At 42.0% G+C, this 57,671-nt stretch carries 48 protein-coding genes (2 of these 48 cut by a window edge); 28 read left to right on the top strand and 20 right to left on the bottom strand.

What is annotated here, in order from left to right:
• The 9 genes from N3A72_03975 to N3A72_03935 all read left to right on the top strand — a co-directional run.
• Positions 1–263, top strand: the 3' portion of a protein-coding gene (locus N3A72_03975; protein ID MCX7918768.1) for a hypothetical protein. 1,699 nt of this gene lie to the left of the window's left edge; the window shows 263 of its 1,962 coding nt (coding positions 1,700–1,962); its start codon lies off the left edge, out of view; its stop codon occupies positions 261–263.
• A 227-nt stretch (positions 264–490) separates the two neighbouring features.
• Positions 491–1,246, top strand: coding sequence for a YIP1 family protein (locus tag N3A72_03970; GenBank protein ID MCX7918767.1), 756 nt, complete (start codon positions 491–493; stop codon positions 1,244–1,246).
• A gap of 162 nt (positions 1,247–1,408) precedes the next feature.
• Positions 1,409–2,668 (top strand): efflux RND transporter periplasmic adaptor subunit, encoded by a 1,260-nt coding sequence (locus tag N3A72_03965; protein ID MCX7918766.1) that lies wholly within the window; start codon positions 1,409–1,411, stop codon positions 2,666–2,668.
• 53 nt (positions 2,669–2,721) lie between these two features.
• Positions 2,722–3,396 carry an ABC transporter ATP-binding protein gene (locus N3A72_03960; GenBank protein ID MCX7918765.1) on the top strand — a complete coding sequence of 225 codons (675 nt, stop codon included), beginning with the start codon at positions 2,722–2,724 and terminating at the stop codon, positions 3,394–3,396.
• 35 nt (positions 3,397–3,431) lie between these two features.
• Positions 3,432–4,646 carry an ABC transporter permease gene (locus N3A72_03955; GenBank protein MCX7918764.1) on the top strand — a complete coding sequence of 405 codons (1,215 nt, stop codon included), beginning with the start codon at positions 3,432–3,434 and terminating at the stop codon, positions 4,644–4,646.
• Positions 4,647–4,858: 212 nt separating this feature from the next.
• A complete protein-coding gene (locus N3A72_03950) occupies positions 4,859–6,757 on the top strand; it encodes a hypothetical protein (GenBank protein MCX7918763.1) in 1,899 nt (632 codons plus the stop codon).
• Between the two features lie 147 nt (positions 6,758–6,904).
• A complete protein-coding gene (locus tag N3A72_03945) occupies positions 6,905–7,639 on the top strand; it encodes an HAD family hydrolase (protein MCX7918762.1) in 735 nt (244 codons plus the stop codon).
• A gap of 93 nt (positions 7,640–7,732) precedes the next feature.
• Positions 7,733–8,515, top strand: coding sequence for a polysaccharide deacetylase family protein (locus N3A72_03940; protein MCX7918761.1), 783 nt, complete (start codon positions 7,733–7,735; stop codon positions 8,513–8,515).
• A 43-nt stretch (positions 8,516–8,558) separates the two neighbouring features.
• Positions 8,559–9,671 (top strand): SGNH/GDSL hydrolase family protein, encoded by a 1,113-nt coding sequence (locus N3A72_03935; protein MCX7918760.1) that lies wholly within the window; start codon positions 8,559–8,561, stop codon positions 9,669–9,671.
• 69 nt (positions 9,672–9,740) lie between these two features.
• On the opposite strand, the gene N3A72_03930 is transcribed toward N3A72_03935, so the two are convergent.
• Together N3A72_03930 and N3A72_03925 are read right to left on the bottom strand one after the other, a co-directional pair.
• On the bottom strand, positions 9,741–10,745 hold the full coding sequence (locus N3A72_03930) for an exo-alpha-sialidase (GenBank protein MCX7918759.1): 1,005 nt from the start codon (positions 10,743–10,745) through the stop codon (positions 9,741–9,743).
• 99 nt (positions 10,746–10,844) lie between these two features.
• Positions 10,845–11,858: a radical SAM protein gene (locus N3A72_03925; protein MCX7918758.1), complete on the bottom strand. Its 1,014-nt coding sequence runs from the start codon at positions 11,856–11,858 to the stop codon at positions 10,845–10,847.
• Positions 11,859–12,002: 144 nt separating this feature from the next.
• Here N3A72_03925 and N3A72_03920 point away from each other — a divergent pair, with 144 nt between their 5' ends.
• From N3A72_03920 to N3A72_03905, 4 genes are all read left to right on the top strand, one after another.
• Complete coding sequence (locus tag N3A72_03920) at positions 12,003–12,698, top strand: HAD family hydrolase (GenBank protein MCX7918757.1); 696 nt, start codon at positions 12,003–12,005, stop codon at positions 12,696–12,698.
• A 43-nt stretch (positions 12,699–12,741) separates the two neighbouring features.
• Positions 12,742–13,887 carry a 5-(carboxyamino)imidazole ribonucleotide synthase gene (locus tag N3A72_03915; GenBank protein ID MCX7918756.1) on the top strand — a complete coding sequence of 382 codons (1,146 nt, stop codon included), beginning with the start codon at positions 12,742–12,744 and terminating at the stop codon, positions 13,885–13,887.
• A 2-nt stretch (positions 13,888–13,889) separates the two neighbouring features.
• On the top strand, positions 13,890–14,429 hold the full coding sequence (gene purE, locus N3A72_03910) for a 5-(carboxyamino)imidazole ribonucleotide mutase (GenBank protein MCX7918755.1): 540 nt from the start codon (positions 13,890–13,892) through the stop codon (positions 14,427–14,429).
• Positions 14,430–14,508: 79 nt separating this feature from the next.
• The gene (locus tag N3A72_03905) at positions 14,509–15,492 is read left to right on the top strand and encodes an L-threonylcarbamoyladenylate synthase (GenBank protein ID MCX7918754.1); all 984 of its coding nucleotides are present in this window, start codon (positions 14,509–14,511) and stop codon (positions 15,490–15,492) included.
• 56 nt (positions 15,493–15,548) lie between these two features.
• On the opposite strand, the gene N3A72_03900 is transcribed toward N3A72_03905, so the two are convergent.
• Entirely contained in the window at positions 15,549–16,499 is a 951-nt protein-coding gene (locus N3A72_03900) for a TerC family protein (GenBank protein ID MCX7918753.1), read from the bottom strand.
• A 271-nt stretch (positions 16,500–16,770) separates the two neighbouring features.
• Here N3A72_03900 and N3A72_03895 point away from each other — a divergent pair, with 271 nt between their 5' ends.
• Positions 16,771–17,529, top strand: a complete 759-nt coding sequence (locus N3A72_03895; protein ID MCX7918752.1) for a class I SAM-dependent methyltransferase — start codon at positions 16,771–16,773, stop codon at positions 17,527–17,529.
• An 8-nt stretch (positions 17,530–17,537) separates the two neighbouring features.
• On the opposite strand, the gene N3A72_03890 is transcribed toward N3A72_03895, so the two are convergent.
• The 3 genes from N3A72_03890 to N3A72_03880 all read right to left on the bottom strand — a co-directional run bounded on the left by N3A72_03890 (position 17,538) and on the right by N3A72_03880 (position 20,592).
• Positions 17,538–18,536 carry a DUF2334 domain-containing protein gene (locus N3A72_03890; protein ID MCX7918751.1) on the bottom strand — a complete coding sequence of 333 codons (999 nt, stop codon included), beginning with the start codon at positions 18,534–18,536 and terminating at the stop codon, positions 17,538–17,540.
• On the bottom strand, positions 18,537–19,916 hold the full coding sequence (locus N3A72_03885; GenBank protein ID MCX7918750.1) for a glycine--tRNA ligase: 1,380 nt from the start codon (positions 19,914–19,916) through the stop codon (positions 18,537–18,539). It abuts the gene before it with no gap.
• A gap of 253 nt (positions 19,917–20,169) precedes the next feature.
• Entirely contained in the window at positions 20,170–20,592 is a 423-nt protein-coding gene (locus N3A72_03880; protein MCX7918749.1) for a DUF192 domain-containing protein, read from the bottom strand.
• Between the two features lie 553 nt (positions 20,593–21,145).
• Here N3A72_03880 and amrB point away from each other — a divergent pair.
• On the top strand, positions 21,146–22,021 hold the full coding sequence (amrB, locus tag N3A72_03875) for an AmmeMemoRadiSam system protein B (protein ID MCX7918748.1): 876 nt from the start codon (positions 21,146–21,148) through the stop codon (positions 22,019–22,021).
• 82 nt (positions 22,022–22,103) lie between these two features.
• Positions 22,104–22,694 (top strand): AmmeMemoRadiSam system protein A, encoded by a 591-nt coding sequence (gene amrA / locus N3A72_03870; protein ID MCX7918747.1) that lies wholly within the window; start codon positions 22,104–22,106, stop codon positions 22,692–22,694.
• Between the two features lie 106 nt (positions 22,695–22,800).
• On the opposite strand, the gene N3A72_03865 is transcribed toward amrA, so the two are convergent.
• Positions 22,801–25,026: a glycoside hydrolase family 57 protein gene (locus tag N3A72_03865; protein ID MCX7918746.1), complete on the bottom strand. Its 2,226-nt coding sequence runs from the start codon at positions 25,024–25,026 to the stop codon at positions 22,801–22,803.
• Positions 25,027–25,128: 102 nt separating this feature from the next.
• Positions 25,129–25,866 carry an NAD-dependent deacylase gene (locus N3A72_03860; GenBank protein MCX7918745.1) on the bottom strand — a complete coding sequence of 246 codons (738 nt, stop codon included), beginning with the start codon at positions 25,864–25,866 and terminating at the stop codon, positions 25,129–25,131.
• Positions 25,867–26,133: 267 nt separating this feature from the next.
• Between N3A72_03860 and N3A72_03855 the strand changes: the two genes are divergently transcribed.
• Positions 26,134–28,071 carry a diguanylate cyclase gene (locus tag N3A72_03855; GenBank protein MCX7918744.1) on the top strand — a complete coding sequence of 646 codons (1,938 nt, stop codon included), beginning with the start codon at positions 26,134–26,136 and terminating at the stop codon, positions 28,069–28,071.
• A 98-nt stretch (positions 28,072–28,169) separates the two neighbouring features.
• On the opposite strand, the gene N3A72_03850 is transcribed toward N3A72_03855, so the two are convergent.
• The 7 genes from N3A72_03850 to larE all read right to left on the bottom strand — a co-directional run bounded on the left by N3A72_03850 (position 28,170) and on the right by larE (position 34,841).
• The gene (locus tag N3A72_03850; GenBank protein ID MCX7918743.1) at positions 28,170–28,505 is read right to left on the bottom strand and encodes a transcriptional regulator; all 336 of its coding nucleotides are present in this window, start codon (positions 28,503–28,505) and stop codon (positions 28,170–28,172) included.
• A 46-nt stretch (positions 28,506–28,551) separates the two neighbouring features.
• A complete protein-coding gene (locus N3A72_03845; protein MCX7918742.1) occupies positions 28,552–29,091 on the bottom strand; it encodes a GNAT family N-acetyltransferase in 540 nt (179 codons plus the stop codon).
• 121 nt (positions 29,092–29,212) lie between these two features.
• Positions 29,213–29,608: a response regulator gene (locus tag N3A72_03840; GenBank protein MCX7918741.1), complete on the bottom strand. Its 396-nt coding sequence runs from the start codon at positions 29,606–29,608 to the stop codon at positions 29,213–29,215.
• A gap of 80 nt (positions 29,609–29,688) precedes the next feature.
• Positions 29,689–31,752: a PKD domain-containing protein gene (locus tag N3A72_03835; protein ID MCX7918740.1), complete on the bottom strand. Its 2,064-nt coding sequence runs from the start codon at positions 31,750–31,752 to the stop codon at positions 29,689–29,691.
• 38 nt (positions 31,753–31,790) lie between these two features.
• Positions 31,791–32,756, bottom strand: coding sequence for a hypothetical protein (locus N3A72_03830; protein ID MCX7918739.1), 966 nt, complete (start codon positions 32,754–32,756; stop codon positions 31,791–31,793).
• 351 nt (positions 32,757–33,107) lie between these two features.
• Positions 33,108–33,908 (bottom strand): DNA repair protein RecO, encoded by an 801-nt coding sequence (gene recO, locus N3A72_03825; protein ID MCX7918738.1) that lies wholly within the window; start codon positions 33,906–33,908, stop codon positions 33,108–33,110.
• A 54-nt stretch (positions 33,909–33,962) separates the two neighbouring features.
• Positions 33,963–34,841: an ATP-dependent sacrificial sulfur transferase LarE gene (larE, locus tag N3A72_03820; GenBank protein ID MCX7918737.1), complete on the bottom strand. Its 879-nt coding sequence runs from the start codon at positions 34,839–34,841 to the stop codon at positions 33,963–33,965.
• A gap of 431 nt (positions 34,842–35,272) precedes the next feature.
• Between larE and N3A72_03815 the strand changes: the two genes are divergently transcribed.
• Entirely contained in the window at positions 35,273–36,103 is an 831-nt protein-coding gene (locus N3A72_03815) for an AAA family ATPase (protein ID MCX7918736.1), read from the top strand.
• A gap of 102 nt (positions 36,104–36,205) precedes the next feature.
• Entirely contained in the window at positions 36,206–37,702 is a 1,497-nt protein-coding gene (locus N3A72_03810; protein ID MCX7918735.1) for a hypothetical protein, read from the top strand.
• Between the two features lie 78 nt (positions 37,703–37,780).
• On the opposite strand, the gene N3A72_03805 is transcribed toward N3A72_03810, so the two are convergent.
• Positions 37,781–39,808 (bottom strand): peptidylprolyl isomerase, encoded by a 2,028-nt coding sequence (locus N3A72_03805; GenBank protein MCX7918734.1) that lies wholly within the window; start codon positions 39,806–39,808, stop codon positions 37,781–37,783.
• A 199-nt stretch (positions 39,809–40,007) separates the two neighbouring features.
• Here N3A72_03805 and N3A72_03800 point away from each other — a divergent pair, with 199 nt between their 5' ends.
• The 9 genes from N3A72_03800 (at position 40,008) to N3A72_03760 (ending at position 50,063) form a co-directional block, all read left to right on the top strand.
• Positions 40,008–41,099 (top strand): hypothetical protein, encoded by a 1,092-nt coding sequence (locus N3A72_03800; protein ID MCX7918733.1) that lies wholly within the window; start codon positions 40,008–40,010, stop codon positions 41,097–41,099.
• 7 nt (positions 41,100–41,106) lie between these two features.
• On the top strand, positions 41,107–41,331 hold the full coding sequence (locus N3A72_03795; protein ID MCX7918732.1) for a 4Fe-4S binding protein: 225 nt from the start codon (positions 41,107–41,109) through the stop codon (positions 41,329–41,331).
• Positions 41,332–41,376: 45 nt separating this feature from the next.
• Positions 41,377–43,236, top strand: coding sequence for a glycosyltransferase family 39 protein (locus N3A72_03790; GenBank protein ID MCX7918731.1), 1,860 nt, complete (start codon positions 41,377–41,379; stop codon positions 43,234–43,236).
• Positions 43,237–43,379: 143 nt separating this feature from the next.
• Positions 43,380–44,441, top strand: coding sequence for a Gfo/Idh/MocA family oxidoreductase (locus N3A72_03785; GenBank protein MCX7918730.1), 1,062 nt, complete (start codon positions 43,380–43,382; stop codon positions 44,439–44,441).
• A 19-nt stretch (positions 44,442–44,460) separates the two neighbouring features.
• Complete coding sequence (locus tag N3A72_03780; protein ID MCX7918729.1) at positions 44,461–44,757, top strand: hypothetical protein; 297 nt, start codon at positions 44,461–44,463, stop codon at positions 44,755–44,757.
• A gap of 78 nt (positions 44,758–44,835) precedes the next feature.
• Positions 44,836–46,905 (top strand): bifunctional serine/threonine-protein kinase/formylglycine-generating enzyme family protein, encoded by a 2,070-nt coding sequence (locus N3A72_03775; GenBank protein ID MCX7918728.1) that lies wholly within the window; start codon positions 44,836–44,838, stop codon positions 46,903–46,905.
• A 45-nt stretch (positions 46,906–46,950) separates the two neighbouring features.
• Complete coding sequence (locus N3A72_03770; protein ID MCX7918727.1) at positions 46,951–47,529, top strand: ankyrin repeat domain-containing protein; 579 nt, start codon at positions 46,951–46,953, stop codon at positions 47,527–47,529.
• Positions 47,530–47,752: 223 nt separating this feature from the next.
• Positions 47,753–49,141: a cysteine--tRNA ligase gene (gene cysS, locus N3A72_03765; protein ID MCX7918726.1), complete on the top strand. Its 1,389-nt coding sequence runs from the start codon at positions 47,753–47,755 to the stop codon at positions 49,139–49,141.
• A gap of 85 nt (positions 49,142–49,226) precedes the next feature.
• On the top strand, positions 49,227–50,063 hold the full coding sequence (locus N3A72_03760; GenBank protein ID MCX7918725.1) for an exonuclease domain-containing protein: 837 nt from the start codon (positions 49,227–49,229) through the stop codon (positions 50,061–50,063).
• A gap of 6 nt (positions 50,064–50,069) precedes the next feature.
• Here the strand turns inward: N3A72_03760 and N3A72_03755 are convergent, their stop codons facing one another.
• From N3A72_03755 to N3A72_03740, 4 genes are all read right to left on the bottom strand, one after another.
• Entirely contained in the window at positions 50,070–51,563 is a 1,494-nt protein-coding gene (locus N3A72_03755) for a TolC family protein (protein ID MCX7918724.1), read from the bottom strand.
• A 183-nt stretch (positions 51,564–51,746) separates the two neighbouring features.
• Entirely contained in the window at positions 51,747–54,074 is a 2,328-nt protein-coding gene (locus N3A72_03750; protein ID MCX7918723.1) for a hypothetical protein, read from the bottom strand.
• Positions 54,075–54,266: 192 nt separating this feature from the next.
• Positions 54,267–55,979 (bottom strand): hypothetical protein, encoded by a 1,713-nt coding sequence (locus tag N3A72_03745; GenBank protein MCX7918722.1) that lies wholly within the window; start codon positions 55,977–55,979, stop codon positions 54,267–54,269.
• A 589-nt stretch (positions 55,980–56,568) separates the two neighbouring features.
• A protein-coding gene (locus tag N3A72_03740) for an electron transfer flavoprotein subunit alpha (GenBank protein MCX7918721.1) crosses the window boundary here: on the bottom strand, positions 56,569–57,671 show its 3' portion. The gene runs 163 nt beyond the window's last position; the window shows 1,103 of its 1,266 coding nt (coding positions 164–1,266); its start codon lies off the right edge, out of view; its stop codon occupies positions 56,569–56,571.

Here is a 57,671-nt window from a genome sequence, read left to right as displayed (position 1 = left end):
TAATCCTGCGGATTATCCAGCAGTCGGAAACCGTTGACCAGATTAAAGAGAAACTCGCTGAACTGCAAGTGAAATATATCCTCTATAACGAAAAAGAGCTGCGGTTATACTACCCCTATTTCCGCCAGCGGTTTAAGTCTATTGCAGAACTTGAGTTATTTCAATTATTTCTCGCTAGCCCGAGCTTACTTCCGGTGTATCACAACCCAAGAGGTATGACGATTTTTCAAGTTCAATATGGTCAAGTACTGGAGAAGTATTAAGGCAGTGGCTTATTCCCTTATCCTTACTTCATTCCATTCCTGTTATGCCCCGTAATTATTATACAACCAGTAAGAGAAGCTAAAATTAGTCCGTCGGTGTATATTAGGGATAGGTTTTTGCTCTAAATGATGAAGTATGATAGGATAGTCAATTAAATATAAATAGTAAAGCATATATAACCAGAGAGATAATGAAATATAACCTCGGTTGAACAGAGAGGCGAATAATGAATGAAATTCAACAAGAATTTAAACCAAAAGTTTCAGGAAACGGATTTATCCGATATTTGGTATCAATAGGTAATATGTTAACCAGCCCGAAAGAAGAGTTTCGCAGGGTAGACGAACATCCGCGAGTTTTTCAATCCATATTAATCCCTGTGGTAGGAACGTTATTAGTATCAGTTGCGAACGTTATCGTCGGGTTTCGGAGTCCGCAGTTTGAAGAAGCAATGCAGAAGATGCCGGAAACAATGTCAACCGTAATGAAATATGGTGCGCCGATTATTGGCGCAATTTTCGGGATTATTATAATGCTAATGATTTTACTAATTAAAGCTGGGATAATCCATGTTATTGCGCCGTTTTTGAATGGAAAAAGCACATTTAAACATGCAGTTAGTGTGCTTGGGTATGCTTCTACGCCAGGATTGATTTTTGGGCTCCTATCGTTAGTATATGTCTTCCTAAATCCCAATGAGTATATTCCATTCAACGCTAGTCTCGGATTAGTTTTCACGAAAGAAAAGGTCGGGTTGCTCGGGTATACCTTCTGGAACTATATCGATTTATTTACCCTATGGTCGTTATGGCTATCTATTATCGGGATAGCGATTGTTTATAAATTTAGCTGGAAAAAAGCTGCGGTGATTCTGCTATCGCTCTATTTAATAGGAATCGGTTTAGGGTTAGGGATAACGAAAGTATTTCAACCGTTAATCGAAAAATCGAACCCGATGCAAGTTGAAGATGATACGGAATAGTAAACTAGAAGCGAGATTAGAGAGTTAGAATCTAGAAAAAATAAAAACGAAACGTTACTGTATAATGACGAAGTATCTACCGTAAAAACCGCACAAGATATTTTGCAGTTTTCTACGTGTGTTTGGTTAACCCAGACGTCCTTTGCGGTTCGGAATTACTCTATGGAAAAGAAAAATAGGTTACAAAAAGTAATAGTTATACTAGGAATCATAGTTGTTTGTATCATTATTTTCTATGCAAACCAGTTCTTGGGGAGTAAACAGAGTGCGGTTGAAGTTACTACCGGACAGGTGGAACGAGGGGTGTTTGAGCAAACAGTTAAGGCGACAGGGATCCTTGAACCAGCAAATAAGATAAAGGTTCGGGCAGAAGTAGAAGGGAACCTGCGTGAAAAACGAGTTAAAGACGGAGCCCGAGTTAAACAAGGTGAAATTTTAGTAGTGGTTGACCAGGAGAAGCTGAAAACCGAAGTTACAAATGCAGAAATCCGATTGAAACGACTCCAGAATAATTTGAAGAATTTAATCGAAAATTCCGGGCCGTATGAACTAGCACAAGCGAAGAATAATCTCGAAAAAGTGAAAATTGCGCTCGATTATGCGGAAAAAAATGTTGCGACAATGAAACGATTGTTTGACCAAGAAGTTATTACCCGTCGCCAACTGGAAGAGGCGGAACGGAGCTATGCATCTGCAAAGTTAGATTATGCGGTAATGCAACAACAAGTAGCGTTTCAGCAACAGAAATTTGAGAAAGATGTCCAGGAACTACAGGGAGAAGTGCAGATTGCAGAAGCGGAACTGAAAGAGGCACAGCGTAAATATAATCTAGCGATTATTAAAGCGCCGATTGACGGTTCAATAGTAGAAGATTCGCTTAAAGAGAAAAAATATATCGGTTACGGAGAAGAGATTTTTAGTATCGGCGATTTATCCCAGTTTAATGCAAAAGTTAAAGTTGATGAACTTGATATCAGCAAGGTCTCTACCGGACAAACCGCAACGATTTCATCGGATGCGTTTAAAGAAGTTAAATTACCGGGAACGGTTACGGACATAGCTGCTCAAGCGATTCGGCAGACGTTTGCAGAAGTAGAAGTAACCATTAAAGTTGATAGTACACTCGGACAACCGGTTCGACCGAACCTGTCCGTCGATGCGGATATTTTAACTTATAAACAGGATAGTGTTCTGAAAGTGCCGATTGAAGCGATTGTAAAACAGGATGAAAAAAAGTATGTGTTTATAGTTACTGGCAACCGAGTGAAAAAGAAAGAGGTTATCGTGGGATTAACGAATTCGAAATATGCGATTGTTGAAACCGGAGTTACCGAAGGGGAAATTATCGTTCTGCACAACGCAGCGAAACTCAAGGATAATGATCGGATTAAAATTAAGAAAACCAAAGAGAAGAAAGCATAAAAAATGCACGTCAAACAATTAATTACGTTAATGGGCATGTGGGTTTTAATGGTATGGTAACTTTAATCGATATCGTAAAAATCTATGATTTAGGGAAAATCCAGGTTACCGCATTAAATAAAGTCTCACTAACTGTGGAAAAGAACGAGTTTGTTGCAATTATGGGTGCGTCTGGGTCGGGGAAATCAACCTTGATGAATATTATCGGCTGCTTAGATACGTTCAACAGCGGAAGCTATTTTCTTGATGGCACGGAAGTAAGTAAACTATCTGAAAACGAACTTGCTGAAATCCGGAACCGGAAAATCGGGTTCGTATTCCAGACATTCAATCTACTCCCGAAATATAACGCATTACAGAACGTTGAACTCCCGATGGTATACGGCGGAGTGTCTCCCGCTAAACGAAGAGAACGGGCATTTCAGGCATTAGAACGTGTCGGGTTGAAAGAACGATGGCAGCATCGGCCGAACGAACTTTCCGGCGGAGAACGACAGCGGGTAGCGATCGCTCGGGCGTTAGTTAATAATCCAGCAATATTACTTGCGGATGAACCAACCGGAAACCTTGATTCACAAATGGGGAAAGAAATTATGGAAACTTTTGCGCGGTTACATAAAGAAGGTATGACCATTATTCTGGTTACACACGAAGCGGATATTGCTGCGTATGCGTTTCGAAACATCCGCCTGTTTGACGGTAAGATAATTAAAGATGAACGGAAATAAGATTATTTGATGTATAGTCTGAGTAATTATTTTTTATGGATATTCGAGAGAGCATTAGAATCGCTAGTATAGATATTCGGTTGAATAAACTCCGCACCTTCCTTTCGATGCTAGGCATCATTATTGGGATAGCGTCAGTGATAATTATCGTTGCGCTTGGAAACGGATTAAAATATAAAATTATCAACCAGTTTTCCGGACTTGGCGCAAACCGGATCTATATCCATGCTGGATGGGACGCTGAAACACAACGGATAGGTGAAATAACTTTAAATGATATAAGCGCAATCCGTTCTCTTTCCGGCATAACCGATGTTACGCCAGAAGTGAACTGGAATACCGAAGTTAAAGGAGCAACGAAAACCCAGCCGATGGAGATTCGTGGTGTCGCCCCGGATTATTTTATTATTAACAATTTACGTCTTGATTCCGGTAGAACGTTAACTGCTCCCGACCTGGAGTTACGACAACGTGTCTGCGTGTTGAAATCGGAAAGTGCATTATCGTTGTTCAGCGAAGATACTGCAGCTAAAACAATGAATTATGCTTCTATTCTCGGGAGGACAATTAAACTCGGTGGAGTTAGGTTTGAAATCGTCGGGGTTTTAGCCAAATCCGACCAAGGACAGATTTTTGGGACTAGTCCGAACACCATTTTTGTCCCGGTAACCATTTTATTACGGAGTGCACAGACCAAGAATATCCCAACAATTTCAGTTCAGATAACGGATATTCAAGAAACGAAAAAAATCGGGAATAAAATTGTAAATCTGTTAAAAGAACGACATGGCGGAAAAGGACGATATCACGTTTTCAACCCAGAAGATATTCAGAAAGAGATTAATATCGCATTGAATGTATTCACCGGAGTTATCGGCGCAATCGGCGGATTATCTTTATTGGTTGGCGGAATCGGGATAATGAATATTATGCTAGCATCCGTTGCCGAACGTACCCGGGAGATTGGGATTCGCAAAGCGATTGGTGCAAAACGGCGTGATATTTTATTTCAATTCCTGATAGAAGCAGGGACAATCAGTGGATGTGGCGGAGTGATTGGGATTATCCTTGGAATACCGCTCGCCAAATCAATTGATATATTAACGCGGGGAGAAATCCCGTCAGCGATTCTGCCAAGTTCAATTATCATTGCGTTTGTATTTTCAGTTTTTGTCGGTATGTTTTTCGGCATTTATCCTGCTTCAAAAGCTGCTAACCTAAATCCAATCGAAGCGCTCCATTATGAATAGAAAACGCAACCGCAGCACTGGTAAGTTTGCGTTTTGTATGGATACCCTTGAGGAAGGATCTGTTTAATAACTCGTTCTTTTTTGCGAAGCAAACCGCACTATACCCACCTAACCTCAAAAATCGTATCAATTGAGTTGACAAGAAATCAGAGTTGCGCTACAGTTATCTCACTACATCAAAATCAAACCGTTAATAAGGAGGATAGAGAAAGATGAAACGAATTGCGGATGTTGTACCCATTATTTTTTTATTCGGTATCGTCGTTTGTGGTAACGTTATCGCGGGAACTGACGACCTGATGTTTATCCATCATTCCTGCGGCGAAAATTGGCTGAACGATGGATTGCGTACCGCGTTAGAAATGAAAAGTTATATTGATGAAGTGAATGAAATCACCTACGGAACAACCTTCCTTCCTGATACTGGCAGACCAGCTTCATTAGGTTCAGTTCCAGGCGATAATACGAACATGAATCACTGGATACTCTGGTTCAATGATTATCTCCAGCGGATTAAATCGTATGGTTGTGCGAACGGTTCTAATAAAATTATTATGTTTAAAAGCTGTTATCCGATCAGCTGTATTTATGCTGATGGAACCGAACCAGGTAACCCGTTTTCTGAAGACCAGGAGTTGTTGAATTATCAAGCGGTATATCGGCATCCCTTCGGCGCCCATAGTACCTATACCTATAATGCTCGAACCTATAAACCGCTTGAACAGATTTTTGCAGAAAATCCGGACATCCTATTTATTCCGGTAACCGCACCGTCGAATATCCCGAACGAAACTTGCACCGACTGGGCTGACCGCGCCCGGGTGTTCAACAACTGGCTGAAAAATGACTGGCTATCAAGCTACAACGCAGCACATCCGACATTAAAAAACGTTGCAGTATTTGATTGGTTTGATATCTTAACCTATCCGAATAACTATACCGGAACGGAACTATATACGCCAGCGAACGGAGATACAACCGGCGTCTATCCGGTGCGAAACATGACGAAACCAGCGTATCGAACCGAAGATTCACATCCAAACACCGTAGCAAATCAAACGACAACGATTATTTTCGCTACCAGTCCATCGAATTTTATCGATGCAGCGTATCATAATTGGAAATTTGGCATACCGACTTATCTAAATAGTTTCGGTGCGTTCAGTTCCGCAAGTGATACCACCCATTGGTTTTTCGAAAGATATGGAGATGGTAGTGCGGCAGGTATCCTAACGTGGGTAGGTAGTTTCTCCGGACAAACTGGAGTATTAAAACTAACCCAGACCCCTGGTCAAAAAGGGAAAATAACACAAGTGGTGAATGTAAACAACACCGGTTGGTTCACCGCAATCGCTAAGGTTGCAACCGATGTCGCTACCCTATCGAAACAGCAGAAAGTATATTTATACCTACAACAACTCGATATCAACACGACCGTTACCGCTACCGGCAATCTGGTAGTCGCGTCGGGAGCAGGCGCGTTAAGTCCATCAAGCACTTGGCGGAACCTGAAAATATCATTTTATGCATCGACAACATTTCTGGGTATACAATTGGTAAGTATCAATCCAGCGAATAGCGGTGTTACCAGCAGTCTCTATATAGACGATATTTGGGTATATGCTGGAGCAGACCTGCCGACAGGAACGGTTCCATTATCTAATTCGAGTTTCGATTCTGGAACCATTGGCTGGTTAATCGAACCTTACGGCGATGCGGTATCTGCAGGGAGTTGGACTGGCTGGAGTAATTTATTACTCGGAATCCAATCCGGCGGCGAAAAGGGCAAACTAACTCAGATGTTTAGTATAACCAGTGCAGGACGGAATATGACCGCATCGGTAAAAGTGTTAAGTGGCGCGACTACCGCTGGCAATACGCAAAAAATCTATCTCTATATATATAGTCACGATAGTGGATATAATAAAATTATGGAAAGCGGAAATGCGATTTCCCAGCCAGGCAAATGGATACCGAGCGTATGGTATCAGCTACAGTTTGGATTGGTTCCATTAACTCGATATAATGCGGTGCAGGTAGTAGGAGTTAATCCGACAGGCAGACCGTATCAAGCGCTTTATTTCGATGATATACAAGTGAAAAGCGATTAAAATACCCTAGCGCCAGAAGTTAGAAATAAGAGGTTAAGATATAACTAGGCAAAAGGATGCTCGACCTTTTGCCATTTTTATTTATAGTTTATAGTATAATAGTGGTTCAAAATAACTGTTTCTTCTGCTACTCTGCGGAGAATGTATATGATTACATCGATTTTGTTCGATTTCGGAAATACGCTCGTTTCTACAGAACTCGATTGGGAAGTAGTTCTTGACCAGAATATCGCTAGTCTACTAGCGTATTTGGATTCTGTAAACATCAAGGTTGATAGAGAAACATTTGGTCAAGCGTTTTTACAGATTCGAAAAGAGAATTTCGCGAAAGCGGAAGCGGAATTGCGAGAGTATCCGGCAGAAGAATCGCTTGCTCACCTGTTATCTCGGCTTGGAATAACAAATATTACACCGAATATGTTAGAACAAGCGGTTGATGCGTTTTTTGCACCGGAAGAAAATTTGTATCCGGTATTTCCTGGAGTTCCGGAAGTTTTAGCTGAACTTAAATCCCGTGGATATAGTATGGCGCTCGTTTCAAATGCTACTTCCGGTCGGCTGATTCGAAAAGCTGCTGCGAATAGAGATTTGGTTAAATATTTTAATGCAATAATCATTTCTGCGGAAATCGGGTATCGGAAACCGCATCCGAAAATATTTCAAGTTGCGTTAACCGAACTTCAAGCGAAACCAGAGGAAACCGTTATGGTCGGTGATTTACTTGAGATAGATATCGTTGGTGCGCAACAGCTCGGTTTGAAAACGATTCTGGTTAAACTTATTGAACCGAAAGAAAATTATAATAGTAAGAGAAGCAGGATTATTCCCGATGCGGTAGTAACGCGGTTCCATGATATACTATCATATATAGAAAAAATGTAACCGCAGAGTTCACCGAAAACGCTGATTTTATCTATGTTCTGCGGATGCGACGAATTCTGTGGTAAATCAAATTCGTGGTTTAGGAGATTAAAAATGATGATTGAAAGTTTTGTTCCTATGGTTACCATGAGCTGTTTAATAATCAGCTCAATTGCTACAACAAAACAGGACCCGAGGTATGAATATCTAGACGGCGGAATTATCCGCGGGCCGAAAGATAAAAAACTGATTGCGTTGCAGTTCACCGGTGGCTATTTTGCGGAAGGTGGACAAATTATACTCGATGAACTGAAAAAGCATAATGCGAAAGCGTCGTTCTATTTCATTGGTGATTTTTTTCGGAACCCGGAATTTAAACCGATTATCGAACGGATTATTCGTGAAGGACACTATCTTGGACCCCATTCGGATAAACATCCACTCTACTGTCCCTGGGAAGGACCGAAAAAAACCTTGGTAACGAAAGAAGAGTTTATGACCGATTTAGAGAATAACCTCAAAGAAATCGAGAAATTTGGCGTGAAACGCGATCAGGTTAAATTCTGGATACCGCCGTATGAATGGTATAACCAAGAAATAGTTGAATGGAGTCGAGAAAAAGGGTTAACGCTGGTTAATTTTACTCCAGGAACACGCTCAACAGCAGATTATACTGAAGACGATGCGAAAAATTTCGTTTCATCTCAAACGATATACGAGAGTATTATTAAAAAGGAGAAAGAAGACCCGAATGGATTAAACGGATTTCTGCTTCTCATGCATATCGGCGCAGGCCCGAAACGAACTGATAAGATGTATCTTCGATTAGGAGAATTATTAGAGTATCTGGAAAAGAAAGGTTATCGGTTTGTCCGGATAGATGAACTGCTAAAATAACCGATTCAATGCAACATACACAATATAAATTGAAAACAACGTTATGAAAAATTTTATTCTGAGAAAAAACCGTTCGCTTTTTATCGCATTAGTTATTGTATCATTTGGCTATGTTTCTTTCGGTTATAGTGTAAACCTATCACCGGAAAAAAATTGGCGGTATATTCCGGAAAAGGTTACGCTCAATCCTGCGCAAGGGGACTGGCAAGCGTTATTGTCTGGGAAAGATATGACGTGGTCGATTGGCACAGAATCCGCTTGGGTAGCGGTTAAACTTCCAGCAACTAAGAAACCGCACCGGATTTTATGGACGTTTGGCGGGTTTTCGAAGCGTTCGCAAGAAGTGGTAATTCTCGAATGTTCCGCAGATTCGAAATCCGGAGCTGATGGTAGCTGGGTCGTTCTAGAGAAAAAGACGTGCCAATGGCCTTTAGAAAAGGTTGTTATCTCTACCAAACCGGTTCCTTTCTGGTATCGGTTGATGGTAACAAGTTCAACCGAGCGGAAAATAACGGATATCGGATTATATCAGCTTGGTGGGAAAAAGAGAAAAGATTATTGGTTGATTCTTGGAGCGAGTATTCAGGCGCAAAGTATTCGGAACAGTGTATTTAAACGGTTCGTGCAAGAACGGTTTGCGGGATATGACCCGGTAGTATTTAACCTTGCAGTAAGTGGCTGGCGCAGTGACCATCTTCGAAAAGCGTTACCCGAGTTTCTGGCTGAACATCCGGAAGCAAGTTATATCGGAATCCATATCGGGGGGAATAACGTTACGCAATACCGCCCGTATCCCGGTGGCGCTAATCAGCTTAAACAAGATTTAATTGCTATTCTTACCATGATTAAGCGGTCTGGTAAAATCCCGATATTATCACGATTATCCTATCGTGCATATAAGACGGAACCGGTGGTTCCGCCGGAAGAAAACGGGTCGGGACCATACGTCACTAATATCTATGACCCGTTAATCAGAAAATACTGTCCGCTCTTTTTTGACCGTATAACTGGAAAGGGAAAGGTTAACGCCTACGACTGGTTTAAAGACCATCCGGAAGAATTAAGCGCAGACGGTATCCATGTAAATAAAATCGGGGAAGAATCGTGGAATCGGCTATGGGTTGAAGGAGCAGGAACGGTAATTTATTCGCCATAAAAGTCCGGTTGTTAACCGTCCATCATTCATATATCATATACGGAGAACAGTCGGGTTCTGGGGCATTAGCTATCTCATAGCGATTTTAACTTTAGCTAGGTAAATAGAAGGTTTACCTTCATGCGAAGAATAGTAACTTACCCAGAGCAGACCATTATACCAAACTAGACCAGCATAACTGGTATCACCTCCGGAAGGTAACGTTACCGCTTCTCGGAGTTTTCCGGTTTCAGTATCAATCCAGCATAATGCGGTTCGAGTATGTCTATCATACAATCTCACCGCAGCGATTATCTGGCAATTAGGGAGTTGAAGCATATTCGGCCCGCCGAGTCGGACGCCAGTATCTTTCCACTGCCAATCCGAATAGGGGAACACTGCGGTTCCAAACAATGCGTTATCCTGTTCACGGCGCAGTAAACAGTATGCGGTTCCGCAAGAAAAAATAATGGAACTTTCGTTAGGAAACCCTGGGATATTGAAATCATTAATCATCGGTTCAAACCGAGAACCATCCTGACTTCGATACAGGCGGACAGTTTTACTGAAGGTATTATACCCAATCCCATAACAACATTTGGTATGCCAGGTAACCCGCCATATCCAAAAGTTTGGGTCGGCAACCGGAATCGCTTCTCCCCAAGTTCTACCAGATTTTGAAAACCATACATAGGATTGGCGGATAAACACATTCCCTTGTTTAATCGCACCGGCAGCATTCAGCATGAGCCGATTATCCGGCGTAATGGTTAAATGCGGGTCGCGTAAATCTTCGGTTCTTGAACGCAATAATGCGACGGATTTCCAGATGTTACCATCCGACGACGCGATAATCCGAATTGCGCCATCTGGTGAAACATGGTTCTGTCCTTCTCGGAAAGCGCACCACCATCGGTTGCGGTATCGAATAAGGTCGGTAAAAGCATTATGCGGCGCTTTATCCCAAATTTTTTTAACTTCAAGAAGTTGGATTTGGTTGTACTCTATCGCTTGCATGGCAGCGTATCCTTTTATTGCATAGAATAAATTTGATAATAGAACCAACCCGAATACTATTATATGATGCTTCAGCATAGATGAAAGTTCCGGAATTATCGTTGTTTTTATCTTTTAGAATCCACCGTGAACGTCTTGATATGTGGTTTTCATTATAACACGTAGTATCCAAAAAAGCTAAGTTGGTTTAATGCAGCAATGCAGGTCTTCCGCCAGATAATCTCCGGTTAAGGCGTAGGTCATTGCGCGACATCCGAAACAATCCGTAACCCTGCAGATACTACAAGCACCTTTATATAACTCTTTATTTCGGATATTCCTTAACACATCAGAGGTTCGCCATAGTTCATCAAGTGAGGTGTCTAGTAGATTTCCAATCGGTATATTAAATCGACGACACGGGAAAACTGTTCCATCCGGTAACAGCGCCATACCGTCCTTTCCAACAACACACTCTGCGCCTAAGAGCGTCGGATGAACTGAATCTTTTTCAAACAGAAGTTGCAACGCGCGATATTTAACCATTTCTTCCGGATGATATTCTAGGTCGCATTGGATGAAAAGATTGCGATATAAATTATCTAGGTTTCTCGTAGAGATAACTTCATGTTTCAGGTCTCGTCCTTGCCCGAGCGGAATAAACCGTTCGAGGATAACGCTATCAACCGCAAGATTTTTCGCAAACGGAATAATATCATGCGCTTCTGCGAAATTCCGGTTTAGTAACGTGAACATTATCCCGATGGGAACCTCAAGCTGTTCTTTTGCCAATTGGATATTCGCTATGGTTTTCGCAAACGTTCCTTTTCCGCGGATGGCATCATTCGTTTCTGCGGTAATTCCGTCTAACGATACTAGCAGTTGGGTTAGGTTCCGTACTTGGTTAAGCTCAGATAAATACCGGTTGATAACTGTTCCGTTAGTAATAATGCTTAATGAAGAGACAACAGGAGATGAACTAAGGATATCCATCAGTTGCCAGAGTTCTTCTTTTAACAACGGTTCACCGCCAGTTAATGCGATGGTTAGTTGCGCATTCCATTGTTCCATGGTAGCGAAAAGATTATCGCAGATGTGTTGTAGCTGTTGCCAATGAAGTTCAGTGTCTCGTGTAAATTGCTCCTGATAACAGTGGAGACAACGCAAATTACATCGGTCGGTGATATGCCATTGAATATGGAATTCTGTCATAGTATTAGCCACAGATTACACAGATTAACACAGATATTATCATTAAAAATTTTAAACAATAAAATTAATCTTCAGCAAGTTAGCGGGAGTCTATGATAAAATATAAAACGATTAAGTATCCTGCGTGTATCAGCGGTGCGATGTATGATGCAAGGGATTATATTTGACTTATTTGATACGTTAATCTATATCGAACCGAGCATACTCAATACAGAATTAGATAACATGGCAGCGGTTGCCGGTGTCGCAAGTAAAGTCTTTCGCGAGAACTGGGCACCGAAATCGGCAGTGCATCGGATAGAATATTTTAAAGGGCGGTTAGCGTTATCTGACTACTTTGCAGTAATCCTGAAAGAAATGGGGAAAGTTCCCGACCCGCAGATAATCCAGAAACTCGTTGAAATTCGGCTAGCGATGCGGGAACATGTCCGCTATTTTGAAGATACCTTACCAACATTAACCAAATTGCGAGAACAGGGATATAACCTTGGATTAATCAGCAATCTCGGAAGTTTATGGGGCAAGGTAATCGATACATTAGCGTTAAAATCTCATTTCGATGCGGTCACGTTATCGTATGAAGTTGCGCTGGCGAAACCGGAACCGGAAATATACTTATATACGGCAGAGAAACTTGGTTGTAAACCGGAATCGTGTATGTTTATCGATGACCAGTTCGATTATGTTACCGCAGCAACCAGAGTCGGTATGGTTGGATGTTGGCTTAATCGAAATAGCCGAGAGCAGCCGGTTCGATTATCGGAATCGAAGATAGAACAGGTGACTTCTATATCCGCGGTGCTTGGTTTTCTTGAAGGAGCGCAAGCTATTAGCCTTTAAGAGCGAAAGACCAAACGGTAGTCGATAGTGCCGAGGTGAATATATGAAGAAGATATTTCAATATCCACTAATGAAAATCGGGATTATTGGCGGTGGACAATTAGGGAAAATGATGGCATTGAAAGCAAAAAAGATGGGGTTTGCAGTGACAGTGTTAGATCCGACCCCGAACTGTCCAGCAGCGCAAATTGCTGACCGTCAACTAGTCGCGACATTTTATGATGCGAATAAATTGAATGAACTTGTGCAAAAGAATGATGTTACCACGCAGGATATTGAACATATTAATATAGACGTTTTAAAAAATTTGGTTGATAAAGGACATCGAATATATCCATCGCCCTATTTAGTTGAAGTGATACAGGATAAACTGAAACAGAAAGAACGGTTAACGCAGGCAGGGATTCCGGTTCCTAAATATGATAAAGTCATATCACCTGAATTTCTTAATACCGTGCCGGTTCCGTTTGTTTACAAGGCAAGAAAAGGAGGATATGATGGTCGCGGATTAAGGATAATACGTAACCGGCAAGATTTGGCGGGACTTGAACAGCACGGAATGTTCGTCGAAGAATACGTTGATATTGAAAAGGAATTGGCAGTTATGGTTGCGCGAAATACGGTTGGCGAAATCGTCAGTTATCCAGTAGTTGAAATGGTGTTTAATCCGCGTGCGAACATTTGTGAGCTGGTAATTGCGCCCGCACGAATTGACCCAGCAATCGCCAATCAGGTACAACAAATCGCAGTTAATACCGTTGAAATACTTGATGGCGTAGGTGTTTTTGGTATAGAAATGTTTTTAACGAAATCCGGGAAAATCTTGGTTAATGAAATCGCGCCACGCCCGCATAATTCTGGGCATTATACTATAGAATCCTGTATGACGTGCCAGTTTGAACAGCATATTCGCGCGATTGCCGGGCTACCGCTCGGAGCAACCGCACAGTTATCTCCGGCAGTAATGCTCAATATCCTTGGCGAAGAAGGAAGTGAGGGTCCGCCAGTTATTGAAGGATTACCAACGGTATTAGCGATTCCTGGGGTATCCTTTCATTTCTATGGAAAAAAAATCTGCCGACCCTATCGCAAGATGGGACATATTACTATCGTGGATAAACAGATAGAATGTGCACTCGAAAAAGCTAAAGAAGTTAAACAGATATTAAAAGTTAAAGCGGAGGTTTAACCATGAAACCGTTAGTTGGCATAATTATGGGTAGTGATTCTGACCTACCGGTGATGAAGGAAGCAGCAGAAATCTTGCAAAAGTTTGGGATAGCGTATGAACTCACCATAGTTTCAGCACATCGCACCCCAAATCGACTGGTTAAATATGCGCGAACTAGCGAGAAAAAAGGATTAGCGGTAATTATCGCTGGGGCAGGTGGAGCGGCGCATTTACCCGGGATGACCGCTTCGTTAACTGCAATACCGGTTATCGGGGTGCCAATCCCGACGGCACAATTGCAAGGGCTAGATGCACTGTTATCGATTGCGCAGATGCCTACTGGCGTTCCAGTAGCGACGGTAGCGGTTGGCAATGCGAAAAATGCCGGGATTTTAGCGGTTGAAATTCTAGGTATAAAATATCCCGAATTAAGAAAGAGAATTAATCGGTATAAATCAACTTTGAAAAAGGAAGTTGAAAGAAAATCGGAAGAACTGGAACGGTTTGGATATAAGACATATCTGCGGAAAATGCGAAATCGGTCTGAAGACAAAAAATAGAGAACAATAACCGGGTCTCTTTCAGCGGTTCACCCCTCATAAAATATTTACAGCATGACAGAAAACCATCAACTTGTTTATGGCAAAAGTGGTCAAGATTAGCCGACGATCCATCAAGCTTGCAGCGGAATTATTAAGAAACGGTGAAATAGTGATTTTTCCCACGGAAACAGTTTATGGGCTTGGCGCAAGTGTTTTTAATCCAGAAGCGGTAGCAAAAATTTTTGAAGTTAAACGGCGTCCGAGGTTTGATCCATTAATTATTCATATTGCGGCGGTTGACGACATGCCAAGATTATGTCAGAGGGTAGGTGAACGTGCGGAGAAGCTCGCGGCAAAATTTTGGCCAGGACCATTGACGCTTATTCTCCCGAAAAAGGAGACTGTGCCAGATATTGTTACCGCAGGGTTGCCTAATGTTGCAGTTCGAATGCCAGCGCATCCGGTAGCGTTATCACTAATTCAAGAAGCTGGAACGCCAATTGCGGCTCCGAGTGCGAATTTATTCGGACGATTAAGCCCGACTGCAATTAAACATATCCCAGCCCAACTGAAAAATCGCGTTGCCCTTATTCTTGACGCTGGCAAAACGCCGATTGGTGTAGAATCAACCGTGCTTTCGCTTGTTGGGAAAGATATTGTTTTATTGCGGCCAGGCGGGCTACCAATTGAAGATATCGAGAAAATAGTCGGCAAGGTGAAACTTCCTAAGTTCTTACCAGCGAAACCCAATTCACCCGGTCAACTTCCCCAGCATTATTCCCCGCGAACGCCGCTCAAAATTATAAACAGAAACATCAACATTGACCGGAAACAAAAAATTGGTCTATTATCATTAACGCCCCCGTCATTTTCTGAAGCATATGCAAAAATAGCGGTTCTCTCTACTAAAGGTGATTTGCGGGAAGCAGCAGCGAATTTGTTCGAATGTCTTCATGAACTTGATCAAGCAGGGTTAGATATAATTTACGCGGAACCGGTGCCCAAAATTGGCTTGGGAAGAGCGATTATGGACCGGTTAGAACGCGCAGCGCAGAATGGTGCAAATTCTAAAATTGAGTAACGATATCTGTGCAAACGTTCAGTATGAAGTTGCGAGTATTTCTTGCCGAACCAGCGCTACTGATGTTCCCGATCGGCGGATTTATCTGGCACCGTTGTAGCACGTGGCCATACGAGCGAAGCAACGATGGATATTAATAAAATCCCAGCAACAACTCCTAATGCAATTACGATAGGGATTTTACAGAAATCAGTGATAAGCATTTTTACGCCTATAAAAACTAAAATAATTGATAGTCCATAATGCAGATGATGAAACAATCGCATTATTCCTGCAATAGCAAAGTATAGCGCGCGAAGCCCTAAAATTGCGAACACGTTTGACGTGTAAACGATAAAAGGGTCGCGAGTAATTCCAAAGATAGCCGGAATCGAATCCACAGCAAAAATCACATCTGTGGTCTCAATTACCAGGAGAACTACAAACATCGGTGTTGCCAGCCATTTTCCTTTGTTGATAATGAAGAATTTACTACCGTGATAATCAGCCGATACTGGCATAAAGCGGCGAAATAATTTTAACACTGGATTTCGTTCCGGATAAATTTGTTTATCTTTCTGGAACGCCATTTTTATCCCGGTTAAAATGAGAAATGCGCCGAAGAGATATATTACCCAATGGAACTTCTGGATGAGAACGACCCCGGTAATGATAAAAATTGCCCGCATAATCAAAGCGCCAAGGATGCCCCAAAATAACACTTTATGCTGGTATTCCGCCGGAACGCGAAAATAAGAGAAGATGAGCAAGAACACGAATATATTGTCTACGCTCAACGATTTTTCGAGAAGATAACCGGTCAAGAATTCGATTGCGGTATGGCTCCCGCGCCAAAAATAGATACCGAGATTAAATAACAACGCTAAACAAATCCAGACTGCACTCCAGATAAGCGCTTCGCGGATACGAACCACATGCGCTTTCCGATGAAATATCCCCAAGTCTAACGCGAGCATTCCGAAAACTAAAGTATTGAACACAATCCATGCAGTAAGTTGAATTGACATAATTAAGATATAGTCTGTATCCGGTAGTTCCAATCCCCGTGAAGCTATGGTTGGAAACCGCAGGTATATTTGAATTCATGAAATGTGTAGCTTAAAAAGTATTGTAACGAAAAACTACGGTTATAAGCAAGAAAAACGAACTCTTAGAATAGATATGAATGAAAATCCAGCCAATCCATTTTTTCACTACGTATCATAGCAAATTTGCAGATTGCGGTATAATATACCTTAACTTTGTTACCGTGAGTAAATCGGTTTAATTGAGTATGATATGAACCAAAATAGCTATGCACGATTCGCACCATATTATGATGCGCTCTCGTTCGATGAATTTAGTAAACAATGTGTTCTCTATCTTGACCAGCTTTTAGCGACAATCGGATGTAAGCCAGAAACGATACTCGATTTAGCTTGCGGAACCGGTACGGCAGCGATTCTGTTAGCTAAACAAGGATATCGAGTTACCGGAATAGATATTTCTGAGCCGATGCTTAAACTAGCTCGAAAAAAGGCGAAAAAAATCGGGCTGCCGATTAAGTTCTCTTGCCAGGATATGCGAAACCTAACCATGAATCAGCGGTATGATTTAGTAACCTGTTTTTTCGATGCCATGAACCATCTTTATACCTACCGAGATTTCGAACGGGTTTGTCGAAATGTTGGAACCGTTCTGCATCCGAACGGATTGTTTATGTTCGATTTAAACACCGAATTCGGATTGAAAACGTTCTGGAATAATAAGCATTCCGAACAGAAAAAGAAAAACCTTTATGTTATTTTCCAGTCATCCTATTCCGCCAAGAGAAAACGGGCAACGGTGAACGCGACGATTTATGTTACTCAAAAGAATAAAGTTAGGAAAATTACTACGCAGTTCGCTAATCGCGCATATACCGCTGAACAGGTTCATCGAGCATTACGCAACGCCGGATTAATCCCCATTGCAGAATATGACTGTTTTACTTTAAATCCAGGGTCAACATTTAGTTCGCGAATTATGTATCTTGCTCGAAAAAACCAGATGGTTTGAAAGAATCGCTAGCGGATAGTGTTATTGTAATTGAGAGAAGGCAGATTAAAATAATACACGGCGGCTTCTTCGTTCGTTGCATACCAGACGTTTCCAGCAGTTTCGGTATCAATAAAAGTCAGGAATTCATCTAACCATTGAGCAAGCAACCCGTTCTCATATCCATCACGAATAAACGGGTCGTGGAAACAGAGACCGAAATATCCTGGATACCGTTTAGCGAGGTTCAAAAACCGAGTTTTCGCTTCGTCCAACGCTTTTTGATAGGTTGCGGTAGTTAATCCCCAGGTAAACTCATCGGAACACGGAACCTCGATAACTTCACGCCGGCGATAGGGATAATGATTATCTCCCTGCGTGATGAACCGAAATCCAGCAGCAGTAACCGCATCGTAGTTTGGCGATGCGATTTCGTCATCAGACCCAGGTCCACAATAGAATAACGGACGACGCCCTAGTTTTTGTTCAAAAATCGTTATCCCCAATTTCAGATACTCAATCCGTTCTTTGATAGATAACCGGCGAGCGGAAGTGTTACAGCAGAATTCATGCCCACTACTTAAACACAGCGGACAAATATGGTTATATCCATGCATAATCACGCAATGTCCTCGGGCGATAGCACCGTTCAGTTGTTCAACCAACCGGCCATCATCATTCTGTGGTTCGATAAGCCGATGCGGAACAACCGCAAGCGTTAATTTTGCGCCATGACGTTCCGCTGTTTGCAGGAATTTCGACCAAGATTGACCGTAAGTAGTTATCCGGGACTGCATATCATCAATCCGGAGCGTAACGCAGACATTCGGGAATTCCTTTATCCGATACGGTCCTTGGTCAGCAGCGGTTCTGGCCGAACATATCGTCACATAAACAAATAACCAAATGAACCATAGAACAGAAATAGACTGAGATTTCATTACAGCCCATGGTTGTTTTGCGGTCTTTCCGCCAGCTGGACGAACGTTACGGTTGCGGGTGAAACTTATCGCAAATTTAATTTCCATTTAGAGGAGTTTCTCTTTCAGAATTTCTTTCACTTTTTCAATCGGAACACGGATTTGTTCCATCGTATCCCGATCGCGGATTGTAACCTGTTTATCTTCTAGCGATTGCACATCTACCGTGATACAATATAACGTCCCGATTTCATCTTGGCGGCGATACAACCGACCGATAGACGCGGTATCATCGTATGCCGTCGGAAAACAAGGACGAAGTTCTGCAGCGAGTTTTTTCGCGAGTTCAACCAGTTCCGGTCGATTCGCAAGCAGCGGGAACACCGCAACTTTAATCGGTGCTAAATCTTTATGCAAACGGAGGACTTTTCTTTTTTCCCCACGGACTTTCTCTTCGTGATAAGCATCAATTAAAAAAGCCAGCACTGATCGATCAACCCCAGCTGATGGTTCAATAACATACGGTGTTATATGTTGGTTGGTTTCCGGGTCGAAATACACTAGATTGACTCCGCTCACTCGCGAATGATTTCTTAAATCGAAATCCGTTCGGTTCGCAATCCCTTCTAGTTCTGACCAGCCCATCGGGAAGAGATATTCGATATCAGTACATGCCGCAGCATAATGCGCCAGTTCTTCTTTCTGATATACATACGGCCGGAGATTCTCCGGTTTTATTCCAAGATTAATATACCAGTTCATTCGATCAGCAATCCATTTCTGATGCGCTTCTTCTGCTTGTTCCGGTTTCACGAAATATTCGATTTCCATCTGCTCGAATTCCCGAGAACGGAACGTGAAATTTCCAGGCGTGATTTCGTTCCGAAACGCTTTTCCGATTTGCGCAATTCCGAACGGTAGTTTTTTCCGACTCGATTGCAGAACATTATTGAAATTAACGAAAATCCCCTGGGCGGTTTCCGGACGAAGATAGGCAACCGACGCTTCATCCTGAACCGGACCAACAAACGTTCGGAACAATAAATTAAACTGCCGCGCTTCCGTCAACTCGCCGCCACACGCCGGACATTTCGGCTGGTATCGTTGACTGTCAGCTGGTGTTTTGGCAGGAGACGGTGCTACTACGTCAGCTACATGTTCGCCGTGGATAGTCGCTTTGATTCCGACTTGGTCAGCGCGATATCGTTTTTTGCATGATTTACAATCGACCATCGGGTCGGTGAATTGGCTCACATGCCCGCTCGCTTCCCATACTTTCGGATTCATAATGAGCGCCGCGTCTATTCCGACCATATCATCTCGTTCTTGCACCACAGATTTCCACCAGGCACGTTTAACGTTGTTTTTCAATTCTACTCCGAGCGGACCATAGTCCCAGAATCCGCCGAACCCGCCGTAGATTTCGCTACTCTGGAAAATAAATCCACGCTGTTTACATAATGAAACTAATTTATCCATTTCAATCATAATGATATCCTCAAATTCCTTTATATGCAGCAGAGCAGTTTGTTGTTATCAAGCTAAAACCAAACCGTGATTCCTGTTGATTATTAGACTAATTATTATAGCAAAATTTTAGCGGAGTTACGGAATTATTATTGGATAAACGGTTTTGTCAATTAGGTTAAGCGGTGCGGGTTGTGGTTCTACAATGATGTGGGCGTCGAAAGATAAGAGTTAATCGGAGCAATCTTTGTTTTTCAACCTGCGTAATCTATGTTTACCGAAATACCACATGGGCACCAGTGGTTATAGAATGAGCGTTTGCCCAACCAGCATTAACTTCCAGAACATAATTCACTGGTTCCGGCGATTGGAATCGTTGTGGCGGAGAAGTGGTCGATGCGGAATGAACGATACCAACAACCCGATTTTCACGAATCCAAATGATATCTATGGGGAACCGCATTTCATTCATCCAATACGATCGAATCGCAGAATTCGGGTAGATAAACAACATCCCATAGTCTGCAGGGAGCGAATCGCGATAACTCAATCCACGACGTCGTTCTTCTTGCGTCACTGCAAGTTCAACGGTTACCGGATGACCGTTAATGATCACCTGGGATATCGGCGGTGATGTGGTTTTGCATCCAATCAAGAGAAAGAGAAGTACCACGCGGCTAAAAACACTTAATTTCATAAAGCTAATTTGCGTTAAATAAGTTTATGATTTTTTCTTAAGAGGAACCAGTGTGGGTTAAACCCACACTGGTTCCTCTTCGGTTTGTAGTCCCTTAGGCATTAGGAACAGGACATTAGGATTTCCTATGATAACGTAGCGAACCCGGTGTTCGGTATCGGTATAAATCTTAGTTAAAGGTTCAAAGAGTTACATAATTTAATTATAGAATAGTTACGAGCTAGAGTAAAGAGTCAAGAGGTAAGAAGAACCTTCTTGCGATTCCCCGAGTAGTTATTGGTGGATAATCCTTGTTTTGGTAAACTTTCCACTGAAACTAATTAAGGGAAAACATCCTCGTTCGGTTGGCAGTATTTCAATCCGCATTTGATTATATTTCGATTTTCATATTTACAAAAACTGTCCTTTTGGTCTATGCTTATTGTAATGAAACGAACATACAAACTGAAGAACTAAAAAACGGAAGAATAAAAAGGATAATATTATCGGGATTCAATGGTTCTTTCGTTTTTTGAAATTTTCGTTTACTTGATACGTAAAGAAGGTGTTACTTATGAAATTTGCTGCAGCAAAAAATATCCGTGCACCTGCGGTAGCGGGACAATTTTATCCTGATGATGCCACCGAATTGCAGAATGAGGTGAAGGAATATATCGAACAGGCAAAACTCCCCTCGTTTCCCGGTGACCTGCTTGCCTTGATTTCGCCACATGCAGGATATATTTATTCCGGTCATGTAGCTGGATATGCCTATAAACCGCTGGTCGGAAAGAAAATAGATACTGCGATTATCGTCGGATTAAGTCATCGGTATCCGATTAGCGGTGCGGCGCTCTGTGAAACCGGTGCGTTTGCAACTCCGCTTGGTATGGTTGAAATTGATTCTGAATTAGCTGGGCAATTGATAAAAAACAACGGTTCGATAACAGTTAATCCGGCTGCGCATAAATATGAGCATTCGCTGGAGGTACAGCTACCATTCCTGCAACAGGTAGCGCCGGAAGCGAAAATTGTTCCGATTCTTATCAATGATTCGGATACCGAAACCTGCGAGTCGGTTGCCACCGATATTTCCACCGCAATTGCGGCAACGAAAAAATCAATTGTTCTTATCGCTAGCACGGATTTAACCCATTATCCGGCGTATCGCTATGCGGTTGAAGTTGATAACGCGGCAATAGAAGCGATACTCGCGCTAGATGTCAAACAACTGGATAGGATAACCGATACCTGGCTCGGAAAAGGGATTCCGAACCTCCATTGTGTGGTGTGTAGTGAAGCGGCGGTGAAAGTAGTCGTCCTAGCTAGTAAACAGCTCGGAGCGAACCATGCGACGTTATTGAAATACGCTAATTCCGGCGATGTCGCAATAGGAGATAAATCGCAAGTGGTTGGATATGCAGCGATCGCGATAACTAAAGCTAAGTAATGATTGAACAGATTATCAATCAGATTACCCCGATTTAATCTCTACAATCAGGTCTTAGAATCTGTGGAATCTTTTTATGGTTATGAAAAATAATGAAACTAGAATTGAACCACCAGTATCAGGTAGTCCGGCTTTAACAGAAAAAGCGAAAAAAGAATTGTTGCGTATCGCCCGAGAAGCGATTGAAAGTTATGTTCGCTTCCATCGGGTACCAGAACTAAAAATATCCGAACCAGAACTCCAGCAGAAACTCGGCGCGTTTGTAACCTTAACAATTCAAGGGCAGTTACGTGGTTGTATCGGTCGGTTCGAGCCGGATATGCCAGTAGCTGAAGTAGTGCAACAGATGGCACTGGCGGCAGCAACTGACGACCCACGGTTTTCTCCGGTTACTCCGGATGAACTGCCTAAAATTAGAATTGAAATATCGGTGTTAACCCCGCGAAAAAAAATCCGCGATATCAACGAAATCCAAGTCGGTAAACATGGACTGTATATTACTCGAGGCTGGCGTGGCGGAACATTATTACCGCAAGTTGCTACGGAATACGGCTGGTCGCGCGAAGAGTTTTTACAGCATACTTGTTATAAAGCCGGATTGCCACCGGATGCTTGGAAAGATAAAGATACGGAAATATTTATTTATTCTGCCGAAATCTTCCACGAACCCTAAACTAAATTCTTATTGAACAGGAGAAACGATTTTAGAAAATCACTATTCAGCATTCAGCATGTAGCATGTATTGTTTTGTTTCGATATGCGAAATTCGGATTTGTTATTACACTGACCACATTAGTTCTTCATAATTCTCCGCAGGGACCGTAAACTGGATAACCCCGTTCGCCGGACAGCGTTGAATGTTTATCTCACCATGTTTAATCAACACCTGGAGTTGAACGATATCGCTAGGGCTTGCGTCTAAATCGGTAAACGGAATCCCAAGTTCAATGATTTTATTTACCGCGACCGAAGTCAATTTTTTCTGTGGATTCCATCCGCCATTGTTTGGGATATATTCCCAAACCGTCGCTTCACAATGCTCGTTCGTCCGACGAACCGTTAATTCGAGCATTTTCCGTTTTGGCTTGAAGAAATAAATTAACGTGGTGATTTCGCTAAACTCAGCACTACATAATGCAAGGTTGGTATCAATTCGCAGGTAAACATTCGATAAATCAAATCCACAATATATCGTTTTTACAATACTATGGGCCGGTTCCATTGTCCCGCCGCTGCGGCTAACTTCATATTTTCCAGCGTTTAGCCATTCATAATAATCGGTGACTTTTCCATCCAGTTTCGGTTTGGTTAATCCGACCGGCAGAGAAAAAAGTTGTTCTTGAACGCGTTTAATCGGTACCGCAACCTGTGGCGGGATATCGCGACCTAATGCGGTATAGATATTCCCAATATGCGTTCGATAGAGCTGGTCGAACTGTTCATCTAAACTCGAACTATGTTCTGTTCCATACCACCAATTCCAATCACTCCCTTCTGCGATCAATAGCGATTTCCAAGCGAGTGCAAGATTTTCTGTTCCGATTTCGTTCGGATTCGCTGCCGCATATACTTGTCGAGCTTCCGCTAACATTTCCCAAGCAGCATTATCTTCTTCTGACCCAATCCAAATGGCAAAATTACTATCTATCCAGGAGCCAGGATGAATTTTATGGAGCCGATGTACCGGCGGATGCTGCGAAATAAACTCGTTAATCGTAGTGCATCTAATTCTCGGATGGTCGTTCAGCTGTTGATAGAGCAGTTCCAAAAAATCATGACCATCATTGGGATAATATTCCCAAGCATTCTCGCCATCGAGAATAACGGTAACCAGGCGCGGTTCCGGCTCGTTTGCAACCTGGTTTGCGATTCGTTCTAATCGCGCGATGAAATCGGTTACCGCTTCTTTCGGGGTCATCTTGAAATATTGGAATCCAATAAGGTCTGACAGGGTCCGGTCGCGGAAAACGATTGCCAACGGTCGCTCTTTCGTTTCGCCAACCAGATAAGGTCGATACAAATCTGCCGGACGCAAAATGCCTTTTTTCCCAACCGCAGAATCGACCGGAGATAATCCATCTCCGAATGACCGTTGAAGTATTCCTTCATCAGTTGCCAACCAGCGAAATCCATGCTTTGCGGCTAACGAAATCACCGCATCTGAAACCGACCCTTCTGAAGGCCAGAGCCCGGCTGATGAACAACCGAATCGCTCCTGATAAAACTGCAAAGCAGAAACGATTTGTGCTTCTGCATCTTCCGGATGGATAAACCGTATTTCTGGTAGTTTTATATTCGGTTGGCAGTGTTTAGCAATTTCGGTATCGCAGAGGAGCGGTAATATCGGATGATAATAAGGCGAGACGGAAACCTCAATCTGTCCGGTATCCTGCATTCGCTGATACAGTGGCATAATTTCACGCAATATTTGGAGTTGTTTAGTTAAAACGAATTGTTTATCTTCTTCCGAGAACCGTCTCGATTTTTTGATTAATTCTGCCAGCGCTGGGTCGCGTTGCCGATGGAGCGGATCAAACCAGACGAGATTGAACCAGACCTGTAAATCAAGATAATCTTGTTTCGAAAAATATCGAATAACGGATTTAACCTCTTCTTTTCCGAGATACCGACCACGTCGGTTTAAGAGTTCCTGATACCGTGGATAAGGGTCAACCATCGTTTGCCAGTTAGCGAAAAAGAAATTTAACAGCAGGAATTCTTTATCTTCCGGAGTAAGCTCTGCCGCAGGTTTCCGGCTTAATTCAAGGAAAATATCGGTTTCGCCTTGCTCGGTATATAACTCAATTTGTTCTATCAAACTCGGCACCAGGTTAAAATTCTGTTTAACGTTCGGGTATGATTCCAAAATCGCTGGCATATCGTAATAATCTTTAATTCCGTGTAATCGTACCCACGGAAAAAAACATTTTCTACTGATTACATCACGATAATACGGTTGATGCATATGCCAGAGTATAGCGAGATAAATAGGTTTGGTAGTCATATTCCTAATCTGAAAACCGCTTAAGGTTAATATGTACGAGCAAAAAAATATTTGTTCTTTTCGATATCAAGTGTGATTGAATATTATAGCAAAAAGAACCAATTACGATAGAGAAATCTTACCGTTTGTCCATAGGTAAATTAATTTCGGCAAAAGTTCACCAGCGTTCCCTTGGAAAAATAAATCAATAAACAGTACATTCGCTGGTTTCTCTTTATTAATTCCGATGGTAGTTGCGCCATGAGATTTTGCCAGTGACAATAGTCCTGCTGCTGGATATACCACCCCACTGCTTCCGATAGCGATAAATATATCGCAACGTTCCACCGCAGCGTATATTTGTGATAAAAATAACGGTTGTTCCCCGAACCAAACCACGGCTGGACGTAATAATCCGCCACAATGACATTTCGGTAGCAGCGGAAGGACACCTTCTTCATATCGTTCTGCATCACATCGGGTACATCGAACTTTTAATATTTCGCCATGCATTGGTAATATTTTCTTCGATCCTGCGCGTTGATGCAGATTATCCACATTTTGTGTGATGAGAAGAAAATTCGTTTCCGGTAGATATTGTTCTAGTCGGACAAGAGCATAATGTGCCGGATTTGGGGTGGCAGAACGAACCTGATTTCTTCGCCAGTGATAAAATCGCCAGACGAGTTCCGGGTCACGCGCAAACGCTTCCGGGGTGGCAAGTTCTTCCGGCCGATAATTCTCCCATAAACCATCTTTATCTCGGAAAGTTTTTAATCCCGATTCGGCGCTAATTCCTGCTCCGGTCAGAACAACCACCGATGTAGTTTGCGTTATCGTAATCTTTTGTTCTTCAACCATACCATTCTCAGGCTTTTATTAGTATACATTACATTGCATTGGTTTTCCCAGCTATACACCATACATTTCACTTGGTTTTGGCCGAGCGATGTAAAGTTTGAGTCTTATTAATCTATTAACCTTCAACGAGAGTTAGGTCGAAAATCTCAAGTAATCCTAAACAATTAAATTTTCTTGACTTACATTTCAGCTTGATGTAAACTATATAATATAATAGGGCTCTGTTCATATACCAAATGCCGAGAAATAAAATAATCGTATAATTTAATGAATAATTTTATAGTTAAAAGAGAGTTTTTCTGGCGAACTGTTGCCTTAACGGTACTAATTTTTGTTTTAAGCACTGTAGTGATATATACCGCTTGCTGGCTCGCCCGAGAAGAACTAGCGTTAGTTCGCGCAAGTGCAATTATTATTGCGCTTGGAATGCTTTTAACCGCAAGTATCATCTATATTGTCTGGAATGGGTATTTCCATAGTATTCAGATTTCCCGACTTAACGCGCAACTCGAACAGCGGGTTTCGGAACGAACGAAAGAATTGCAGCAGGCAAACCAGTCTATCCAGCAGCGGGTAACCGAATTGGAAACAGTCCGTGCATTAGCCTCGTCTATTGCTTATTCCCATAATCTGGAAGAGATATTCTGGATAGCGCTTCCCAAGATATTAGAGTCAAGTAACATGGATGCTGGATGGGTGTTTATTAAAGACCGAGACCTAGGAACATATTCTTTATCATTTTACCATGGTGAGCTTGCTCAGGTTTCCCAAGAAGAAGCTAGGCAGGCAGTGAATGAATGTTTATGCCCGAAAGTATTACTAGCGAAAGAAATTCTAGTAACCAATCGGGTAGGCGAATGTGTTCGGTTTACGCCGGAGTTTGTGGTTAAAGCCGGAATTGTCGGGTATGTTTGTGTTCCATTAATTGCTCGGAAAGAAGTGCTTGGGATTCTATTATTAGCCAGCACCAAGGAAATTCAGGTGTCGAAGGCGGAGGTCGAGTTGCTCTCGCTGTTCGGGAGCGAACTCGGGATCGCGCTAGAAACCGCGCTCTTATTTCAGGATTTAGAACGGCAAGCGACCACGGATGGGTTAACCGGGCTCTATAACCGTCGGCATTTAGACGAGGTGTTTCATCGCGAAGTTGAACGCGCAAAACGGAAAAACGCAAAAATGAGTATGTTGTTGATAGATGTATATAATTTTAAATATTATAACGATACCCTAGGTCATCCCGCAGGAGATAATCGGTTAAAAACGGTAGCACGATTGTTAAAACGAAACGTTCGTGCGAGCGATATCGTGGTTCGTTATGGCGGCGATGAATTTGTGGTGTTAATGCCGGAAACCGATGAAACGCAAGCGTTCTCGGTTAAACAGCGGATTGAACAAGCGGTTGTCCAATGGAATAACGAATCGGATATTGACCGGCAGGATTTAGCGTTATTTCTCAATATCGGGGTTAAAACCGCTGGAAAGGATGATGCCGATGATTTAATTGCGCTTGCGGATAAGGAAATGTATAAAGCGAAAGGAACGATTGAGCGGCGTAAACTCATTGAATTCCAAGAACGGTCTGAATCCGACCGACAGCGATATACGCTGCAGGCGGTGTTAAGTTTAGCGAAAGTAGTCGAATTTAAAGACCCTTATACGCGCGGGCATTCGGAACGGGTTAAAGAATATGCGGTAGCGATCGCGCAACAGATGAATTTATCGCGAAAAGATATTGATGAAATTGCATACGCGGCATTACTACATGATATCGGAAAAATCAGTGTTTCCTCTGCGATATTAAACAAACGCGACCGATTAACCCCAGAAGAATACCGGATTGTTTATCAGCATCCGGTCGTCGGCGAGATTATTGTACGTGATGTTGAATTATTAAGTAATATCGCAGCATATATTCGACATCATCACGAACGATTTGATGGAAATATGATTGGCGTGGATTATCCGGGATATCCGGACGGATTAAGTGGCGAAGATATTCCGTTAGCTTCGCGAATATTAGCGGTAGCGGATGTATTTGATGCAATGACGTCTGACCGGCCGTATCGGCTAGGGATTGCGCGAGAACAGGCAATCGCTGAAATGAAAAGCAGAGCTGGGACGCAGTTCGACCCGAAAGTTATAGAAGCATTTTTAGCGGTGCAAGACCGGTTAGTGGTTTCCCAGAATACTTCAGTTGGCGCAAGATAATAACCGCACGAAACAGAGAATCGGAGAGTAGATGAACCGGTGAAATTCAACAGATTTTTTCAACCCTGCCTCTAACCTCTTACCCCTACTTCAGACTATCATACAGTTATTACATCGTTCTCCAGTAAGAGTTGCTGGATAACCTGCATGGTTGAAATCTTGCCGACCGCAATTTTCTCTTCTAGTCCAAAGAATTCAACACAGGTTCGGCAGGCAAGAATTTCTATTCCAGCAGATTCGATTTTCTGTAAATGATTGAATACCGGAGAATCAGTGGTTAATAGTTTGACCGCTGCGTTCCAGCAGATAAGTTTCTTTGGCGGATTCGGTTGGTCAGGAAGTAATCGGAGAAAATTCGCCATGATCAGTTCACCTAACTGCTGGTCACCGCTGCCTAATCCAGTAGAACTTAACAGAACGATTTTTTCGCGCATACGTTTTCAAAGAATTTTTTAATCTTATTATTTCGAATCACAGAATTTATTTTTTGAAATATTCTTCACGAAGAATGCTCATAATATAGAAATCGCAAAAGTGTCCTTCATGAAACATCGCTTGACGAAGTAATCCTTCCTGCTTGAACCCCGCGCGTTCATACGCTTTTATTCCGGCAATATTATCTTTCCAAACATGAAGTTGAATTCGGTTTAATCCTAACGTTTCAAAACCATATTTTACCATCAATTGGGTAACCTCGCTGCCATATCCTTTCCCCCAATATCGGGAATCGCCAATGATAATTCCATACGTTGCGACGCGGCTAACCCAATCTATCCGATGAAATGCCGTATGCCCAATTGGAATATCGCTCTCTTTGATAACGATTGTGAAAAAAATTAACTCTTTCTCTTTATAAAGGGAACGAATAAACTCTTCTTGCCGAACCCGATTGCTCGGAAAGGCGATAAAAAATGAGTATCGCGCATCCGGATGATTCGCACAACGGCAAAATAGTTCGAGGTCATCGAGTTCCACTGGTCGTAGATACACTTTTTCACCAACGATAAATTCGTTTTTCATACTAGAAAACTCTCTATAGAAATCGCAGGGTTCGCAGAGAATTTTTTAGCCGTATAATCGCAATTATTCATACGCTTTATCATCTTCTGCGTGTTCTGCGGTGTGATTACGGAGTTAATTTCTAAGCGGTAGCACGGTTTTTCCCCATTTTCAATCCTTTTTCAACTAATGGCAGTATCTCTTCAATTTTAAACGGTTTCTTCAAGGTTCCAACATAGAGATGTTTAACCACAAACAGTTCATACGCTTGAATCGGGTCATCTAGAACGGTTGCAGTACAGAGAATAAATGGAATCGCCAGTTGTTTCCGATGTAGTTCGTTTGCTACCGCCAACCCGCTATCATCCGGCATTTGGATATCAAGGAATATCAGGTCAGGGTCAGATTTATTAATTTGTTCGATAGCATCTTTTGCGTTGCCAGCGGTGAGCACCGTATATCCAGCGGTATCGAGTACCTGTTTGATGACTGTTCGAATATCCGGTTCGTCGTCAATAATCAAGATTTTTTTTGCCATATGCTGTTCGCCTCCTTTATCTTAGACGGGGTTACCAGACGGAGTCGCTCCGCAGTCTGGTCAAAGAGGTTATGGTTTATTTATTCCTGCTTTATTTCGAGCGTATCGAAATATAATCCCGCAGAGTTGTTCCCTCCAGGATTGATTCCAACTAATTGGACGGTATTATACTGGCTGGTGGATTTAAATACAAACCGTAGCTGCCGCCATTGTCCGGGAAGCCATTTTCCTGATTGTAATATTGCATTCCCGCTATCAATAATTTTACCAAAATCAGCAGTAAAATCATAGAGATAGAGATATACTTTTTGCGTTGCATTCATCACCGACGCATCGCTATATACCCAAACCGAAACCAATGTGTTACGATTCGTTGTAGCAAAGCCGAACGAATAGCTCGCTTTTCCTTTCTCGCCACTATTCTGAACTAACCTTAACGTTGATGATGCTAATGACCATATCCCTGACGAAACCGCATCGCCATAAATCTGATAAATCCATCCAGCGGTACCGGCATCAAATCCATTATTGATTATGACTAAATTCGGTTGCGGCGCTCCGGGTGACACGCGAATATAATCGCAGCATAACGCCCCGTCTCTTCCAGAATTAATTGGATTAATGGCAACCAGTTGAACTCCAACCAGGGTGCTTTGTGTATAGAACGAGATTTCGATTTCTTGCGGAATCCATGCGTTAATAAAATAACCCGTTCCTGGCTGAATTACCAAATTGCCAGTAGCAATGATACTAGAATCATTGGCGAGCTCCTGAAGATATAAATAAACTTTTTGCTGCTGGTTGACCGTAGTAATAGTTGTCCATACTTTTGCTTTTGCGGTATACCAGCCGCTGCTCGGAACCGAAAAAACTTGAGTTAATTTCCCTTTCTGACCGGGAACCTGTTCAATAGCAATATATTCATACGTTGTCTCAACAATTAACGTTCCGGCACTATCAGCATCGCCATATTTTTCGAAATACCAGCGGGTCGTATCGCTGCCTGTAGTAAACTCGCCGTAACTGGTAAAATTCAAAATTGGTGGCGGCAAAACATTAATATACCCGATTTTAGTTACGGTGCCACTACCATATTGATTGGTAGCGATAAGCGTAACGGTATAGTTCCCCGGTGCAGTATAGGTATGTGTTGGATTCCGAACCGTGCCTGTTGTTCCATCACCGAACGACCAGTTCCAACCGGTTGGATTGCCGGAAGATGTATCGTAGAAATTAACGGTTAACGGTGCCGTTCCTGTCGTTGGTGTTCCATAGAAATTCGCTATTGGTAACATACCCACGGTGATATAATTACTTTTCGTTGCGGTGCTAGCTCCGTTGCTATTCCGAGCAATTAAGGTTACGGTATATGTTCCTGGATTTACATAAAGATGCGCTGGATGTTGAGTTGTAGCGGTTGACCCGTCGCCGAAATTCCAAGTCCAACTAGTTGGCGAATTGGTTGAAGTGTCGTAAAACTGAACTAAAACCGGCGCTATTCCTGTCGTTGGTGTTGCATAAAAGCTCGCTACCGGAACCGGTCCATCTTCTATTTTTTTATAGCGAAGCGGGGTATAGCTAGTGTCCTTTGATAGAACGCGATAGACGACACGGCACGGTTTAACGCCGGCGGTAGATTCATAGAACATAATCTGGTTGGTGCCGGTTGTATAACAATCAAACAAGCGAACATGACTTGCCGCTTTATTAGTGACATCACCACGGAGTAAATCAGACCAATTGATGGTGGTTGCGATATTCGGTATTGTGCTCGTTGTATATCTGCCGCTCCGCCAACACGTGGATACATATCCAGAACAATCAACTCCAGCAAAATTCGAATGGACATCACCGAAAATTTTGCTATCGCCAGCGACAGCGCCCGTGCTTAATTTATATAACGCGCGCGCAACACTTTCATATCCGCCCCAGTTATAAGGTATCCCAGTATACACTCCGCCTACGGTAAAATAGTTATACGTTGTATTTGCGTTTCCGGGGATACACGTCCATCCAGCAGTAGAAAATACATAGGCATCTGCGATGACCGTATCTCGCAGAATCGCCGTGGCTAAACTAGGGAAAAGTATACTGGTTAACGCTAGAATCAACAATAAACTGGAAATGGATTTATTTAATTTCATCGGTTCACGATTCATGTGACATGGATAATTGAATATTACTAATTCTGTTTTGAATATTTAATTATCCTAACCCCCTTCGGTATAATATGCATTTGATAAATATTTCCGGCAGCATCTACTTCCAATTTCTTATATACTGTTGCAAAGTAATCGTTCGGAACCTCGACCACCGCAACTAACTTTCGGTCAGAATTATATTTCCAAACTTCAAGATGTAGTATTTCATTTACATCGGTTCGTTCTATTTCAGTGTAAATATTTCCTGCGGTATCCTGTCCTAAAAAGAGCACAGCGCCGAATTCGTCTTCAGTTGTCATTGAAATCGAACCGACCGCAGAGTTGGTGATGCCATTTGTGATAATTATATCCGCTTGATGGGCGTTTCGCCACTGCATTCGGTATCGGTTCTTATCTGTTTTCCCGAGATATCCTATTTTCACTTCTTTCACCAAGGGAGTCGGGGTTTGACTGATCAAGCCTGAGTTGGAGATAGTTGCTATCGGATGCACCCGCTGGTCAACCCGATTTACCACCAGATTATTTTCAGCATCAACAGCGATCCCTTGCGCATATCCTTCAATGAGCTGGAGTTCATCCGCGAGTTTGATGGTTTTAATCAACTCGCCTTTTTTTGAAAGACACTTCACCTGTTTAGTATAACTATCTAACAGAAAGATATTTCCGAAAACATCCGTACACAATGCGTTCCCAATTAATCCGGTTCCGATAATTTTTACAAAGTTCCCTGCTGGGTCAAACTGCTGGATTCGCTGGTTGATGAAATCATAAATATAGATATACCCGAAATTATCTACGGTAAAGGTTAAGGGACCAACGGTTTCCAGTTCAGGTCCTTGTTGTAGACCAAATTGGCCGGGTTCCGAACCCCAGGATGATTGCAGGATTATTTGCGACTGATAACTTTCCATCTGGGCAGTAACATTACCAGCGTATATCCCAAGAAGAAAACAAATAATACAAAGGACGAGTCTAATTTGTGGCATTCAATGTAGCTCCTTTTCTTTAATATTTGGAAACATGACCGTGAAACCTAGAATAATAATAATTTACCGAGTTAAATCCCGCGCTAAACGCTGTTCGCTTGATATCGTAGTAGCTATGTAGCAATATTTTAACTAATTAACCACTTCACTTAAAGTATTACTATAGCTTGAGCTGAGATTGATTGTCAACTAATATTGGTTCTAAATAAATTTTAAATACCCAGCGTAACTCAGTTTAACTCCGGCGCAAATTCATAAACCAAATTCTAGTTTGTTTTTCGCAGCGAGATAACAGGACTGCACTATTCGCTTAAACTTAAGAATTAAGTAGAGCTGATGACCATTGTGTATTTAGGTATCCGAACCCTTTGTTCCAGTCAGGTAACGATAAAACTTTTGCGATTTGAGTTGTCCTTCCAGATGATAAGCGATGTGATTTAACAATAAATCGAATAGAGGTCTCCCTTGTTTTCGATCAATCTTTAGCTGGATAACTCGTGGAAATCCAAACCGTAACACCTGTTGATAAAAATAAATCGCTCCGCGCGAAATCGGCTGTAGCGACGTTCCATCATTTTTGCCACCCTTTTTTTTACGACAAGCGGAACAAACCAATCCACCTCGGTTAACGCTATACATCCAATTCTGCTCTGTTTTCTTATCCGATACCGTCGTTCTACAGACAAGACATCCGGTTAACCACGGCGCAAACCCGACAATCTGCAATAATTTAATTAAATGGATTAACGTATACGAATGCAAATCTACTTTTTTCTCAATACCATTCAGGTAATTGACACATAACTCGAATAATTCCGCATCCGGTTCGTTTTCACCGGTGGCACGGTTTAGCAGTTCAATAAATAATGCACTATACGTTAACCGTTCAACTTCTTCCCGCAACCGCTGATGGAAACTAACGATTTCCGTCTGGGTTAACCGATAGAGTTCTTTTGGCCGTTTACCAAACAGTGTAATTTTTAGATGGGCGAATAAACTTAACGACGGCGCAAGTTTACTCGTTGGTTTTCGTGCAGATTTAACCACCGCGCGAACCTTTCCCAGTTTCTGGGTATATAACGTTACCAGTTTATCATATTCCAGAAAATCAACCACCCTGATAACAATAGCTTCTGTTCGATGAAGAGACATAACTTAATAAAAATAAAAATACACCAAATCCGAATACCTCAATCTTCATTCGCGTTATGCTTTTTGAAGTTTTTTCTTGCGACTTTTGCGATTAGGTTTAGTTATCAATTCGGGTTTCGGATTTGCCGCTACTTCGTGCATCGCTCCGGTACGGTATCCTTGTAAATCTAAGGTAACGAAAGTAAACCCGAGCGATTTAAGCTTCGTGCAGATTTTCTGCGCCGTCTTAGGTTCAATAACTTTTGGGAAATCAGCGGGTTCGATTTCGATACGCGCGATTGCGCCGTGATGCCGAACCCGAACCTGTTTAACCCCGCACTCGCGAAGAACCCGTTCTGCCGCATCTACCTGTTGTAGTTTCTCGATAGTTATCCGTTCTCCAAACGGGATTCGTGAACTTAAACAAGCGAACGACGGTTTATCCCAGGTCGGAAGCCCGAGTTCACGGGATAACCCTCGAATTTCTTCTTTAGTCAACCCTGCTTCCTGCAATGGGCTGCGGATACCGAATTCTTTTGCGGCATTCATTCCCGGACGGATGTCAGCTAAATCGGATTGATTGCTCCCGTCGCAGACATACGCTAACCCTTTTTCTTTTGCAATCTGAACCAGTTTACGAAACAACTCCCGTTTGCAGATATAACAGCGGTTAACTGAATTCGCAGCAAACCCTTCGATATTCAGTTCTTCAGATTCAATTACTAGATGGCTAAACCCAAATTGTTTAGCCATTTGAATTGCTGATTCGCGTTCATGTTTCGGATACGTTGCCGATTGCGCAGTTACTCCGAGCGTTTTCTCCCGACCAAGCGTATCGGTTGCAACTTTCAGTAAAAAAGTGCTATCTACTCCGCCGGAATATGCAACCAAAATACTTTCCATTCCCTTAAGTATCTCTTTCAATTTCATATATTTTTTTTCTAAATCCGTCATATCGTTAGATATTATAATACAAAACACTACGCGCGACCCTAATTATTTTGCCCCTAGGCACTACCAGAGTAACTGGAGTTAAGATGAACGAGCTCGAGCTCGTTCATCCTTACTCCCTATTATTTGTTGAGACTACAATGTAATTATCTCTCATAGAACTGGTAACGTATCAGGGTTCGTTTGGCTGACTCTACTAGATTTTATGGGCAAAATCAGGCGAAAAAGTATCCTATTCTGCTCAAAACTGCTATTCTTATCCGATATTCTTATTTTTCTGTTGCAAACTATTGAATACAATGGTATTATTTAACCATAAATCTGAAGTTCGGATTTTGGATAACGAACGTTAAAAAACGAATAAAAAACGAACCGGAGATAAAGAATATTCTTCTATTTTCGATTCGGACTATAGACCGGGAGGAATATACATTATGGCATATTATGAATTTTTTGGGTTAACAAAAGAGCCGTTTCAGAGCGGACCGAGTGTCGAGTTTTTATATATGAGTCCGGAGCATGAAGAATGTTTATCGCGAATACTCGTTTCATTATCGTTAAACAGCGGATTATGTGTTACGCTGGGAGACGCCGGAACCGGAAAAACCAGTTTAAGTAATCTTCTCATCGATAAACTGATTCAGGATGGAAATACATTATTTGCGGTTATTCGACAGCCGCGAGCGAAATCAGAAATGTCGTTTCTAGAAAAAATCAGTAATGCGTTCGGAATTCCATCGTTAAATGGCAGAGCTACTCTATTACGGCTAGAAGATGGATTATTCAAATTCGTTGAACGCGAAGGATTCGAAAATAAAAAGAAGATCGTGCTGATTATTGATGAAGGACAGGAAATGACCCCGACCCAGCTCCTTCGGGTACGAGAATTACTCAATATGGAAACGGTTGACCAGAAATTGATCAATGTGGTTATCTTTGCGCAGTTAGAATTCTTAAACAAAATCAGTACGCCACGATTTAAAAACTTCCGGCAACGGGTAGCAATGTCATATATATTAAACCCGCTTGGTCCCGAAGATACAAAAGGATTGATTGAATTCCGATTGAAGAAAGCTGGCCTTCCGGAAGGGGAAACAATTTTTACCGATGATGCGATCAATGTTATTCATAGCGAAACGAATGGATTAGCGCGAGATATCTGCAAGTTAGCATCATATTCGTTGTTATCTGCATATACTCAAGGGAAGAAAGTAGTTGACGGAGACCTGGTTACCGCGGAAGTAGCGCGAATCCCAATTCGATAAAATCCAAGAGGTAAGAAGAGAAGTCAGCGGGCGGAGTATCCCGAATGTTTGACATCGGGCATCTCACTTCTGACGACTCGATTTTCTTCCAATAAGTGATACATGGCGAATAAAAGCGATACAACAAATAATACTAATACCCAACAACCGCAACAACCGCGAGCGCGTGGCGGATTCAGCGCAACCGCATTCATCAAAAAGCAGTTGCAGGGGAAGAACGCCACGGAACGTGTTCGAGAAGTAACCGAGGTTGTCGCATATCCTATAACACCGCCCTCGGGAACAAGTGAACCCGTTGCAGGAGAGAAAACTCCGCAAGGGGATATCGCTGGATTTATTCAACGGTCGCTTAAGGTAGCAGAAGAGCATCTGGCTAACGGTGCGGTCTGGGAAGCGGTAGGGGTATATCATGCGATATTAGCGTTGCAACCGGAAAATATCGAAGTCCGAAATCAACTGATCGATATTCTCTTAAACAATAATGCGAAATCGGAAGCAATTAAAGAGCTCATAAATCTTGCCGAAGCGTATCAGAAAAAAGAAGAGATAAACTCGGTTACCCAGACTTATCAACGGATATTAGAACTTGACCCAGATAATGCGACCGCGAAAACTGCGCTCGGAATCGTTACCGAAGTAATTACTCCTGAAATTACTCCACCAATGCAAGTAGAACCTCAATCAGAAACAGCGCCGGAAGCAATCTCTGCGGTTTCAGAAAGTGTTTCGGAGCCAGTTCCTGCAGAACAAGTTTTAGCGCAGGAACCAACTGTACTATCAGAATCAGAAGAAAAAATCGCAGGTCAACCATTGGAACCTGTCGACCAGATTGAGTCAGCACAACCTCCGACGGAACCGATATCCGAACCAACAATAAGCGAACCGCAACCGGTGAGTCAACCCATTGCATCCGAACCGCCGGTAGAACCGATTCCGGAATCAACGAATGGGAAACTAGAATATTATCGGAAAATCCTTGATACCAATCCCAGAGATATCCCCGCACGATTAGGATATATTAATGCTTACCTGGAAGTAGGATTAGAATTTGAGTTAATCCCGGATTATCTTTCATTAGCGGAATCATATCTAGAAACCGGTGACCTGGATAATGCCGAGAAAACCTATCGTCACATTATTGAGCTAGAACCAGGACATCCGCTAGCTATGCAAGGATTGGATGGAATAGCGAGACTCAGAAAGAGTAAATCGGTTTCCCAACCGAGTCAGTTAGAAGGAGGTATTCCGGCAAAATCGCCGGAAGAAAAACTTATCGAAAATTATCAGCGAATTCTGCAATTGAACCCGTTAAACGCAGAGATTGCGCATCGATTAGTTGAGCTCTATAAAAAACGGAATGAACCGAAACTCGCAGCAATGGAATTAACTAAACTCGCTGATGCTTATATGCAACGGAGTATGTATCCGCCGGCAATCAAAACATATCAGGAAATATTAGAGTTAGAACCGCATAATCCGGAGGTACAAAAAAAACTGGAGAAAGCGCAGGAGTTGCAGCAATCAATGAACGCTATAGAATCTGCGATTAAATCCTATAAATCCGGGTTGGACTACGGACCTATCAAACGAACGCCCTAAAGAAAAAAGTTCAATCCCCTGCTGCGGATTGAACTTTTTTCTATTCTATCATTCGAATTTTTTACTGATTTTTTTCTCTTACGGGATAGCTTTCAGCATCTGTTTCTCGTCTAACTGGAAATTAACCGAAGCAAGAATTTCATCAGTAATGAGTTGAGTTAATTTCATTCGTTTCTCGTTCATTACCCCTTCTTTAACATTATTACGAACTTCATCAAGGGTTTGCAGACGCGGTTCGCGAATATCATCAACTTTAATAATTCCGTATCCCTGTTTTAGCGGAACCGGAACGCTAAACTCGCCTTTTTTCAAGGCAAACGCCGCAGTATCAAATAAATATCCGCTCGGTCCCATAAATACCCACCCGATTTCTCCCCCTTTTTCCGGATTCGGTCCTTGCGAATATTCTTGCGCTAGTTCGATAAAATTCGCGCCGGCAGTGAGTTTACTATAAATCTCCCAGCAGGAATCTTTAGCGATACTCAGTTGCATTGGATTCTCGCGCGGTGCTTTAATTAAAATGACACGCGCAAAAATCTCTTTCTGCGTCATATACCACGAACTGTTTCTTGCATAAAATTCTTCGATATCCTTATCGGAAACAGTTAACCGCGCATCAACTTTCTGGTTAAGCATTTTATTCGCCAGTTCTTTTTCTTTAAACTCCTGAACTTGCTTTACGATGTCTGGGTCTTTATCCAGCCCTTGTATGCGCGCTTCCATAGCGAACGTTTTTATTTGCGCCAATTGGTCAAGCGACCGTTTTTGTGCATCGAGATTAGCCCACATCGGGGCAAACCGCGGATCGTTCTGGCGTAATCTCATATCATTGAGCGTGAAAATATATCGGTCTTGCGGGCGACCTTCTCGTAAGAAATCAAGGAACGTTTGCTTTTTATCGCTTTTTGTGGGAAGACGAACGATACTTAATAATATCGGATTCGATTTGTGGCTCCAACTGAATTTATCAACGAATTCAGCCAACGATTTTGCATCGGTTTTTTTCGCATAGTCTGCAACAACATCCGCTAAATATTTCTTTTCTTTTTTGCTCGTCGGTTGTGCTGTTGTATCTTGGACGCCTGTTTCTTTAGCAGTGGTTATCCCGGCGAGCGATTCCAATGCGGCGATATTTTTATAAGTGGTTACGGAATCGAAAATCCGTTTCTGCGCTTCATTTGCTATCTGCTGTCGTTTCTCAAACAGAACGCGTCCTTGAATAGCGGCTTTAGCTTTTTCATAGGGGGTTACCGCGGGGATAAATTCTTCTAATCGAACGATGTTATATCCGTGTTTGGTAGTAATAATACTACTAAATTCTCCTGGTTTCAGCGATAATGCCGCAGTTTCTATCTCTTTCAGGATTGTGTCTCTTGCAAACGGACCAGCAACCTGCCCGCGCAGCGATTCTTCCGACTCGGAATATTCTTTTGCTACTTCAACAAAATCGTTACCTTCTTTCAGTTTCTGATACGCTTCAAGGATTTTTTTCAATCCTTCCGCTTTCTCCTCGTCGGTCGTGCGTTTTCTTCTGGTATCAACGAAAATATACCGAATTTTAAATTGGTCTCCCTGCGGATTAGTAAACTCGTTTATATGGGTATTATAATAGTTACGGATATCATCTTCGGTTACCGTAGCTTTTGACAGAACTTCGCGCTGATATAGTTTATCAACCATTAACCGATCTTCCCGGTCTTCAACAAGACTTTTGAACAGCGGGTCCTGGTCGAGTTTATTTTTAATCGCTTCTGCATAAAGAACTCGGTCGCGAACCGCTTCTTTAACCAAACGTTTTATCGCTTCAGTTTCGTTCCCCTCTTCTTCCATTTCCAACCGAGTATAAGGGTCAAGCGATTTGAGTTTCGACTGTAAATCTTGACCAGTATATTTTCCGCCACGATAAGTTGCTACGATAATGTCCGCGGGAGAAACCTCGTTACTTGGAGCGGAAGCGGTCGTTGCAGTAGAAGTACTCACAGCAGTTGGTTGCACCGCCGGTTTGGGTTTCTTTTTGAACAATTGCGCTGAGACCGGTGAAATGAAACATACTCCGATAAAACCTATGGTGATAATAGAACATAATCGTTTTGGTTGAATTACCATACCGTTGTTTTAACCTCCCAGTCGGAACAGATTTGTTTTACAAAAATATTACCGTGATATAGCGGTCTATGTCAAGTTTATGACGGAACGAAGAACTATCCCATTTATTCTATTTGACAAGTATATCCTTTGAATAGGATACTATATAAGGAAAGTTCAATGAGCACATAAGAATCAGATTAGATTCGACTTATTTTTTATGACAACCGTTTCGGTAACACAACTTATTGAACCAGCAATTCAGTTTACCAAAAATCTGCTATTCACGAGTCCGGTTTCCTTTCGGAAATGGCTCAAGCTAGCCTTTGTCGCTTGGCTGGCTGGGGAAGCGTTTGTCGGCGGTGGCGGCGGTGGATTTAACATTCCTACCGGTGGACCGCCAGACCAACCATATTCCCCATCATTAACCCCTCTATGGGAATATCTGCGTGAACATATTGTCGTTATTATTATCCTGGTTGGAATCATGTTAGGACTGATTATAACGCTCAGTGTTATCTTTGCTATTCTTCGAGCGATATTCACATTTATTTTTATAGACGCATTAGCGAAAAATCAAGTAGCTATTGGACCTGGGTTCGCTCGATTTCAATCGCTGGGCTGGCGATTGTTTTTCTTTCGGTTAATTGTCGGATTGATTATTTTCTTTTTAGTTATCTTAGCAATTGCACTTCCGGTTATTATACTGATCGCTTCAGTCGGCGGGCTCGATGCTCTTAAAGATAGTGGGTTTATACCAATCGTAATAACAGTTTTAGGTATAATTATTCTCCTGCTTCCGATTATCCTTATCGGTGTATTAGTCCATACGTTTACCAACAACTTTGTAGTTCCGACCATGTATGTTCAGAATATCGGGATACTCCCTGCGTGGAAACGATATTGGAAAACATTGCAGTCGCATGCTTGGGATACGGTGAGATTCCTGTTAATGAAATTTGTACTCGGCATAGGCGGCGGGATAATTACGTTCCTGGTGGTTTTAGCGGTACTAATTCCTTTTGGAATCATTGGTTTCATCATTGGAGGAATAACGTATTTGCTGCTCACCGCTATGCACCTAGCATTAGCGAAAGTAACGATTATGGTTATTGCAATAAGCGTACCGATCGGTATTTTAATTATACCCTTGTTTCTGATTATGATATGTTTACTGTTACCGTTAGCTGTGTTCTTCCGAACGTATACTTTGCTATTTCTTGGTGCCTGCGACCATGAATTAGCGGTTTTAAAATCAGAGGGAAATAGTCTGGGGTACCCTTCATTTTCAGGAGCGGTTCCCGCAACATAACCTAACTATGAAAAACGATACTAACGTTAAATTAAGAGTTATTATTGATAAAGAACGATGTAAAGGGTGCGAGTTGTGTATAAGCGTTTGTCCCTTGAAACTTTTGGTAATGTCGGAAGAGTTGAATTCTGCTGGATACCATTATGCGGTTTTCACCGATAACGAGAAGTGTACTTCGTGCACTCTTTGCGGAACGATGTGTCCCGATGTCGCCATCACCATTTATAAATAAGTTTGCCAAAGATATTTTGGTTTATTCGAAATTTTAGATTTTATAATGTTTTCATTCGTTTGGAACCTACTCGTTTCGGCCGATTCTATTTTAATCAGTTTTGCGATAACTATTCTAGCGACTTATTATGGCTGGCAGATTTTAAAATTACTTAACAGAAAAACCAACAGTTCCTCCTTACCCAATCAACCAACGTTTAATTTAGAAAATCTCATTTTTTCTACTGGATTAGGATTCGGGTTGTTTTCCCTATTTGTTCTATCACTCGGATTATGTAATCTCCTCTATTTTCGTTTGATAGTTTTATTGCTTTTATTATTAACGCTGCCGGTTATATATAGTCTCGTGCGAAAAGCTAGAACCCTTATTCGAGCTCTCTCGCAGCCGAAATTATTGACACTTCGCGCGAGCTATTTCTGGTCTCTCCTTTTTTTGTTTATTGTTCTCATCCAATTGAATATTGCAGTAATCCCGCCGTTTGAATATGACGCGCTGGAATACCATTTCGGGGCACCGGATTATTATCTACAGCATCATAAAATCACCGCAGTTCCCGGCAATGTTTATGCGCATTTTCCTGCCAACACCGAAATGTTATATACCCTCGGAATGCTACTGCACGACGATGTAACCGGCAAACTCTTTCACTTCTATCTCGGAATTCTTGCAGCGATGGGATTATTCGTTTTAGGCAAGAAATGGTGGTCGGAAACCGTAGGGATGGTTGCTGCGGTGATTTTCTTTGCATTTCCGCTCGTTTTCCAGGTTAACCTGCAAGCGAATATTGACTTATCGCTTGCAGGATTCGCAACGCTAATGCTCCTAGCTTTTTTCAACTGGCTGCGTGATGAAAATCCGGTAGATTTAATACGCTCGAGTATCTTTCTCGGCTTTGGACTCGGTTGCAAATATACGGCGGTTTTGACGATGGCAATACCATTATTTTTAGCGTTTCTCTGGCATAACATTGTGGTTCAAAAGGATAGAACAAAATCAATTTTGTTGGCATGGTACTTAGTCGTTAGCGCTTTTCTTTTAACTCTTCCTTGGTTAATTAAAAATTATATTTTCACCAGCAACCCTATATTCCCATTATTTTACAATCTGTTTGGTGGATACACGTGGACGCCGGAACTCGCAACGAAATTTATGAACGCACATCTATCGTTTAATTATCTCAAACCGTTTTATCAGGACTTCTCCCGCATAACGATTTTAACCGTATTAGTTCTCCTGGTTACATGGAAAAAGGATACAAAACTCCGCTATCTCTTAATCTATATTTTATCCGGATATATCTTCTGGTTTTTTTTAACCGAGCATATAGAACGATTCTTAATGCCAATTTTGCCAGCAGTTGCTTTAGGATTAATTATCGTTATATATAACCATATAAAACATGAGTATATTAAATATATATTATCCGGATTTACGGTATTAGTTATTCTATTTATCGGATTGAAGTTTTTACCAGCACTTCCCCCGAGTGGATTGCCAAAATCTGAATGGCGGCGCCAGATTCTCAACGGTTTATCTATATATCCGGCAATGGAATATATCAATACTAATTTACCGGCAACCGCGACGGTGCTTTTTATTGGAGAAGCGCGCCGGCATCATCTTACTCGCTCGGCAATACTTAATACGGTGTTTGACCGATGCCTAATAGAAGATTTGGTGAAATCCGCACAATCACCCGATGAAATCTATTTCGGACTCCGCGAAATGAAAGTAACCCATGTTCTATTCAATCCCTACGAAGTTGCACGATTGACTAAATTCTATGGACCATATTTCACTTGGGAAAACGCCGAACAATACAAACGGTTTTCCACATTTTGTGACCAATATCTGCGGGTAGAATGGTCTTGGTATGCAATCATACTATACCGCCTGAAACCTTAACTACGGTATCCTGGCGCCTAAGTGGTGTTCAATAGACTGAACTAAACAATTCAAGATAGAATATTATAGGTTAGCGATATTAAAGATAGATAATTTAACCTTGCGAAACTTTTCACTTGAAAATATTATGGATAGGAGGAAATATGGGTAGAAAAAGTAGGTCAGATAAAGTCCGAGTAGGTGTCATCGGACTTGGTGTTGGGCAACATCATATTTGGGGATATCAGAAGTGTCCCAAAGCGGAAGTAGTTGCAGTTTGTGATGTAGATGCGAGTCGCGCCCAGCAAGTTGCAACTAAAGAGAATATCGCGCGCTGGTTTACAGATTATCGGAAACTACTCGAATTGCGGGATATCGATGCCGTAAGTATCTGTACTCCGAATTATTTACATCGGCCGGTAGCGGAATTAGCATTCGCTGCAGGAAAACATGTGCTCTGCGAGAAACCGTTATCGATAAACGCAAAAGAAGGAGCGAAAATCGTTCTCGCGGCGAAAAAAGCAAAACGAAAATTAATGATCGCGTATTGTAACCGCTTTCGGGGAGAAAGTCAGGTGCTAAAACAATTTATCGACGCTGGAGAGCTCGGTGATATTTATTATGCGAAATGCGGCTGGCTCCGTCGACGTGGGATTCCTGGTATCGGAGGATGGTTTACTACCAAAAGCCAATCTGGCGGTGGACCCCTGATTGATCTCGGTGTGCATGTTCTCGATTTAACCCTATGGTTGATGGGGTTTCCTGCGGTAGAATCCGTTATCGGGTCGGTGTATACACATTTCGGAAATAAAAATATTGGATTCTGGTGGCGCGGAGGGACTGCCCCGTTTGATGTCGAAGATTTAGCCAGTGCGTTTATTAAACTTAAAAACGGCGCGACCCTCACGCTAGATGCAAGTTGGGCGAGTAACATCGAAAAATCAGATGAATTTTATTCCCGGTTGATGGGAACGAAAGGTGGCGCAGAACTCGACCCGTTAATAATTTATAAAGAAGAGCATGGAATTCAGGTTGATGTAAAGCCAGCGTGTCCAAAGGTAGATGGCTTTGCCGCCGAGACGACGCATTTTATCGACTGCATTGTTAATGACCGAGAGCCGATAGCAACAGGAGAACAGGGGCTAGCAGTAATGCAAATTCTAGATGCAATCTATCAATCAGCGAAAACCGGAAAACAAATTTGTATAAACGAGAATAATCAATAAAATCAGTGATTGTATAACCATGAAAAACGGATCCCAAGATAATTGTTTCCGATATTTCAAAGGGTCAGCTGATGAAAATAGCGAACCGGAGAACCAATTTTTAACGGTTAAAGACATTCTTGCACGATACGGTCCTCCGGACTGGATTGGTACGAAACAAACTCTACTCGGGCTTAAAACGCAATGGTTCTATCAGCTTGGCGCTGGTAAAATCCGATATGTTTTCTTTGTTGATGACCAGCTTATCTGGGATTGGATTATCACCGAAGAAAAAATGCTCGAAGTCGTCTATCCGGATAACGAACTTATTTTGTGATTCCACAGATATCTAAACGATTATCCGGATGCAAAATTCATACAATCGGTGTAAGTTTCGTTTTTACTCGATGTAATTATGGATCCTATGATTGGCGAAACGGTAGGGCAATATCGATTGGTTAGCGAACTAGGTCGCGGTCGATTTGGTATAACCTACCGTGGAGAGCATATAACAAACGGAACCACCGCTGTCATCAAACAACTTTTCTCTGAGTTAACGATAGATGACCTGTTTCCACGTCGGTTTATCTATGAATCTGAAACCCTCGTTCGGTTATACCATGTCAACATTGCGACCGTTCTAGGTCTGATAGCACAATCCGGGAAATATTATATTATTTCAGAAGAAATACCCGGGTCTAATCTTGCCGAATATTTAAAACGGAAAGAGAAATTGTCTGCTACTGAATCGAGTGAAATTATCATCGCTTTATGTTCTGCGCTCGATTATCTACATAAACGAAATTACTACCACAGAAACCTCCATCCGGGAAATATTATTATTTCTAAAGATGGTAGTGTTAAATTGACGGATGTCGGCATCACCAATTTAATTGGCGAACTAGGGTTAACTAAGCTCATCCATAAACCCGAGTTACGTTATTTAGAATATCTTGCACCGGAACTGAAACAAGGGGCTGCAGCAAATCCGGGAATGGATATTTATTCGCTGGGAGTCCTGTTGTACGAACTTATTACCGGTGAACGATTTGAACCAAGGAAGTTGCATCCATTAATACCAGTATCTTTACAGCGGGTGATTGCGAAAGCAACCGCAGAAACATTCACCGACCGCTATGCTTCTATTACAGATATTACGGCTGATTTGACCGTATTTCTTGAACTTGGGCTCGCGCAGCGTATCCCACAAAGACAGATTCCTATTATCTCTGAACCAACTGTTGAGCCACAACGGATTCATCCGGCATGGTGGACAACGTGGGTGTTCGCATTAGTGGTGTTACTAGCGTTACCGTTATACTATGTATTTCGTCCGCGAGGACAGAATATTGAATCCGCAATATCAGTTTCGCGCCAAGCTCCGTTTAAGCGAGAACCCTTCACGCCCCAGAGACCCCTAGAAGAGACTGTAACAACGGAAACGACGCTAGGAGAAAAGCATTTGAAAAAGAAAACGTTAGTTCGCGAAGAAAGCGCCGTAAGTTTTGAACCAAGTCCGTTGGTTGCGTTGCCAAAAATTCAGCTGCCACGAGTCGAAATAGGTGAAGAAACAAAATATGTCGAGAGAGATAGGAAACCAGATACCCCGAAACCTTTTCTTGGAGAAAAAGGTGAATTGTTAAATATCCCTAAAGAAGATACGAGTATGATGCGGGAGACGGTTATGCCGGTTCCTTCGATTATGGTTGTAGTTCCCGCCGGTGAGTTTATAATGGGTAGTAATTCCGGACAACCGTATGAACAGCCGGAACATCGAGTTTATCTCGATACATATTTAATAGATATGTATGAAGTTAGCAATCAACAGTATAAAGCATTTATTGATGCAACTGGTTTTCCAGCTCCTTCTGGTTGGCAGAACCGAATGTATCCGGCAGGACAATCAAATTATCCGGTAACCAATATAACCTGGGCTGAAGCCAGTGCGTATGCGAATTGGGTGGGATGCCGATTGCCGACTGAAGCCGAATGGGAAAAAGCAGCCCGCGGAACTGATGGGCGGATGTATCCCTGGGGTAACCAGTTTATAGAAAATGTTTGCAATTATGTTGGTGCAAATTATCACGCTCCAGTTCCAGTAGGGATTTATCCAAAGGGAAGAAGTCCTTACGGCTGTTACGATATGGCAGGAAACGTTGCGGAATGGACTGCCGATATTTTTCGACCTTATGCCGGAAACACGGTTATTGACTCACGGGTTTTCGTTCCTGATAACTTTGTTATCCGTGGAGGAGCGTTTAATTCTCCAAAAGAAGATTTGCGCAGCTCGGCGAGAGGATTAATGCACATAACTAAAAAATCTCCTTCAGTTGGATTCAGAACAGTTAAATCACTGGGTGGAATTCAGCAGATAGCAAAGCTAACATTCCGAAATTATCCGATACAGTTTCTTCTAGCTTATCAAGAAAAAACAAGGTCTCTGCTTGCAAAATATATCGAGAGAGATTACAATAGAGACCAATGAAATTTATCTCTCGTAACATACATAACGCTAAACGGAGGAACATTTATGATATCAACCCACGTACGAGTAATCTTGTGTCCTTTGTTATGTCTCTGTGTGGTGTATTTATGCAGTTGCGATAATGAAAGTCCAATATTCGGATTAGACCAGACACCGTTAATTAAAGCGGTTCATAAAGGAGATGCAGCGAAGGTGAAAGAGTTGCTGGATCAAGGCGCGAGTCCGAACGAAGGTGATGGTCTTGGTTGGTCAGTATTAATGCTTGCAGCGAAACAGGGCGAAACTGAAATTGCGAAACTTCTATTAGATAAAGGCGCGCAGATCCATATGAAAACAGTCAATGGATGGACCGCGTTACATTGTGCTGCAGAAAAAGGAAAAACAGATACCGTTGAATTGCTGCTGAAATATGGAGCGAATATAAATGCGAAAACCGTTGCTGGAAAAACGCCATTATTACTTGCTGTTGAAAATCGGCATAAAGATACGGTAGCTCTTCTACTCAAAAAGAAAGCGGATTATCGAATTAAAGATAATCAAGGCCGGTCTCCCTTAAAAATTGCTACGGAAAAGAAAGATGCTGAACTTGTGAATCTATTAAAGAACGCCGGTGCCTGGGAATAGACCTCGGAAGTTTCCCTGCGGATGTTATAGCGAAATTTGGTCAGAACCAGTTCACTTGTTAAATGCTGTGAATGAACGTTTTACGCAAAACACATTTTCTATTCACTATTTCTAGCTCCGTATTGCTACCTTCTGTTAGAATATTATTCACATTTTGCTCAAATAATAATATTATACGAAGGAACATTCACGATATTTCGGTCTTTTCGTGGTTAGGCAAGTTATGGTAACGATTCGATTAACCAATACGTTAACTCGAATGAAAGAACCGTTTATTCCGTTGGTGCAAAATCAGGTTGGAATTTATACCTGCGGGCCAACGGTGTATGATTTTGCGCATATCGGAAATTATCGGACGTATATCTTTGCGGATATTCTCCGGCGCATATTCGAATATGTCGGATATCAGGTTAAACAGGTTATGAACATTACTGACGTTGGTCATCTAACCAGTGATGCTGATGACGGTGAAGATAAAATAGAAGCGGGCGCACGACGTGAGAAAAAAACCCCTTGGGAAATTGCAGAATATTATACGCAGGATTTTTTTGCTAATTGTGAAAAACTTAATATCCTTAAACCACATATTATCTGCAAAGCGACAGACCATATTCCAGAAATGATTGCGTTAGTTCAAACGCTGGTCGAAAAAGGATACGGTTACGAAACTTCGGATGGCATCTATTTTGATGTTACTAAATTTCCGCAATATGGAAGATTGTCCGGAATTAAACTTGATGAACAGAAAGCGGGTGCGCGGGTTGAGGTTCGTGGCGAAAAGCGGCATCCAGCAGATTTTGCGCTCTGGAAAAAGGCAGATCCCAATCATATTATGCAGTGGGATTCGCCTTGGGGAAAAGGATTTCCTGGGTGGCATCTGGAATGCTCGGCGATGAGCATGAAATATCTCGGGGAAACGTTCGATATCCATACCGGAGGAACGGATCATATTCCAATACATCATGAAAACGAGATTGCGCAAAGTGAAGCTGCTACAGGAAAACCGTTTGTTCGCTATTGGCTCCACGGTGAATTTCTGCTGGTTGACGGTGGAAAAATGAGCAAATCGAAACAGAATTTTTACCAGCTTAAAGATTTAGCAGCGAAAGGATTTGAGCCGCTCGCGTTTCGGTATTTTTGTTTAACCGGTCATTATCGGTCTCCGCTTAATTTTACTTGGGAATCGCTTGCCGCAGCGCAACGGGGGTTAGATAACCTTCGTGCAGATTTATTGCGACTACAGAAACTGCCGAGTTCTGATAACATCGAATTAGAAAATAAAATCAAACAGTTATTTCTCGACACAATCACGGATGATTTAAATATGCCAAATGCACTGGCGGTAGTTTGGGAAGCTGTCTATGCGTTAAAAGGCGATGCGCTCCGTCGAGTACTGCTTGAGTTTGATCGTGTGCTTGGATTGCACCTTGCTGAGGTTAAAGAACAAGAAGTAATAATCCCGCCGGAAATTGAAGCTTTAAAAGAACAACGAGTTGTAGCGCGAAAAGCGAAAGATTGGAAAACCGCAGATGCGCTCCGGCAGAAAGCATTCGAACTAGGATTTGTGTTTGAAGATACACCCTCAGGAACAATTATAAAACCTAAAAAATAAGCCACAAACAGGTTCCATAGAGAAGAGATTATATATATTTTTATTTATATTCCTGCGTTTTTCATAGTCCCAGCATTTAATTTTTATGAAGTTATCTGAAGTTTCATTCGTCGTTCTTGATACTGAAACTACGGGATTAAACCCAGCGTTTGGTGACCGAATAATTGAACTTGGGATGCTGAAAGTCAAGAATCGCAACATCGTTGACCGGTTTCAGAGTTTCATCAATCCCGGGCGACCTATCTCTCCGAGCGCAACCGCTATTAACGGAATTACTGATGAAGACGTGCGCTTTGCTCCATATTTTACTCAAATTGTTGACCAGTTTCTTGTTTTTATAGCGGATACGGTTTTGATCATTCATAACGCTCAGTTCGATTTAGGATTTCTCGCAGCTCAATTACGACTAGCGCAAAAGCCTATTCCGCAGAATCCGGTTTTCGATACCATTCGACTAGCGAAACTTGTTTATCCGCATCTCGGTAGTTATAGTCTCGGCAATCTAGCCACCGCGTTAAATATTACAATTCCACATCTCCATCGAGCGATGAATGATGTTGAGATAACCTATCAGATTTTTGATAATATCCTGACCAAGCTTATTCAACGAAACATTAACACAGTCGATGAACTATTGACTTTCCAAGGTGGGACGATTCCTTTTCCAAAGGGAGCAGAAATTCCATTGCCGCAAGAGCTAGAAGAAGCATTGAAAACGAACTCGAAATTAAAGATCCGTTATATCTCCAGTTCTGGAGAGGAAACCGTTCGTTTGATTGAACCAATAGAAATAAATGCGTTTTCTGATTATCTATATTTGGTAGCATTCTGCCATCTCCGCAAAGAAAAACGGACCTTCCGACTAGATAGGATAATCCAGATGCTTCCGGTGAAAACTAATGACAATAAATCTGGAATTTAAAATCCGCTAGTTCTTTTTTGCGGATTTCTTTTCCAGTGAAACAATATCAATTTTTAGTTTTTGAAAATAGACATTGCAGATCGCATCCAGCTCAGTAACGGTTTCATAAAAATCGGTCAAAACATTGGCAAGCCGTTTCTGGGAATCAAGCAGTTTTTTTCGCGCTTGAATCAGATTATCAATCGTTTCCTTATTTTCTAAAAAACTTGCTACTTTCTGCGTATAAACATTTTTCCTCGATTCGACTTCTGCGGTTAACTCTTCAGCTTGCTTCCGAAGATTCTTAGCATTATTCCACGATAAATCTACTGAATTTTTGATATTCATCTGCTGCGCTTTAATCTGCTGCAGATATTGTTTAATTTCTGCTTCCGCTTTATTATAGGAAAGTTTCAGCAGTTTTGAATCAATCCAGTTTGCGTTTACCGCAGCGCCTACATAATATCCAGATTCACCAGTTTTAGTTCCTTGACCAGGAAAATCATAGTTCGCATCAAGGTTTAAGAAAATATCCCATTTTCCCTTTTCGGCAAGAAGACGTTTCTGTTCCGCAGAATGTTTCGAAGCTTCTAACACTTTAATTTCGACATCATCTTGGATGGCAATTTTGGTCAAATCTTCTTTACTTCGCTGCAGATATTCTTTTCCATAAAAATTTTCTGTATATAAATCGAACGGCTCAATTTGGTCTAACTCAAGTTCATCACAGCCGATATTAGCTTGCAACTCAATTCTTCCGGAATGAATTTCTCCTTCAAGCTCGACAATATCCGATTGCAGCGATTGCAGCTCACCTTCGATTTGCTCTTTTTCCGCAGGGGTTGATTGCACCCGACTGGAACAGAAGATGGTCTGGAAATCGTTCCAACATTGTTTGGTTAACCGCAATTTTTCTAAATCATTTTGGAACCAGAGATATCCAAGTTGCGCCCAACGAAGGTGCCCTTTAATTTTGCTAATATAGTTTAACCGGGCGGTGTATAACTGGCTCTCTTCAAAACTCCGCCAGGTAATCCGGCTTAACGTCTGATATGAACTAAATAGCGGGATACTGATGGAAGTGCCAATAAATGGATAATGTCCCGCATTATCTTCTCCGAAATCACCTTGATGTCCGACCGAAAAAGAAAAAGAGGTACCGTTGAAATAATCTTTCTGGAACCCAATCGAATTCGAATAATTCTGGGTTCCGGATTCAAGTGTTCCGCCGCTAGTTTGAGTGAGTGTTCGGTCTATACGCGATTCGAGTTTTAAGGGAGTAAATTGGCTTAACTCTCGCTCAAATTCCTGATAGGCATATTCTGCGGATTCGAGGTCATATTTGGCTGCGGCAATGTTTGGATTGATTTGATAGGTTAAATGGATAATTGATTCAAGATTAATTTTCCGAGCTGGTATTGCGGTTGAAATGGTTATCGGTACCATTTCATTTTGCGCTAGTGTATTGGTAGCAACTAAGAGAAACATTACGGTTAATCTACGTATACTTACAATTTTCATAGAGCAAATATTATAGGGATAATTTCATAATATTACAAGATGACGATAAAGAAAAATTAACGAGAGTCAACTCGCGATAAATTTTCCCTTGTGTATTCTTCTTGCAACAAAAAACCCAAAGGAGTATCATACTCCTTTGGGCTTCAACTCTAGTCTATGAGGCGGTTAGACCAACGTTATACGTTATGGTTTAATTACTTCAACTTCAAATCGGCTTAATTCAACTGGTACACCACCTGGTCCGCTCAGCGTCCAGTCTGAAAATGAAGTTATACCAGCACGCTTAACCCAATTTGCCGTTGTATTCCGACTGCTCGCTGGATACCAAGTCCAATTCCCACCTGTACGTTTTACAAATTCAAGGTTAGCTTCAGTATATGCTCCGCCAATATTAGCGTCAGTAAAATCAGAATCAGTGTAGGTAAAGGTTATATCCGCATTTTGAATGTTTCCGTTACCGCTAATTGACCACCAACGAGATATAAAATGTTTATCTGGCGGGCTGATTTTACCCGCTGAATCTGCTGCGAAAGGATGTTTTGCATTATAGACCAAAATCGTTACGGTATCTGTTCCCACCAACGTATTAGCGGCAAGCGTGACCGGCGTATAATCGGTCGAACTATCCCAAGTACCGAGATAGAAAGTATAAGTATCAACACTGCTGATTATCCGTTGATGGATCGTATCAAACGCGATAAAGGTTCGTACCGCAGAAGTCGCTTGCGCAAACGAGTTATCCTGACAAATCACACGCCAAGAGTATAAATCGGTTGCAAGCGGTAATCCTGGCGTCGCTTGATTGTTCCCGCTAAACGAAGTTTCAAATTCCGGACTAGTGAAATCAGGATTATTATCAACTTCGAGTTTATATTCAAGCGGGTCTCCGTCCGGGTCGGTAGCATACGCCCAGAGAAATGTCGGCGTATGGTTATTCGTTTTTTCGGAATCAATCGGTTGGTTTAACGTAACCGGGTTCGGCGGTCGATTTAATAACGTTACCGACCACGTGGCTGAAGTATTTTGCGCAAGCGATGTATCCCGACTAATCACTCGCCAGTAGTATAACCCTTTTGCGAGCTCGCTACTCGGCGTTGCGGTGGTTGCGCTGCCAAATCCAGAAGTATATACAATATTCGCAAAGCTGATAGTGGTCGATACTTCAATCGAATATACAACTGGTCCGCCGTCCGGGTCGGTCGCATCGCTCCAGATAAACGTTGGGGTATGATTACTAGTACTACTTGCATTCGGGGGCGCAAGTAACGAGACTACATTTGGTGGACGGTTTAACAAAGTTACAGTCCAAACAGAAGTGGTATTCTTGGCTAGCGAGGTGTCTTGACTAATCACTCGCCAATAGTATAACCCGGTTGCTAAATCACTTACTGGCGTTGCTTCCGTAGCGCTACTAAATCCACTCTCAAATTCCGGGCTCCCGAACCCACTATCATCATCTACTTGTAGTTTATAGGAGACCGGATCACCGTCTGGGTCAGTAGCATGGCTCCAAATAAATGTTGGCGTGTGGTTAAGGGTACTACTTGCATTCGGGGGAGCAAGTAGTGTCACCACAGTTGGTGGCTGATTGACTAATATCGTTACTTTCTGTGTTGCGCACCATGCAGAAGTTGCAGTAACAAACGTTGAAATGGGATTCGTTGACGAATCTAAACTTTGCACTCGCCAATACCAATTCCCAGGAGCTAAACTGAATCCCGGCGTATACGTTGTTGCTGAAGAACCAGTAACGCTAATTTTCCCAGCGGAATTAAAGGTATCTACGGTATCCAGTTCAAAGTTATATAATACCGTATCTCCGTCTGGGTCAGTTATACTACCCCAAATAAATTGCGGCTGTAAATTATAGGTAGTCGAATTATGTAACGGAGCTAAACCGATTGGGACCGCCGGGGTTTGATTATAATACACCACAAGTTTCGCGCTCGATATCGTTGATGTTGATTGGTCGAAGGTATAAGCTGTTCGATATTTATCAGCTCCGCCTAATCCAACACGCGGTCCAATACGTATTCCGATATAGTTCCCAGAAGCATATCCCGGTTTATTCATAAATATTTGTATCAATTTATTAACCGTTAGAATTGAATACCAGGTTCCAGCGTTCCAGGTTCCGGGCGTATAATCTACCGAATCTACATTAACAGTCATACCTGCCGGATTACTGCTAGCAAACGATGGACAGTTAGCGCTATCAATTAAAAACGCAGCTAATGGCGGACCGCCAACCCCGTTCGCATAAGCGCGCATTGAAATTAAGGAATAGGTTATCGTTGCACCAATGGGGATATTTACTTGCCAGCGGAAATAGCCGGAATAATCATTATTTCCAACTCGACCCAGTATAGTACTGATAGCACTATATGCGTTAACACCGGTTCGTGCATAAGTATCATCTTCCGACGTGGCTACAACATAGGTTACTGCGGTTCCGGCGAAAACGGTACTTGCCAGAACACACAAAAACAAACTAAACAATATTTTTTTCATAGTTCCTCCTATGTCTATTAGAGTTATAGTTTTGTTTCTCATTAAATGAAAAATTCCCCCCTCCTTTCATAACTAACCTTAATATATTATGCTTTTTATGGAGTAGTAAGACCGAACGGACGCAAGTCATTCGGTTTAACCCCGATAAAACGGCATAAAGACCTAGAAAGGTACTCTTTTTTAGTTAACGTTTTACGGCTGAAGTATTTCCGCTTCAAATCGGCTTATTTCAACCGGTACCCCGCCCGGTCCGGAAAATGTCCAATCGGAAAATGAGGTTGCACCAAACATCAGTATCGAGTTTTCCATAGGATTGTGTCCGATTTCCGGAAATTTATACCAAGTCCATGTTCCTTCAGAATATTTTGCCAGCTCAATATCATTTTCTGTACGCAGCCCGAGATTTGCTGCTGCTAAATCTTGGTCAGTATAATAAAATAGGATATCCGCTTTTGCTACCCCACCAGTTTGGGTGATATTAAACCATCGTGGCAAAAAGTAGGTAGATCCGAGCTGTCCTGTTGAATCGGTAGCGTTCGGATGTTTCCCATGATATACCGTAATTACAACCGTATCTGTTGCTCCGGGGGTAACGGAAATTACACTAAACGTAATTGGGGTATATTCAGTCAGAGTATCCCAAGTTCCGAGAAAATATAGATATTCTCCCGGCATGTTAATGGTGCGGCTTTGTATTGTATCGAACGCGATAAACCAATGCGTTTCGGAAGTATTCGTTGCATTAAACGTATCTTGACTGATAGTTCGCCAATAATAGACATCGGTTGGCAACCAGAACTTTAATGTTGTTGTCGTGTTGAAACTAAACGCAGAATCGAATTCTGGTGAGTTAAAATTGTTATCGTTATCAACTTGGAGCTTATATTTAACCGGGTCACCGTCGGTATCCATAGCTAGACTCCAGATAAATTCCGGAGAATGATTATTGGTTTTCAGTCCATTTTCCGGCGCTAGCAACCGCACCTGTTCCGGCGGTAGATTGCCTTTATATACCAGAAACATTCGATATTTTGCTCCGACCTGTCCCGATGTGCTGTTGATAAATGTTACCCGGCAATAATGGGTGCCGATGTCTCCAATCCCGGCGCTCCGATATTCAACTGTCGTTGAATTTCCGATTCCGGAAAGTAATACCGTAGAACAGCTTAATACCGTCGAGCTTGCAGACAACCAATGAAAAATGACTTTTACAACGGAACTATCCAACACCGTTACAGTAGCATAGGTTGTACCATGCTCATAAGGGATCTGAACAGGATTAACAATTAATACACCTGACCCCGCTTGTCCTGGTTGGGTAACAGTTCCTGGTGTAAACTGTGGATCAAGCGCTGGATCATTATATTCAAACGGAAACACGTTCGGATTTGCGCTCGCTGCTGCATGGATGATATCAAGTGGATTTCCGATATGACTCAATTTACATGCCATCTCGATAAAATTATCATTATCTGCTCGATTATATAACATATCGTTGTATCCATAAGATGGCGGCGAGGGATCGAACCTGGTGCTCCATCGGGTATCGTTGCCAAAAGTCGTCCAGACGCAGAGCACCGATTTCGTATCACCTTGCGTCGTGTTATACAACAAATATTCATTTATCCCATCCGCATTTACGTCGAAATAGATAAAATACCGGTTTGAAGTTAAAATATTCTGTCCAGTAACGGAAGCGCGTGTATTAACTTTAAAATACCCGAATCCGGTATTCATATTTTGCTGATATTCAATCGAAATAATATCATTTGCCGGGTCGACCACAGTAGTATTTATTCCGTCGGATAATATGGTGATATAATCACTCGTATTTACCGACGCTATATTAGGATTATAGCTTTTATAGTCGCTTGGTGTCAACGCATAGGCATAGGGTGAATACATAGAAATGACACCCACCAATAGCCACAATGTTAAAGATGATATTATATCCAGTTGATATATTTTTATTTTTATGTCCATGCAAAAAACACCTCCTATTATTTATAACATTACTTAATTCTTCAATTTTTTATAACGGTATTAAGGTTGAATTATATGGTATCTTATATTTATAGTCAATCGGGGAATACCTGAACTTTCGCTTCAAAAAACCCGAGCTTTCCCTAGTTCTTAGAATATATTAAAAGTGGTAAAAGTGATTAATAATTCAACGTAAACCTTATATAAAAGCATAATTTATACCAACCTGACCTACAGCCTGCTATATTATGCTATTTTATATAATATTCTGTATATTTTAGGCTAATTTCTGCAGAATAGCAGAGGTATTGTCTTGCGAAAATTGTTACGGTTCAGTTACATCATGTTACTTCGATTATTCAAAATATGCTGGTTGCCAATAGGAAAGAAAAACTTTGGAAGAACTAAGAAGGAGACTTATAGTGGCGCTACGATGAACGAGCTCATAGCTCGTTCATCGTAGCGCCTTTAGAGAAACCACATTCCGTATTGATTAAAAAATTTGATTTGATTAATTACAGATTTCTTTAATCCGTTTGGTTAACAAGGGGACAACTTCGAAAAGGTCACCAACAATACCGTAGGTGCAATGATTGAAAATTGGTGCGTGCGGGTCGCGATTGATAGCCACAATGGTATCCGAACTTCCCATACCAGCAAGATGCTGGATAGAGCCAGAAATACCGACTGCAATATAAAGTTTTGGACATACCGTTTTCCCAGTTTGGCCAACTTGATGCGAATAGGGTATCCAACCGGCATCAACGGCAGCACGCGATGCACCGACAGCTGCATTTAATAGAATCGCTAATTCTTCAATCAGTTTGAAATTTTCTGCTTTCCCAAGTCCACGCCCGCCACTAACAATAATATCTGCTTCTTCAAGTTTAACAGTAGTAAGCGCTTCTGCTACTTTATGAATCAATTTGGTTCTGCAAGGAAGTGGAGCCCCGATCGGTTCAACGATAACCTGTCCTGTGCGTGTCGGGTTTCGCTCAGCTTTTTTCATTACTTTATGTCGAACCGTTGCCATTTGCGGCCGTTTGTTTGGGCACTTAATAACCGCCATTAAATTTCCACCGAATGCCGGTCGAGTCTGAAGAAGAAGTTTTGTTTCCGGCTCGATGGCTAATCCGGTACAATCAGCAGTTAATCCGGTATAAAGTTTAATAGCAATTTGCGGAATAAACGAACGACCAATATTCGTTGCACCAGTTAACAGGATAGACGGTTTATATTTGACTACCAACCGTTTCATCGCTTCGGAGTATGGGTCATCTTGGAACTCCTGGAAAATCGGGTCGTCCATATAATAGACTTTATCCGCACCATAATAAATCAATTCTTGCGCCTGTTCTTGCATTCCATAACCGAACAAGACCGCAGCAAGTTCTTCTCCGAGCTGGTCGGCAAGTTTCCGTCCTTCACCGAGAAGTTCATAGACTACCGGTTGAATTTTCTGCTCCCGTTGTTCTGCAAACACCCAAACCCCTTTATATGCATCAGTCGCTACCGCAGGTTGAGATAGTTCTTCTTTTTTCAAGTCAATTGCATCGAATTTACATTCCGGAACACAAGCACCACATAGGGTACATTTATCCAAATCTATAATCA

The sequence above is a fragment of the bacterium genome (genome assembly GCA_026416715.1).
GTDB lineage: Bacteria > UBP4 > UBA4092 > JAOAEQ01 > JAOAEQ01 > JAOAEQ01.
Note: the sequence above shows the minus strand (reverse complement) of the source record. Positions and strands in the feature narration are given on the sequence as shown.

What these genes read in the sequence shown, in the direction of transcription:
- amrA (MCX7918747.1), top strand. Translation starts at nt 22,104, where the DNA reads ATGAAAAATAATGAAACTAGAATTGAACCACCAGTATCAGGTAGTCCG.
- N3A72_03865 (MCX7918746.1), bottom strand. Translation starts at nt 25,026, where the DNA reads ATGACTACCAAACCTATTTATCTCGCTATACTCTGGCATATGCATCAA.
- N3A72_03850 (MCX7918743.1), bottom strand. Translation starts at nt 28,505, where the DNA reads ATGCGCGAAAAAATCGTTCTGTTAAGTTCTACTGGATTAGGCAGCGGT.
- N3A72_03840 (MCX7918741.1), bottom strand. Translation starts at nt 29,608, where the DNA reads ATGGCAAAAAAAATCTTGATTATTGACGACGAACCGGATATTCGAACA.
- N3A72_03805 (MCX7918734.1), bottom strand. Translation starts at nt 39,808, where the DNA reads ATGGTAATTCAACCAAAACGATTATGTTCTATTATCACCATAGGTTTT.
- N3A72_03815 (MCX7918736.1), top strand. Translation starts at nt 35,273, where the DNA reads ATGGCATATTATGAATTTTTTGGGTTAACAAAAGAGCCGTTTCAGAGC.
- N3A72_03775 (MCX7918728.1), top strand. Translation starts at nt 44,836, where the DNA reads ATGGATCCTATGATTGGCGAAACGGTAGGGCAATATCGATTGGTTAGC.
- N3A72_03845 (MCX7918742.1), bottom strand. Translation starts at nt 29,091, where the DNA reads ATGAAAAACGAATTTATCGTTGGTGAAAAAGTGTATCTACGACCAGTG.
- N3A72_03835 (MCX7918740.1), bottom strand. Translation starts at nt 31,752, where the DNA reads ATGAAATTAAATAAATCCATTTCCAGTTTATTGTTGATTCTAGCGTTA.
- amrB (MCX7918748.1), top strand. Translation starts at nt 21,146, where the DNA reads ATGAAATTTGCTGCAGCAAAAAATATCCGTGCACCTGCGGTAGCGGGA.
- N3A72_03810 (MCX7918735.1), top strand. Translation starts at nt 36,206, where the DNA reads ATGGCGAATAAAAGCGATACAACAAATAATACTAATACCCAACAACCG.
- N3A72_03940 (MCX7918761.1), top strand. Translation starts at nt 7,733, where the DNA reads ATGATGATTGAAAGTTTTGTTCCTATGGTTACCATGAGCTGTTTAATA.
- N3A72_03950 (MCX7918763.1), top strand. Translation starts at nt 4,859, where the DNA reads ATGAAACGAATTGCGGATGTTGTACCCATTATTTTTTTATTCGGTATC.
- cysS (MCX7918726.1), top strand. Translation starts at nt 47,753, where the DNA reads ATGGTAACGATTCGATTAACCAATACGTTAACTCGAATGAAAGAACCG.
- N3A72_03965 (MCX7918766.1), top strand. Translation starts at nt 1,409, where the DNA reads ATGGAAAAGAAAAATAGGTTACAAAAAGTAATAGTTATACTAGGAATC.
- N3A72_03930 (MCX7918759.1), bottom strand. Translation starts at nt 10,745, where the DNA reads ATGCTGAAGCATCATATAATAGTATTCGGGTTGGTTCTATTATCAAAT.
- N3A72_03860 (MCX7918745.1), bottom strand. Translation starts at nt 25,866, where the DNA reads ATGGTTGAAGAACAAAAGATTACGATAACGCAAACTACATCGGTGGTT.
- N3A72_03880 (MCX7918749.1), bottom strand. Translation starts at nt 20,592, where the DNA reads ATGAAATTAAGTGTTTTTAGCCGCGTGGTACTTCTCTTTCTCTTGATT.
- N3A72_03935 (MCX7918760.1), top strand. Translation starts at nt 8,559, where the DNA reads ATGAAAAATTTTATTCTGAGAAAAAACCGTTCGCTTTTTATCGCATTA.
- N3A72_03855 (MCX7918744.1), top strand. Translation starts at nt 26,134, where the DNA reads ATGAATAATTTTATAGTTAAAAGAGAGTTTTTCTGGCGAACTGTTGCC.
- N3A72_03800 (MCX7918733.1), top strand. Translation starts at nt 40,008, where the DNA reads ATGACAACCGTTTCGGTAACACAACTTATTGAACCAGCAATTCAGTTT.
- N3A72_03780 (MCX7918729.1), top strand. Translation starts at nt 44,461, where the DNA reads ATGAAAAACGGATCCCAAGATAATTGTTTCCGATATTTCAAAGGGTCA.
- N3A72_03920 (MCX7918757.1), top strand. Translation starts at nt 12,003, where the DNA reads ATGATGCAAGGGATTATATTTGACTTATTTGATACGTTAATCTATATC.
- N3A72_03955 (MCX7918764.1), top strand. Translation starts at nt 3,432, where the DNA reads ATGGATATTCGAGAGAGCATTAGAATCGCTAGTATAGATATTCGGTTG.
- purE (MCX7918755.1), top strand. Translation starts at nt 13,890, where the DNA reads ATGAAACCGTTAGTTGGCATAATTATGGGTAGTGATTCTGACCTACCG.
- N3A72_03770 (MCX7918727.1), top strand. Translation starts at nt 46,951, where the DNA reads ATGATATCAACCCACGTACGAGTAATCTTGTGTCCTTTGTTATGTCTC.
- larE (MCX7918737.1), bottom strand. Translation starts at nt 34,841, where the DNA reads ATGACGGATTTAGAAAAAAAATATATGAAATTGAAAGAGATACTTAAG.
- recO (MCX7918738.1), bottom strand. Translation starts at nt 33,908, where the DNA reads ATGTCTCTTCATCGAACAGAAGCTATTGTTATCAGGGTGGTTGATTTT.
- N3A72_03885 (MCX7918750.1), bottom strand. Translation starts at nt 19,916, where the DNA reads ATGATTGAAATGGATAAATTAGTTTCATTATGTAAACAGCGTGGATTT.
- N3A72_03790 (MCX7918731.1), top strand. Translation starts at nt 41,377, where the DNA reads ATGTTTTCATTCGTTTGGAACCTACTCGTTTCGGCCGATTCTATTTTA.
- N3A72_03745 (MCX7918722.1), bottom strand. Translation starts at nt 55,979, where the DNA reads ATGTATTCACCCTATGCCTATGCGTTGACACCAAGCGACTATAAAAGC.
- N3A72_03925 (MCX7918758.1), bottom strand. Translation starts at nt 11,858, where the DNA reads ATGACAGAATTCCATATTCAATGGCATATCACCGACCGATGTAATTTG.
- N3A72_03890 (MCX7918751.1), bottom strand. Translation starts at nt 18,536, where the DNA reads ATGGAAATTAAATTTGCGATAAGTTTCACCCGCAACCGTAACGTTCGT.
- N3A72_03830 (MCX7918739.1), bottom strand. Translation starts at nt 32,756, where the DNA reads ATGCCACAAATTAGACTCGTCCTTTGTATTATTTGTTTTCTTCTTGGG.
- N3A72_03905 (MCX7918754.1), top strand. Translation starts at nt 14,509, where the DNA reads ATGGCAAAAGTGGTCAAGATTAGCCGACGATCCATCAAGCTTGCAGCG.
- N3A72_03895 (MCX7918752.1), top strand. Translation starts at nt 16,771, where the DNA reads ATGAACCAAAATAGCTATGCACGATTCGCACCATATTATGATGCGCTC.
- N3A72_03760 (MCX7918725.1), top strand. Translation starts at nt 49,227, where the DNA reads ATGAAGTTATCTGAAGTTTCATTCGTCGTTCTTGATACTGAAACTACG.
- N3A72_03970 (MCX7918767.1), top strand. Translation starts at nt 491, where the DNA reads ATGAATGAAATTCAACAAGAATTTAAACCAAAAGTTTCAGGAAACGGA.
- N3A72_03785 (MCX7918730.1), top strand. Translation starts at nt 43,380, where the DNA reads ATGGGTAGAAAAAGTAGGTCAGATAAAGTCCGAGTAGGTGTCATCGGA.
- N3A72_03960 (MCX7918765.1), top strand. Translation starts at nt 2,722, where the DNA reads ATGGTAACTTTAATCGATATCGTAAAAATCTATGATTTAGGGAAAATC.
- N3A72_03750 (MCX7918723.1), bottom strand. Translation starts at nt 54,074, where the DNA reads ATGAAAAAAATATTGTTTAGTTTGTTTTTGTGTGTTCTGGCAAGTACC.
- N3A72_03795 (MCX7918732.1), top strand. Translation starts at nt 41,107, where the DNA reads ATGAAAAACGATACTAACGTTAAATTAAGAGTTATTATTGATAAAGAA.
- N3A72_03915 (MCX7918756.1), top strand. Translation starts at nt 12,742, where the DNA reads ATGAAGAAGATATTTCAATATCCACTAATGAAAATCGGGATTATTGGC.
- N3A72_03755 (MCX7918724.1), bottom strand. Translation starts at nt 51,563, where the DNA reads ATGAAAATTGTAAGTATACGTAGATTAACCGTAATGTTTCTCTTAGTT.
- N3A72_03900 (MCX7918753.1), bottom strand. Translation starts at nt 16,499, where the DNA reads ATGTCAATTCAACTTACTGCATGGATTGTGTTCAATACTTTAGTTTTC.
- N3A72_03945 (MCX7918762.1), top strand. Translation starts at nt 6,905, where the DNA reads ATGATTACATCGATTTTGTTCGATTTCGGAAATACGCTCGTTTCTACA.